Origin of the sequence: Rothia sp. HMSC065G12 (assembly GCF_001811455.1) — a bacterium.
Classification (GTDB): Bacteria; Actinomycetota; Actinomycetes; order Actinomycetales; family Micrococcaceae; genus Rothia; species Rothia dentocariosa.
Window position 1 is genome coordinate 54,117 of the sequence record NZ_KV804796.1, and the last position, 57,671, is coordinate 111,787.

51 protein-coding genes and 2 pseudogenes (1 of these 53 only partly in view) are annotated in these 57,671 nt (G+C 54.6%); 14 read left to right on the top strand and 39 right to left on the bottom strand.

Going from position 1 to position 57,671, the window contains the following annotated elements; all coding sequences use genetic code 11:
• Nucleotides 1-43: 43 nt before the first annotated feature.
• The 6 genes from HMPREF2804_RS00955 to HMPREF2804_RS00980 form a co-directional block, all read right to left on the bottom strand.
• A complete protein-coding gene (locus HMPREF2804_RS00955; protein ID WP_048755368.1) occupies nt 44-784 on the bottom strand; it encodes a TrmH family RNA methyltransferase in 741 nt (246 codons plus the stop codon).
• 121 nt (nt 785-905) lie between these two features.
• Nucleotides 906-1,487, bottom strand: coding sequence for an orotate phosphoribosyltransferase (gene pyrE, locus HMPREF2804_RS00960; protein WP_048753550.1), 582 nt, complete (start codon nt 1,485-1,487; stop codon nt 906-908).
• Between the two features lie 160 nt (nt 1,488-1,647).
• The gene (locus HMPREF2804_RS00965) at nt 1,648-2,358 is read right to left on the bottom strand and encodes a C4-dicarboxylate ABC transporter permease (RefSeq protein ID WP_070626943.1); all 711 of its coding nucleotides are present in this window, start codon (nt 2,356-2,358) and stop codon (nt 1,648-1,650) included.
• A 197-nt stretch (nt 2,359-2,555) separates the two neighbouring features.
• On the bottom strand, nt 2,556-3,347 hold the full coding sequence (locus HMPREF2804_RS00970; protein ID WP_070626944.1) for an HAD-IIB family hydrolase: 792 nt from the start codon (nt 3,345-3,347) through the stop codon (nt 2,556-2,558).
• Nucleotides 3,344-4,846 carry an anthranilate synthase component I family protein gene (locus HMPREF2804_RS00975; RefSeq protein WP_070626945.1) on the bottom strand — a complete coding sequence of 501 codons (1,503 nt, stop codon included), beginning with the start codon at nt 4,844-4,846 and terminating at the stop codon, nt 3,344-3,346. Before HMPREF2804_RS00975 ends, HMPREF2804_RS00970 begins: the two co-directional genes overlap by 4 nt.
• A 177-nt stretch (nt 4,847-5,023) precedes the next feature.
• On the bottom strand, nt 5,024-5,356 hold the full coding sequence (locus HMPREF2804_RS00980; protein ID WP_070626946.1) for a rhodanese-like domain-containing protein: 333 nt from the start codon (nt 5,354-5,356) through the stop codon (nt 5,024-5,026).
• 243 nt (nt 5,357-5,599) lie between these two features.
• Here HMPREF2804_RS00980 and HMPREF2804_RS00985 point away from each other — a divergent pair, with 243 nt between their 5' ends.
• On the top strand, nt 5,600-7,054 hold the full coding sequence (locus HMPREF2804_RS00985) for a peptide MFS transporter (protein WP_070626947.1): 1,455 nt from the start codon (nt 5,600-5,602) through the stop codon (nt 7,052-7,054).
• 146 nt (nt 7,055-7,200) lie between these two features.
• Here the strand turns inward: HMPREF2804_RS00985 and HMPREF2804_RS00990 are convergent, their stop codons facing one another.
• Nucleotides 7,201-8,394, bottom strand: a complete 1,194-nt coding sequence (locus HMPREF2804_RS00990; protein ID WP_070626948.1) for a Fic family protein — start codon at nt 8,392-8,394, stop codon at nt 7,201-7,203.
• Nucleotides 8,395-8,974: 580 nt separating this feature from the next.
• Between HMPREF2804_RS00990 and HMPREF2804_RS00995 the strand changes: the two genes are divergently transcribed.
• The 3 genes from HMPREF2804_RS00995 to HMPREF2804_RS01005 all read left to right on the top strand — a co-directional run bounded on the left by HMPREF2804_RS00995 (nt 8,975) and on the right by HMPREF2804_RS01005 (nt 12,123).
• A complete protein-coding gene (locus tag HMPREF2804_RS00995; RefSeq protein ID WP_004005853.1) occupies nt 8,975-9,499 on the top strand; it encodes a DUF4242 domain-containing protein in 525 nt (174 codons plus the stop codon).
• A 35-nt stretch (nt 9,500-9,534) separates the two neighbouring features.
• On the top strand, nt 9,535-10,617 hold the full coding sequence (locus tag HMPREF2804_RS01000) for an acyl-CoA dehydrogenase family protein (RefSeq protein WP_004005854.1): 1,083 nt from the start codon (nt 9,535-9,537) through the stop codon (nt 10,615-10,617).
• Between the two features lie 171 nt (nt 10,618-10,788).
• Nucleotides 10,789-12,123 carry a uracil-xanthine permease family protein gene (locus HMPREF2804_RS01005; RefSeq protein WP_070626949.1) on the top strand — a complete coding sequence of 445 codons (1,335 nt, stop codon included), beginning with the start codon at nt 10,789-10,791 and terminating at the stop codon, nt 12,121-12,123.
• 113 nt (nt 12,124-12,236) lie between these two features.
• Here the strand turns inward: HMPREF2804_RS01005 and HMPREF2804_RS01010 are convergent, their stop codons facing one another.
• On the bottom strand, nt 12,237-12,779 hold the full coding sequence (locus tag HMPREF2804_RS01010; RefSeq protein WP_070626950.1) for an XRE family transcriptional regulator: 543 nt from the start codon (nt 12,777-12,779) through the stop codon (nt 12,237-12,239).
• Between the two features lie 104 nt (nt 12,780-12,883).
• Here HMPREF2804_RS01010 and HMPREF2804_RS01015 point away from each other — a divergent pair, with 104 nt between their 5' ends.
• Entirely contained in the window at nt 12,884-13,078 is a 195-nt protein-coding gene (locus HMPREF2804_RS01015) for a hypothetical protein (RefSeq protein WP_070626951.1), read from the top strand.
• Nucleotides 13,079-13,251: 173 nt separating this feature from the next.
• On the opposite strand, the gene HMPREF2804_RS01020 is transcribed toward HMPREF2804_RS01015, so the two are convergent.
• The 5 genes from HMPREF2804_RS01020 to HMPREF2804_RS01040 all read right to left on the bottom strand — a co-directional run bounded on the left by HMPREF2804_RS01020 (nt 13,252) and on the right by HMPREF2804_RS01040 (nt 17,376).
• Entirely contained in the window at nt 13,252-14,454 is a 1,203-nt protein-coding gene (locus HMPREF2804_RS01020; RefSeq protein WP_070626952.1) for a type II toxin-antitoxin system HipA family toxin, read from the bottom strand.
• Between the two features lie 2 nt (nt 14,455-14,456).
• On the bottom strand, nt 14,457-14,771 hold the full coding sequence (locus HMPREF2804_RS01025) for a helix-turn-helix domain-containing protein (protein ID WP_004005858.1): 315 nt from the start codon (nt 14,769-14,771) through the stop codon (nt 14,457-14,459).
• 210 nt (nt 14,772-14,981) lie between these two features.
• On the bottom strand, nt 14,982-15,815 hold the full coding sequence (locus HMPREF2804_RS01030) for an HAD-IIB family hydrolase (protein ID WP_070534646.1): 834 nt from the start codon (nt 15,813-15,815) through the stop codon (nt 14,982-14,984).
• Nucleotides 15,816-15,829: 14 nt separating this feature from the next.
• Complete coding sequence (locus tag HMPREF2804_RS01035; RefSeq protein ID WP_080972601.1) at nt 15,830-16,408, bottom strand: YbhB/YbcL family Raf kinase inhibitor-like protein; 579 nt, start codon at nt 16,406-16,408, stop codon at nt 15,830-15,832.
• A 32-nt stretch (nt 16,409-16,440) separates the two neighbouring features.
• The gene (locus tag HMPREF2804_RS01040) at nt 16,441-17,376 is read right to left on the bottom strand and encodes a carbohydrate kinase family protein (protein WP_070534644.1); all 936 of its coding nucleotides are present in this window, start codon (nt 17,374-17,376) and stop codon (nt 16,441-16,443) included.
• Between the two features lie 291 nt (nt 17,377-17,667).
• Between HMPREF2804_RS01040 and HMPREF2804_RS01045 the strand changes: the two genes are divergently transcribed.
• Nucleotides 17,668-19,110, top strand: coding sequence for a glyceraldehyde-3-phosphate dehydrogenase (locus tag HMPREF2804_RS01045; protein WP_048755381.1), 1,443 nt, complete (start codon nt 17,668-17,670; stop codon nt 19,108-19,110).
• A gap of 162 nt (nt 19,111-19,272) precedes the next feature.
• Here the strand turns inward: HMPREF2804_RS01045 and HMPREF2804_RS01050 are convergent, their stop codons facing one another.
• The 12 genes and pseudogenes from HMPREF2804_RS01050 to HMPREF2804_RS01095 form a co-directional block, all read right to left on the bottom strand.
• Nucleotides 19,273-20,061, bottom strand: a complete 789-nt coding sequence (locus HMPREF2804_RS01050) for a carboxymuconolactone decarboxylase family protein (RefSeq protein ID WP_048755382.1) — start codon at nt 20,059-20,061, stop codon at nt 19,273-19,275.
• Between the two features lie 124 nt (nt 20,062-20,185).
• Nucleotides 20,186-20,770: an NAD(P)H-dependent oxidoreductase gene (locus HMPREF2804_RS01055; RefSeq protein ID WP_013398083.1), complete on the bottom strand. Its 585-nt coding sequence runs from the start codon at nt 20,768-20,770 to the stop codon at nt 20,186-20,188.
• 372 nt (nt 20,771-21,142) lie between these two features.
• Nucleotides 21,143-21,265, bottom strand: a pseudogene (locus HMPREF2804_RS11435) (hypothetical protein); the annotation flags it as partial.
• 218 nt (nt 21,266-21,483) lie between these two features.
• On the bottom strand, nt 21,484-22,596 hold the full coding sequence (locus HMPREF2804_RS01060) for an MFS transporter (RefSeq protein WP_141744128.1): 1,113 nt from the start codon (nt 22,594-22,596) through the stop codon (nt 21,484-21,486).
• Nucleotides 22,597-23,035: 439 nt separating this feature from the next.
• Nucleotides 23,036-24,253, bottom strand: coding sequence for a putative glycoside hydrolase (locus HMPREF2804_RS01065; RefSeq protein WP_048755384.1), 1,218 nt, complete (start codon nt 24,251-24,253; stop codon nt 23,036-23,038).
• Nucleotides 24,250-25,938 (bottom strand): GT4 family glycosyltransferase PelF, encoded by a 1,689-nt coding sequence (pelF, locus tag HMPREF2804_RS01070; RefSeq protein WP_048755385.1) that lies wholly within the window; start codon nt 25,936-25,938, stop codon nt 24,250-24,252. Before pelF ends, HMPREF2804_RS01065 begins: the two co-directional genes overlap by 4 nt.
• Nucleotides 25,939-25,970: 32 nt before the next feature.
• Nucleotides 25,971-27,329 carry a hypothetical protein gene (locus HMPREF2804_RS01075; RefSeq protein ID WP_246824082.1) on the bottom strand — a complete coding sequence of 453 codons (1,359 nt, stop codon included), beginning with the start codon at nt 27,327-27,329 and terminating at the stop codon, nt 25,971-25,973.
• Between the two features lie 504 nt (nt 27,330-27,833).
• Nucleotides 27,834-32,726, bottom strand: a complete 4,893-nt coding sequence (locus HMPREF2804_RS01080) for an NAD-glutamate dehydrogenase (RefSeq protein ID WP_070626954.1) — start codon at nt 32,724-32,726, stop codon at nt 27,834-27,836.
• Between the two features lie 416 nt (nt 32,727-33,142).
• Entirely contained in the window at nt 33,143-33,772 is a 630-nt protein-coding gene (locus HMPREF2804_RS01085) for a zinc-binding dehydrogenase (RefSeq protein ID WP_246824084.1), read from the bottom strand.
• 149 nt (nt 33,773-33,921) lie between these two features.
• Nucleotides 33,922-34,065 (bottom strand): annotated as a pseudogene (locus HMPREF2804_RS11230) (NADPH:quinone reductase); the annotation flags it as partial.
• A gap of 300 nt (nt 34,066-34,365) precedes the next feature.
• On the bottom strand, nt 34,366-34,767 hold the full coding sequence (locus HMPREF2804_RS01090; protein WP_048755387.1) for an ImmA/IrrE family metallo-endopeptidase: 402 nt from the start codon (nt 34,765-34,767) through the stop codon (nt 34,366-34,368).
• Nucleotides 34,760-35,266, bottom strand: coding sequence for a helix-turn-helix domain-containing protein (locus tag HMPREF2804_RS01095; RefSeq protein WP_048753506.1), 507 nt, complete (start codon nt 35,264-35,266; stop codon nt 34,760-34,762). The genes HMPREF2804_RS01090 and HMPREF2804_RS01095 overlap by 8 nt, the downstream gene beginning before the upstream one ends.
• Before the next feature lie 226 nt (nt 35,267-35,492).
• Here HMPREF2804_RS01095 and HMPREF2804_RS01100 point away from each other — a divergent pair, with 226 nt between their 5' ends.
• The 5 genes from HMPREF2804_RS01100 to HMPREF2804_RS01120 all read left to right on the top strand — a co-directional run bounded on the left by HMPREF2804_RS01100 (nt 35,493) and on the right by HMPREF2804_RS01120 (nt 40,630).
• A complete protein-coding gene (locus HMPREF2804_RS01100) occupies nt 35,493-35,744 on the top strand; it encodes a hypothetical protein (protein ID WP_048755389.1) in 252 nt (83 codons plus the stop codon).
• A 257-nt stretch (nt 35,745-36,001) separates the two neighbouring features.
• Nucleotides 36,002-36,988: a glycosyltransferase family 2 protein gene (locus HMPREF2804_RS01105; RefSeq protein ID WP_070626955.1), complete on the top strand. Its 987-nt coding sequence runs from the start codon at nt 36,002-36,004 to the stop codon at nt 36,986-36,988.
• A 26-nt stretch (nt 36,989-37,014) separates the two neighbouring features.
• Complete coding sequence (locus HMPREF2804_RS01110; RefSeq protein WP_070626956.1) at nt 37,015-37,998, top strand: glycosyltransferase family 2 protein; 984 nt, start codon at nt 37,015-37,017, stop codon at nt 37,996-37,998.
• Nucleotides 37,999-38,066: 68 nt separating this feature from the next.
• Nucleotides 38,067-39,161 carry an acyltransferase gene (locus HMPREF2804_RS01115; protein ID WP_070626957.1) on the top strand — a complete coding sequence of 365 codons (1,095 nt, stop codon included), beginning with the start codon at nt 38,067-38,069 and terminating at the stop codon, nt 39,159-39,161.
• 239 nt (nt 39,162-39,400) lie between these two features.
• A complete protein-coding gene (locus HMPREF2804_RS01120) occupies nt 39,401-40,630 on the top strand; it encodes an acyltransferase family protein (protein WP_246824085.1) in 1,230 nt (409 codons plus the stop codon).
• 46 nt (nt 40,631-40,676) lie between these two features.
• Here the strand turns inward: HMPREF2804_RS01120 and HMPREF2804_RS01125 are convergent, their stop codons facing one another.
• From HMPREF2804_RS01125 to HMPREF2804_RS01145, 5 genes are all read right to left on the bottom strand, one after another.
• Nucleotides 40,677-42,086 (bottom strand): hypothetical protein, encoded by a 1,410-nt coding sequence (locus HMPREF2804_RS01125; protein ID WP_070626958.1) that lies wholly within the window; start codon nt 42,084-42,086, stop codon nt 40,677-40,679.
• Nucleotides 42,087-42,092: 6 nt separating this feature from the next.
• Nucleotides 42,093-42,968 carry a glycosyltransferase family 2 protein gene (locus HMPREF2804_RS01130; RefSeq protein WP_048752599.1) on the bottom strand — a complete coding sequence of 292 codons (876 nt, stop codon included), beginning with the start codon at nt 42,966-42,968 and terminating at the stop codon, nt 42,093-42,095.
• Nucleotides 42,958-43,377, bottom strand: coding sequence for a DUF2304 domain-containing protein (locus HMPREF2804_RS01135; RefSeq protein ID WP_004005880.1), 420 nt, complete (start codon nt 43,375-43,377; stop codon nt 42,958-42,960). Before HMPREF2804_RS01135 ends, HMPREF2804_RS01130 begins: the two co-directional genes overlap by 11 nt.
• Entirely contained in the window at nt 43,367-44,113 is a 747-nt protein-coding gene (locus tag HMPREF2804_RS01140) for a glycosyltransferase family 2 protein (RefSeq protein ID WP_070626959.1), read from the bottom strand. The genes HMPREF2804_RS01135 and HMPREF2804_RS01140 overlap by 11 nt, the downstream gene beginning before the upstream one ends.
• Nucleotides 44,114-44,261: 148 nt before the next feature.
• Nucleotides 44,262-46,253 carry a DUF6541 family protein gene (locus HMPREF2804_RS01145; RefSeq protein ID WP_070626960.1) on the bottom strand — a complete coding sequence of 664 codons (1,992 nt, stop codon included), beginning with the start codon at nt 46,251-46,253 and terminating at the stop codon, nt 44,262-44,264.
• Between the two features lie 413 nt (nt 46,254-46,666).
• On the opposite strand from HMPREF2804_RS01145, the gene HMPREF2804_RS01150 reads away from it, so the two are divergent.
• Nucleotides 46,667-47,191: a flavin reductase family protein gene (locus HMPREF2804_RS01150; protein ID WP_004005883.1), complete on the top strand. Its 525-nt coding sequence runs from the start codon at nt 46,667-46,669 to the stop codon at nt 47,189-47,191.
• Between the two features lie 208 nt (nt 47,192-47,399).
• A complete protein-coding gene (argE, locus tag HMPREF2804_RS01155) occupies nt 47,400-48,674 on the top strand; it encodes an acetylornithine deacetylase (protein ID WP_080974377.1) in 1,275 nt (424 codons plus the stop codon).
• A gap of 125 nt (nt 48,675-48,799) precedes the next feature.
• Here the strand turns inward: argE and HMPREF2804_RS01160 are convergent, their stop codons facing one another.
• The 3 genes from HMPREF2804_RS01160 to HMPREF2804_RS11235 all read right to left on the bottom strand — a co-directional run bounded on the left by HMPREF2804_RS01160 (nt 48,800) and on the right by HMPREF2804_RS11235 (nt 51,363).
• The gene (locus HMPREF2804_RS01160; protein WP_065425182.1) at nt 48,800-49,393 is read right to left on the bottom strand and encodes a helix-turn-helix domain-containing protein; all 594 of its coding nucleotides are present in this window, start codon (nt 49,391-49,393) and stop codon (nt 48,800-48,802) included.
• Between the two features lie 90 nt (nt 49,394-49,483).
• Complete coding sequence (locus tag HMPREF2804_RS01165; protein ID WP_239664805.1) at nt 49,484-50,716, bottom strand: MFS transporter; 1,233 nt, start codon at nt 50,714-50,716, stop codon at nt 49,484-49,486.
• 182 nt (nt 50,717-50,898) lie between these two features.
• Nucleotides 50,899-51,363: a hexameric tyrosine-coordinated heme protein gene (locus HMPREF2804_RS11235; RefSeq protein WP_239664806.1), complete on the bottom strand. Its 465-nt coding sequence runs from the start codon at nt 51,361-51,363 to the stop codon at nt 50,899-50,901.
• Nucleotides 51,364-51,502: 139 nt separating this feature from the next.
• On the opposite strand from HMPREF2804_RS11235, the gene HMPREF2804_RS01175 reads away from it, so the two are divergent.
• Nucleotides 51,503-52,471 carry an MIP/aquaporin family protein gene (locus HMPREF2804_RS01175; protein WP_048755399.1) on the top strand — a complete coding sequence of 323 codons (969 nt, stop codon included), beginning with the start codon at nt 51,503-51,505 and terminating at the stop codon, nt 52,469-52,471.
• A gap of 110 nt (nt 52,472-52,581) precedes the next feature.
• Here the strand turns inward: HMPREF2804_RS01175 and HMPREF2804_RS01180 are convergent, their stop codons facing one another.
• The 6 genes from HMPREF2804_RS01180 to HMPREF2804_RS01205 all read right to left on the bottom strand — a co-directional run.
• Nucleotides 52,582-53,223, bottom strand: a complete 642-nt coding sequence (locus HMPREF2804_RS01180) for an RloB family protein (protein ID WP_048755400.1) — start codon at nt 53,221-53,223, stop codon at nt 52,582-52,584.
• Nucleotides 53,224-54,591 (bottom strand): AAA family ATPase, encoded by a 1,368-nt coding sequence (locus tag HMPREF2804_RS01185; protein ID WP_080974378.1) that lies wholly within the window; start codon nt 54,589-54,591, stop codon nt 53,224-53,226.
• A 162-nt stretch (nt 54,592-54,753) separates the two neighbouring features.
• Nucleotides 54,754-55,377, bottom strand: a complete 624-nt coding sequence (locus HMPREF2804_RS01190) for a VanZ family protein (protein ID WP_246824086.1) — start codon at nt 55,375-55,377, stop codon at nt 54,754-54,756.
• Nucleotides 55,378-55,561: 184 nt separating this feature from the next.
• A complete protein-coding gene (locus HMPREF2804_RS01195; RefSeq protein WP_239664808.1) occupies nt 55,562-56,011 on the bottom strand; it encodes a fluoride efflux transporter FluC in 450 nt (149 codons plus the stop codon).
• Nucleotides 55,999-56,457: a fluoride efflux transporter FluC gene (locus tag HMPREF2804_RS01200; protein ID WP_048755456.1), complete on the bottom strand. Its 459-nt coding sequence runs from the start codon at nt 56,455-56,457 to the stop codon at nt 55,999-56,001. Before HMPREF2804_RS01200 ends, HMPREF2804_RS01195 begins: the two co-directional genes overlap by 13 nt.
• A 226-nt stretch (nt 56,458-56,683) precedes the next feature.
• Nucleotides 56,684-57,671, bottom strand: partial view of an MMPL family transporter gene (locus HMPREF2804_RS01205; protein WP_239664809.1) — the 3' portion only. Its footprint extends 1,763 nt past the window's final position; 988 of the gene's 2,751 nt are visible here — the last part of the coding sequence; the start codon falls outside the window, past its right edge; it ends in the stop codon at nt 56,684-56,686.

The following is a 57,671-nucleotide window of genomic DNA, read 5'->3' on the forward strand; positions in this document are numbered from 1 at the left end:
CTACCTTTTCGGCAAAATCCTACCTGCTCGCGGTGTATTTGTTTTAAGGTTTCTGTCCGAAAACGTGGCGGCGCACCCAGGCGTGCATCGCGATCCCAGCGGCGGTTGCCGCGTTCATCGAGCGGGTTGAACCGAATTGCTCGATCGAGAGCGTATCGCGCGCGGCGGCGTGAATTTCCTCCGATAACCCTGGGCCTTCCTGCCCAAAGACCAGCACACAGTTCTTCGGCAAATCATAGGTTTCAAGCGGCACCGAATCCGGAAAAATATCGATGCCGATAATGTCCAGCCCCTCGCCCTGCGCCCACGCCACAAAGTCCTCAATCGTGGGGTGATGCCGCACATGCTGATACCGGTCGGTCACCATCGCACCGCGTCGGTTCCAGCGTTTCTTACCAATAATGTGCACTTCCTTCGCCAAAAAGGCATTCGCGGTGCGCACCACGGTACCGATATTCAGATCGTGCTGCCAGTTCTCGATCGCGACGTGAAAATCATGGCGGCGCGTGTCAAGGTCGGCGATAATCGCCTCCATGCTCCAGTAACGGTACTTATCCACCACATTGCGGCGGTCGCCCTCGCGCAGAAGCTGTTCATCCCAATGCTCGCCTTCGGGCCGCTCGCCCTCCCAAGGACCGACGCCAACCTCAAACCGGGGCGTTCCGAAAGTCTCGCTTTCGGGGTACTCTTGCGGTGTACCCTGCGGCTCTGCAGATTCGTTCACACAGGAATCCTGCCCGGGATCTGAGGGGTCAAGGGGGGTCTGATGGCTTGGGGAACTCATGGTTTCTTTCTGATGGCGCGTACATATAGTGCCGGATGCGCGGCGAAGGAGTCTGGGGTGGGCGGTGCGGCGATGCCCGCACGCCACTGGTTGCCAGCACGCGCGGGCATCTACAAAGTCCCTAGTCGAGCCCTAAATCATCCTTGGAGTAGGCGTAGAAGCAGGGAACCCCGGCAATCTCTTCGATATGTTCTTTCGCCCCGGTTGCACGGTCTACGATGACGGCGACGGCGACGACCTCGGCGCCCGCTGTGCGCAGCGCATCCACGGCGGTTAACGCGGACCCGCCGGTGGTGGAAGTATCTTCGACAGCAACCACGCGGCGACCCTCAACGCTGGGCCCCTCAACCTGGCGACCCATGCCGTAGGACTTTTGCGCCTTACGCACCACAAACGAATCGATAGCACGATCTTGATCGCCCGCCGCGCGCATAATTGCGGAACCAACGGGGTCGGCGCCCATCGTTAGACCACCGGCGGCCTCAAACTCGATACCGTTGCGGTCGAGCAGATCGAGCATCACCTGACCGACCAGGCGCGACGCTTCGTGATGCAGGGTAATACGGCGCAAGTCGACGTAGTAGTCGGCTTCTTTCCCGGAAGCAAGAGTCACTTTACCGCGCACCACGGCAAGCTCGGAGATGAGCTGGCGCAGACGTTCGCGGGCTTCTTCGATGGGCAGGGTTTCGGATAGTTTAGTCATATTTCAAGTTTAGCGGGTTACCCCGGGTACGGGCTGGCGGTGGGTGTCCAGGGCTATACCTTAGGTGCCTTAGGGGTGCGTCCCGGCTCTCTGCCGCGTAAAAAAGGCTCTTTATTCACATAAAGAGCCTTTTTAGCACCTACTGCCCTAAATATGCAGGTTAGTTCTGGTACGGCGCCTGGGGCTGAACGGGCTGCGCCTGTACGACTGTGGGCTGGGCCATCGGATTCTGTGCCAGACGGTACGCCTTGGAGTCACGCATAAACCTGTTGGTCCCGGGCAGCCACAAGAAAACAATCAGGGCAACGTTAGCAATAAACAACACCACGTAGATCACAATGAGCGTGGAAAGGGAAGACGTAAAACCGGGCGCGAGCGATGACCTCTCTTCATTCATGCCGCTCAAAGCCGCCGATGTGATAAACATGTGCAAAACAATACCGGCAAGGGCCAAAACAGCAATAACGGTCATGACGATACGCGACCAGTTGTATCCTCGGTAGATGAAAACACCGAACAGGATGTACAGAATAATGCTGAGGAACAGCGGAAGAGAAATAAAGGACACAAACGATTCTAGAGTATTGTAGTTTCTGAGTGACTGCCCGCCATTCATCGCAGCCACAGTCTGCAGAGAGCTCATGGCAGACCTCATGGTACCGAACTCAACGAGGCGTAAGAGCGCGCACGCCAGACTGACTATAAAAGCGGTCATAGCCAACGCCGTAATTTTGGGGCGAGTGGCTGGTATTGAAGGTGCAGCGGCGTAAGCTGTCGGTGCGGGCTGCATCATAGGTTGCTGAGAAGAAGTTTGCTGAACAGACGGGGAATTCTGCGGTTTTTCTTGACCGGACGTAATGTTTTCACTCATCGGTGATGCTCCTTCAAATATTGTGTGCGGAAAGATGGTTTTGTGAAACCACCTCTAGAGCATAGCCGAAATTATGTGAAATAGGGGTATTCTGCGATGATTCGTCGGATTTCAGACTGCACCGAACATTCCGCGTCAAAAGAGCCTTGATAGTGAATAAAGCGTTAAAATCCGCTTGATATAAATAAAGAGCCTTTTTACAAGGCGGACGAGGAGGCGAGTACGCGGATGGCGGCGGCGACTGCATCCGGATGCGGGTCCACCGTCAGATCTGCGAGCGGCAGCAGGGCCTCATGCGAGCCCACCGCAACCGCATACTGAGCACCCTCAAGCAGCCCTGCATCGTTCATATCGTTGCCAAACGCAATATAAGGGTCGGGTTTTTCGCCCGGACGCGCGCCAAGCGCCTGCGGAAGAGTCGAAACTTTATGCACTCCCCCGGGCGCCAGATCAATACTCGTGGTGGCGTCCTGATGCTTAGTCACATGCAGGTTTAGGCTCGCGATAGTCTTTTCAAGCTCGGCGTAAAGATGCGGATTATTGATGTCAAGCAGAATTATTTTGACCGGATTCTCCAGGTCTTTCAAGGAAACTAGGCGGTCGGTTCCCTCGGGGTTTAGCCGTTCCACGAGCACATGCGCATCGGGCAAATCAAAGGCGTAAGAATCCAGGGAGTCCACGATATAGTGCAGCCCGTGATGTTCGATAATGTCCCGAATTTTCGCATAACTATGCGCATCTAGGTGTTCCCGCGCACGCAGCTGCCCGTCCCGGTACAGCAGTGAACCGTTCGCGCCGATCAGCGCCAGCCCGCTATGCGCGCGCACATCATCAGAGAGCATGGGCAGAATATCGCGCACCGGTCGGGCAGAGGCAAAAACCACGCGGTGGTCCGCCTGCAGCAGCGCATAAATTTCGCGCTCAATGGCGGGTTCGATCACCATGCCGTTAAAGCTAGTGGTGCCGTCGATATCGAAGACAAAATTCATGATACCCCTGAGTTTTCTCGGTCGGTCGCCGCGGTGGCGCTCTGCTTACTCACGTCCTTTTCAACGACGCGCCCCACACTCGGCGGAAGCGCCGCACGTAGTTTCGTCAGCATTTCTTCATACTCGGCGTTCGGGTCTGAATCGGCGACAATAGCGCCGCCGGCGGCGAGGGTTATAAGCCCGTTATCGTGCGCAACCAAGGTACGTATAACAATAGAGAGATTGGCACCGCCATCCGCCGAGAAGAATCCGAGAGCACCCGAGTATACGCCGCGGGGGCGCGCCTCCAGATCCTCAATAATATTCATTGTTGAGGGCTTAGGCGCGCCGGTCATAGATCCGCCAGGGAAGCAGGCCGCGCTGGCATGCACTGCGGACATTTCGGGCTTAAGGCGCGCAGTGACGGTCGAAACAAGCTGATGCACCGTTGCATAACTTTCCACACCCATGAGTACAGGAACCTGCACACTCGCGGGGTCACTCACCGTCGAGAGGTCGTTGCGCAAAAGATCGACGATCATCAGGTTCTCGGCGCGGGTTTTCGCATCGTGCTGCAGCCAGTGAGCCGCGGCGGCGTCATCCTGAGGATTCGCACCGCGCGGGCACGTCCCTTTAATCGGCTTCGTTTCGGCGTTTCCGTGCGTATCAACCATCAGAAAACGCTCAGGAGACGAAGAAAGCACAGAGAAATCGCCGCACCGCAAATAGGCGGCATAGGGTGCGGGATTGTGCCTGCGCTGAGTGCGGTACAGCTCAAAAAGCTGATCTGGCGTGAGAGGATGTTCTACCCGCGCGGTACTTTCGGCGCTCAGGCACACCTCATAACTATTCCCCTCGTAAATATGCCATTGTGCGCGCTCAATATCTGCGCAATAGCTTTCACAATCCGGGGCGTCAAAAAGTAGATGCTCCACATGCTGGATCAATGGTTTATCGCCGTCATGTGCGTTATCACCCGGTATCTCACGCCAAGAATCCCGCGCCAATTCGCGCAAACGCGGCTCGATTTCCTCAATCCAGGGTTCGTCGCCAAGCAGCCACGCGCGACGGGTTTCATGTTCATAGGCCAGGTATCGCACGGCGGGCATCCAGAGAGAATCCGGGGTTTGCGCCGTGTGCCGGGGCGTGTATCCGATACGCCCGGGGTGCAGGGCGGCGCGCGCCTCATACCCGAAATAACCCACGTAACCACCGCGCAAACCTTCGGGCAGCTCGGCAATGTCATCGGGTTCAGGCATACTGGCAAGCGCAGTATCGAGGGCATCCCAAGGAGTCGTGTTTTTTGCCTCGCATGCGTTTTCGATGCGCAGCACAGCCGCCCAATGCGGGACGACGCCCACATACGAGACGCGAGACATAGGCGATTCTTCTCGTGCGGAATCAAGCCAATAGGCGTACCGAGCGTCCGCAGCGATCACGGGGTATGCGGCCTCGGGCATGATCGCAAAGTCGAGGGCGCGCACGTGCAGCGTTGGGTATTGATCGGGCTGAAGAATCACGTTTCCTATTGTAGAGTGCGTTGCCGTCGGTCTTGAGCAGTGTGGCTTCGACCCGAATACAAAGGATGCGGCACCAGCAGCCATTTCGGGGGCTGGGGTGCCGCATCTTTATATGTCGTTTTGGCTATATACACTAGTCAAACCGGATATATTCCAAATTTTTAGGGTATAGCGTCATTAGTGAACGACGGCAGGTTCCTGCCCGTTTTCGCTTTCCATGGGCAACTTTGCGGTGAACCAAGCACTTGTTCCGCCAGCAATATTTTTCGCCTGGTATCCGTTCTGGCGCAGGTATTCAGCCGCACGGTTTGAACGCCCGCCGCCGTGACAGATCACATAGAATTCTTCATCTTTGCTGGGTAGCTCTGAAAGTCGCTCGGTCAGCGTTCCTAGGGTGATGTGCTGGGCACCAGCAACGTGGCCGCCTTCCCATTCGTAGTCTTCGCGCACATCAATAATCTTGGCATCGGCAGGAACATCGGCAGGGGTTACCTGGGGTACGTTATTCATGGATTCTCCTCTGTAGTCTCGTGAGATACATTATCAACTCTACAAAATTTTGAGGTCATAAGGCACGCGCGCGTGCACGCAATACACCCCACCCCCACCTTTCGGCATGAGATTTCATGCAGAGTAAATCGGAATTTATGCCTAATTTCTGCACAAGCTTCTGTATACATATGCACTTCATAGGTATAGACTAAGGAAATATAACCTAGAACACTTCCGGTCTGTGTATTCTTGGGAGGCTTTATGGTAGCCACACAACCAGCGGCGCAGAAGCCGCGAACATTCTTTGGGCATCCGCCGATGCTCGCCAATCTTTTCACCGTGGAAATGTGGGAACGGTTCTCATTCTATGGGATGCAGGCTCTTGCCCTCTACTACCTGTACCACTCTATCGAAGACGGCGGATTAGGGATCCCCAAAGAAGCAGCCACCGGCGCTATGGGAGCGTACGGTGCAACCGTTTATCTCATGGCGATCCTCGGCGGTATTTTGGGCGACCGTGTTTTAGGCCCCGAACGTACCCTCTTTTATTCCGCTATAGGTATTATGGCGGGGCACATTGTTCTTGCGGTCATGCCCGGTGCCGCTGGTGTGATCACCGGTCTTCTTCTGGTCGCGATCGGTTCAGGGTGTCTCAAAAGCAGCGCCTCGGTTCTGGTCGGTTCGCTCTACAGCAAAGACGACCCCAAACGCGAAGCGGGGTTCACGCTTTTCTATATCGGCATCAACATCGGTGCGCTTTTAGGTCCGGCACTGACCGGCTGGGGATGGGGTTGGCTAGGCTTTCACTTCGGCTTCGGAATCGCGGCTATCGGCATGGCGGCCGGGCTTATTCAGTATGCGCTCACCCGCAAGAACCTGCCCGAATCGGTGCACGAGGTAACCGTTCCTTTCACCCCACGTCAGAACGGTATTTTAGCCGGTGTTCTGGCGGGTGTAGCTCTCATAACATTCCTGCTGGTCATGATGGGCTGGATGACTACAGGCAACCTCGCCACGTGGGTGGTAAGCGCCGTCGGCATCGGGGCCATAGCTCTCTTTATTCAGTTGCTCACCGCCAAGAACGTAACCAACACCGAACGCTCGCGGGTGTGGGCGTTTATTCCCCTCTGGATTGCCAACGCTATTTTCTGGGCGCTCTACCAGCAGCAGTTCACGGTCATTCCCATCTATTCTGATGAGCGACTCGACTGGCATATTCTGGGCATGGATCTTCCTCCGACCCTCGTCAATTCCCTTGCCCCTATTTTCGTGATTCTTCTGGGGGCGGGGTTCGCCGCCATGTGGACGAAATTGGGCGATCGGCAGCCGCGCACAACCACCAAGTTCTCACTCGCGCTCGTGATTATCGGCCCGGCATACTGGGTTTTCCTCACGCAGGTGGGTGTCTCTCGCGTGGCGGTCTACTGGATGGTTATCATCATGTTCATCTTCACTGTTGCCGAGCTTACGATTTCGCCCACGGGCATGGCGCTGACCACCAGGCTCGCGCCCGAAGCCTATAAGGTGAACATGATGGCGCTTTACTGGACCTCGCTGGCGATGGGTACCGCATTCGCGGGCTGGTGCGCACAGTTCTACAGCCAAGACACTGAGGCTTCTTACTTTATGTGGGTGGGTGCCGTCTCGGTTATTGCTGGTATCGTCCTCTTCCTCTGCCGTGCGCCCATCCAGAAACTTATGCGCGATGTGAAGTAGTATTCCGTTTTAGGCATATATAGCGGTGGGTGTATCTTCAACGCTTGAAGATGCACCCACTAGTTTTAACGTCTTAGGTTTGACTTGGGTATATGCCGCCTACGTTATATTCCAGGAGGGGCATAGAGCCTTTCACAACATGATTATTAAGCCTGGATGCGCCGCCCGGCACGCGCCGCAAATGCGTCAAGCGCATCGTTAAGGTGAGGAACCGTCCATACGCGCTGACCCGCAACAAAGGTTTTCTCACGGCGTATCACCCCCGCTTTCTCAAGGGTTGCGATGATGCGGTATATCGTTGCCGGTGCCACAGACGTATTCTGCTCCACCATCTGTACCGTAAAAGCCGGTTCGGTGCAGCAAAAATCGGCGACCGCCTTCAAAGCGGATGTTGTTCGACGTGCTGTTCCCATAATTTTATCGCGTAATCCGGAGATGTCCTCTGCCAAGATACGAGCGTTCTCGACGGCAGCATTTGAAGCTTGAATAAAGCACCGGATCATAGGCTCTATATCTCCAGCGCGGTATGCGGTAAGCGCCGCAATATAGTCTGCGACGTCATGCAGAAGCCCCGAAGAAATTGGCAGCACAACATGTTCGGTGACTCCACGGGCCATGAGCAAAGCCGAAATAAGCGCCCGACCGGTACGCCCATTCCCATCAGTAAAAGGGTGAATAGTCTCAAATTGTGCATGAGCGATGGCAGCCTGCACCAGCGGGTCAAGATCACGACGCGCCATAAATTCAACGAGGTCATTCATGGCGGCGGGTACTAGCTTCCAGTGCGGTGCCACATAATCTGCTGTTACAGGCGACTGCCCGCCAACCCACACCCACTGTTGGCGGAATTTCCCGGCGTCATCTAGGGTGCCAGCCGTCAATTCATGGTGCATATGCACGATAGATTCAATGGTCAGGCTCTCTGCCGCCCCTAAAGCTGCCTGCATGGCGCGAACATTGCGTGCCACCAACTCGGCATTATGCCCCACGGCAGAGCTGGAAGCGCCCACCACCGCCAACGATAACCTACGTGCTGAAACCGTCAGGTTTTCAATCTGCGAACTTGATGCCGATTCACCCCGCAAAAGCACCGCCGCAAATGGCACACCACCTAACGCCGCATGCTGCTCGTCGAAGCGAGTAATCGTGCGCGTGCAGTCCTGCACCAGAGTATGTAGCTGCGGGGAAAGCTGAGGTGTTTGCTCGGCGATGCGCGGTGTAACGGCACTTTTAAACTCGCCAGTGTTCCGCTGACGAGCACGACGGGATGCGAGTGGGTCACGATGCTGCCACAGAGGCTGCTGTTCCCAATCAAGAGAAGCCCATGAGATGGCTGGCATACCCCACGCTCCTTTCTGCTGCATGATAGGGAATGCCCTAAAAAATGAGGTAAGTACGGGCAGTTAATGAGAATTTGAACCTCTATTTTCTCATTAAGAATACTATTGAGAAAATAGAGGTCTCATTTCTCGCTAGGGCAAGCTACTGCACGCTATTTAGCCAGCAGGGGCATAAGGGCAGAATAAGCCCCTCATCAGCAGATCTGACAAAACACGTATTTTCACTAGTCAGATAGTAAATAGAGGCATTCTACGCTACCAAAAGTCAGCCAGTTACGCTACCAAAAGTCAGGTGTTTACGCTACCAAAAGTCAGGTTTTGCTCGCTGCGTATCCTAACCGTCAGCATCTTAAACCCGCCCCGAACATTAGACGCCGTATACATATTCCCGTCACCGCTGTAACATGACGTTTTGTGTCTCCGCATTACTTCATGTGACGGGTGAAGGGTTCTTAAATCTTCGTTTTAGGACTCATAGCGAAAAACATTATGCGCCGCGCCCGCGACCGGTTTAGGGTATATGCCAGACCCGCCGTACAGGCAGGTAAAAGACAACGTCCTATCTAAGGAGAAAACAGACATGGCCCTGTACCTGATCGAGCTGACCCCAGCAACCGCATCCAAGGACGAGGCAACCGCACTCATCGAAACCGTTTCCAATTCCCTGAGCGAGGGCGCGGAGCTCATCGAAACTCAGGTTTCCGCCGATCACAAGCTGATCTTCGCTATCATCGAATCTGAAAACACCGCGTTCGCACCCGCCCTCACCGCGGCCATTGGCGAGCGCGCATCCGTGGTTGGCCCCGACGAGGTTCGCTTGGTGGGCGCAGAACTCGACGACATCAAGAAGCTCAAGAAAGATGCAGACTACCTGGTCGAGTGGGATATTCCCGCCGAAATCACGATGGAGCAGTACCTGACCCGCAAGAAGGCGAACGCGCCCAAATACGCCGAGGTGCCCGAGGTTTCCTTCCTGCGCACCTACGTGCGTGAGGATACCGCTAAGTGCCTGTGCTTCTACGACGCCCCCGATGAGGATGCGGTACTTCGCGCCCGCAAAGCCGTGAGCACCCCTATCGACCGTCTCTTCAAGCTACACGCATAAGCACACCTGCACATTGCATATAGGAGCTCTCTACCATGTCTGAATTCACTCTTGAACCTCTTGAGGATTATCCTCAGCGCGAGCGCGTGCTTGCGCTTGCCGCCGAACACGCTGATGCCGTCGATGCCGGTGAGCGTTCCCCGTTTGAGAATCTACGCGAGATTGCGAAGGATGGTCTGCTAACTCTGGGGCGCACCGGGTCTTTGCTTCCGCAGGTTTCGGTTGCTTTTGACCTTGCTTCGCAGGATGCGACAACCGGGTTCTCGCTGTGGGCTCATCGTTCTACGATTGCGTTCTTTGATGCGGTGAACCGTGAGCTGCCCGAGGGTTTGGCTGAGGCCACGACGAGCGGTACAAGCGCGATGGCGGCGGCGTATAAGGAGGCTTCGGGGCTTGCGCCGATCAAGGTTTTGGGCACTTTGGTAGAGGGCGGTGTGAAGCTCAACGGCACGGTGTCGTGGGCTTCTAACCTGTACCCGGGCGGCGTGATTGTGCTGCCGGTAGCAGTGCAGAATGCGCAGGAGGGGCATCCGAACCGGTATATTGTGACGGTTCGTCAGGATGCTCCGGGGTTGAAGGTTGTATATCACCGTAACCTGCTGGCGCTCAACGGAACCGAGTCTGGCACGATCATTTTTGAGGATGTTTTTGTGCCGACCGAGGATATTCTGACCGATAATTTTGAGGGCTTCCTTAACGATGTGACCGCGCCGTTCTTGCTGGTGCAGTCCGCATTCTGCTTGGGTCTTGCCGCCGGTGCGCTGGTGGAGGCTTCGAAGCATCTTGAGGCTTCGCAGGGTATTTTCAGTTCTGAGTTCCCGCTGATTGTAGGCGAGTACGAGAGCTTGCGCGATGAGCTGGTGCGTTTGGCGCGTGAGCCGCAGCGTGCCGAGCGTCGCGATTTGTTGAGCTTGCGTCTAGGTGTTTCGCATCTGGCAACGATTGCTACGCATTTTGAATTGCAGGTTGTTGGAGGCGCCGGTTACGTTGCTTCCTCGCCGACTGCGCGGCGTTTACGTGAGGCTTCTTTCCTGCCGGTGCAGTCGCCGACTGAGGGACATCTGCGTTTCGAGCTCTCAAAGTACGACCACTTAGAGGATTTGCAGGCGGCACTGTAGCGGCAACCTGCCACCGCCTCCCCCAACCCTAAAAAGGCTCTTTATTTGAATAAAGCGGCAAAAAACACTCTTTATTCAAATAAAGAGCCTTTTTACAATGCGCACACCAGGCTCAACAGGTGTAAAATTACTGGGAATTTTGTCCTCACCTTCACCTGGAGATCGCATCCCATGAGCACACAGAAATCCGGTTTCGGCTGGCGTCTGCACGGCGACGGCAGAAGTATTAAACCCGGCTCGGTCGTGGCGCCGAGCGAACGCCTCGCCTGGCCTATTACGATCGGCATCGGCGCCCAGCATGTGGTGGCGATGTTCGGCGCGACCTTCCTCGTCCCGCTGCTGACCGGGTTCCCACCCGCAACCACGCTGTTCTTCTCGGGCCTGGGCACCGTTTTGTTCCTGCTCATCACACGCGGGCGTGTGCCTTCTTATCTGGGTTCTTCCTTTGCGTTTATCGCACCCCTGGCGGCGGCGACAAACCAGCACGGCCCGGCGGGTGCGCTCGGCGGCATCGTCATGGCGGGTCTGTCGCTCTTCCTGGTGGGTGTTATTGTGCAGTTTGCGGGTACCGGCTGGCTGACGAAGCTCATGCCGCCCGTGGTGACCGGCGCGATCGTGGCACTCATCGGCTTCAACCTGGCACCGAGCGCGAAAACAAACTTCATGAAGGCGCCCATCACCGCACTCGTAACCCTTATCTCGATTATCCTGATTTCGGTGCTGTTCAAGGGTATTATTGGTCGCCTCTCGATTCTGTTGGGCGTGATTATCGGGTATGTGACTGCGGTTGTGCGCGGCGAGGTAGACTTCTCGACCATCGAAAAGACCGTGCAGCAGCAGGGCATTATCGGACTGCCGCATTTTCAGAGCCCCGAGTTCCACTGGGAGCTTGCCGGGCTGTTTATTCCCGTGATTCTGGTGCTGGTTGCCGAGAATATTGGACACGTGAAGTCGGTGGCGCTCATGACGGGCGAGAACCTGGATGAGTACTCGGGTCGCGCGCTCATGGCAGACGGTTTAGCGACCACCGTCGCCGGTTTTGGCGGCGGTTCCGGTACGACCACCTACGCCGAGAATATCGGTGTCATGGCGGCAACCAAGGTGTATTCGACGGCGGCATACTGGGTGGCTGCGATTTTCGCGATCGCTCTCTCGCTTTTCCCGGCGTTTGGCGCGGCAATTGCGACCGTCCCGGCGGGTGTTCTTGGAGGTGCCGCAACCGTGCTCTACGGCATGATCGGGATGCTCGGCGTGCGTATTTGGAGCGAGAACCGCGTGGATTTCTCAAACCAGATTAACTTGACGACCGCCGCTGTGGCGCTGATTGTGGGCATCGCAGATTACACCTGGGAGTTCTCGGGCTTGTCGTTCGCGGGTATTGCACTCGGCACGGCGGCGACCTTGATTGTGTTCCACCTGATGACGTTCATCGTCAAATACACCAGGGCGGCGGGCGACCCGCTGGAACCCTTCACTGACAGGGACCACGACGAGCTGGGACACTAACTGCTGGGCTTGCCCACAATCCCTTGAGTTCCGGGAGCGTTTTCTTCATTCGGGAGCGGTTAAAGTGCTCCCGAATGAAGAAAACGCTCCCGCTTTTGTCCCATCAAGAAATATCAGTAGTTTGCCCTCCGGTTAGCAGCATCCTGAACTGCACATGCCAGCACAAATTTGAAGTTATCTTCGGAATCCTTCATGTACTCAGCTGCGGGGCGGCCATCAAAGAAATTCGACGGCATAGCGAGCCAAAAAGCAACTTCCCACTCAGTCAGTTTTCCGTCTAATAGGGTTTTAATAACCTGCCGAACCTGCGGATCCACTGCCCCGTCTTTGAACTGAAAAACCGGATACCCGTTACGTCCCGCCTTGTTTTTGAGGCGCAGAATATTGTTCTTGCGCACCCTATCGTTGAGGGCCTGCAGACTGATGCCGCCAAGGTATTCGCGGGTGCTGCGGCTATCCTTCACCTTGCCAATATACTTCCCAGATCCCCGCGCGCCCTTGCGCACCTCAACCGTATGCGAGAGCGCGTTCGAGAGCTCCTGCATAGACTCGGCGGTGGGAGTGATTTCACCCCGATCGATCTGTTCACGGATGCGCCGCTCAGTATCGTGCAGAACACCTGTGATGAACTCTTCGGTCGCTAAACTCTTAGGCATGATGCACTCCTTCCCTTGTACACACCACCCTATCAACTTTATATGGCTTTATAAAGCTGATAGGTGCAAGAATTCTTGCACTCGGCAATGTTAGAGTGGGAAAGATGAAGACGAAATCGAACTACCTCATGGTCTTTCTGATTATCACCTTCGGCGTGGATGTGCTGGATCGGCACATGAAAATCGAATATATAACGGTTCCAATAATCCTCATCATCATGCTGATCGTTTTTGTTCAAATCATTTACTATTCCTTCTTTAAAAGGATTGACGCGGGAGATAATCAGCAAAACCGCTAATACGACGGGGCAGCTCTTGGGCATTGATAAATGCGCACTGATAAATAATTTATACTTGGATATAAATGTCAAATATACTTAATAATTAAACGTATTTTCACTGGGCTATACTTTTTATTTCTGTATTTTTATCGCTAAATAATTCTCTGAAATACACCGCTTATCATAAACTTCTAATCCCTCAGTTCCCGCACTGCTTGTGTTGCACGCTCAAAACGTGGGCGCATCACAGAGGCGCTGGGCGCATCCACCCCATAGCCGCGAGCGCGTTCCGGGGCACGTTCCAGCAGAGGAGCTACGGTTCGCAGCCAGCCGTGCGCATCCTGCTCAGATACTCCAAAAAGAGAAAGCGAATCTTTAGAGACAAGCGCAGAAGGTTCATATGAGGGATCGCCGAAGAGAGCCAGCTGATGGGTATCACCGTCAGGGGTTGGATTCATATCGAAACACGGGGCTATTCCCCATTCACGCCCAAACCGCAAAAACCCGTGGTTACGCAAATGGTCGTCGGTATTCCCCACAAGCACCCCAAGCATAGCGCGCTTCCACAGCTGCTCGGTATCTGCGCCTTCTTCTCGGGCATATTCCACCACATCGACCCAGTCCCCGCCATCGCCGTCGGACGCTTCCAGTGCCGTCATCGCAGAAATATAGGGGATGCGCTGCCGACTGTCCTGCAGGCGGTCAAAACGACGCGCCACATAGATATGCCGATCTTCACCATTAATATCGGTAATTTTCAGCAGGCGCGCTTGCGGCACGATAATACCCAGATCGGCGCCCAGGCGGTTGAGAGTGTACTCCCACCCCATGAGATCCCACTCATCACCCACAGGCTTAGGAAACTTTGCGAGCCACAACTCGCCGTTGATCAGCACATTTGCCTTTGGGCGAGCGCCGCCGAGCGAGCCGGTAGCACGGAAAAGGCGACGCGCCTGAATATCATCTACAGCAGACGGATCAAGCTCTATAGCATTCGCTGTCGTCAGTAGTTCGGGCAAATCCAGCTCATGGGGTATACCCGTACCATCGGAGCTTAACGGGGTATCGTCTATCCAATATCGTAAAGACCCCTGCCGCCCGGCATCATCTACCCCCAGAAGATAGTCGAACTCACTGAGCGAGGTGCGTTTTCGTGCACGCTGCAAGAGTTTACGTCCCCACCTGTCAGGGACAGAATCGCTCAGCCCGCCCAACCCATCAAGGGGCTGTGCGCCAGCAACAAGAGGGAGCGATGGGGCAAGAGCGTAGGCGGCAGGGTTCGCTAGATATGCTGCATCGTAGTGAAATACTCCGGTTCCACGGTTGATGAAAAGACGACCAGCGATTACCTCACGGTCGCCTGCCACTGTCGTAACCTGCACTGTTTCACTCATAGTTACCAGCCCATTTCGCTTTTGGGGATGCGCACCGACTTAGGTAGTTTTTCGCTGGCACGCAGGCGGCCGACATCCGTGAGATACGGATCGGTAGCGGTGACGACCGCATCCAGCATGCCGAGCACCCGCAGCACACGGAAAAGCACGTCGGTACGCACCGATTCGCCCTGCTCAATGCGCCGCAGGGTCACGGTCGTAATGTCTGCACGTTCCGCAACCATCTGCGCAGTTAGACCCATCAGTTTGCGTTGGATGCGCAGCTGCTCGCCTATCGTCCGCGCGGCTCGGCGCACCTTGGTGGGAATATACGCCATAATCTCCATACCCTCATATAGAAATAACTACTTCTAGTATAGGCAATAATAGAAAGAATTATTTCTATATAGACGACCGTTTTATACCCAGTACGTACTTTCGACGGCTCCCTCATCCAAAAAATGCGCCTCTCATCCAAAAATTTTTAGATGAGAGGCAAAAATTTAGATGAGGATTTGAATGAGGCCGCATGGCATGCAGTCGCGAGGCTACATCGCTCGGTACTGTGCCTCACCGCGCCCCCGAAGCATCGCCTCAATCACCTGCGCTACGCCGTCTTCCCCGAAGGGCGGGCAGGTGCGCCCCACCTTCTTAATCAGCGCAGGCTCGCCGGATGCCATCGCATACCCGTGACCCGCCCAGCACAGCATTTCGGCATCGTTAGGCATATCGCCAAAAGCCATCACCTCATGCGCCTCAATACCGTGTCTTGCGGCAAATTGGGCGAGAGTGCGCCCCTTATTCACGGTCTTCGAGCCCATCTCGATCAGCGGCTCGCCCACAACCCCGCGCGTGACCGACACCAGCTCACCCACGGTCTGCGCTACACGCACATGCAGAATATCGGGGTCCATACCAGGCACCCGAACCAAATATTTAATGATTGGAGTATCGCCGAGCGCCACGAATGCCTCCGCTATAGAGGATTCAACCACGCGAGCGCCCTCAAGCACGTCTCCCCCGTCGTGCGGACCCTGAATGTAGACGGTATCTACGGTTTCGAGAATATAGGTGACCTCGGGGAATATCGGCTCAAGCCGAGTGTGGGCACGCTCGATCACGGCGGGTTCGGCGCCGTTAACCGCCTCTACTTCGTTGGCGCCCAGATGATACACCACGGCACCGTTCGAGCAAATGGCGTAGGAGTCAAAATCGGTTTGTTCCCGCAGCGGGGTAAGCCAACGGCTCGGGCGCCCGGTCACGAACACGATGTCGATGCCCACCGCACGCGCCGCCTCTAGGGCGTGCAGGGTGCGGGGGCGAAAACGAAAATCAGGCCCGATGAGTGTGCCGTCCAGATCGCTGGCGATGAGCTTAATCATGCGAGAATAAGCGCCTAAGCCGCCGGTTCTGCGTAGGTGACGGTTAAGAAGGCGCGCGCGATGCCGTGGAAGAAGAGGTTGAAGTTCACCACGGCAGGTGAGGTGTTCTCGTCTACTTCAAGTTCGGGTACGTCCACGGCAGTCACGCAGAATATGTAGCGGTGCGGCCCGTGCCCTGCTGGAGGTGCAGCACCCACGAATCCGGGGGTCCCGGCGTCGTTGCGATGCGCTATCGCCCCGGCGGGAAGCGCCGCGCCACCCTGACCGCCGACGATAGCGCCCGCGTTGGTCTCAAGCGCGGTGACCGATGCGGGGATGTTTGATACGGTCCAATGCCAGAAGCCGCTGGGGGTGGGCGCATCCGGGTCGTAGCAGGTGACAACGAAGGATTTTGTCTCTTCGGGGAATCCCGACCAGCTCAGCTGCGGAGACTGATCCTGCCCGCCGGGCACGCCAAAGAGCGCCGAGAGCATGGCGGTGGGCGCGGCGGCGCCGTTTTCAAGGTCGGTAGAGGTCAGGTTGAAGAGCGGCAGGTCGGGCAGCCCAGCGTAGGGTTCACGCGGCAGGGGTGCGGTGCCGAGGTTGTTAGTCACGGTAGTCCTCCTCGTTTAGTCGGGTAGCTGACTTAGCCGTTGAGTACGGCGTTAAGTTCTTCGCGGGTGGGCGGGTTCGCTCCGGAACGCGAGACGGTAATTCCCGCCGCCGTTGCGGAGAATCGTAGCAGATTTTGAATATCTTCGCGGGTGAGCGCGGCAAGTTTGGCGCGTGCTTGGGCACCGCTGATGCCTCTGTCGAGGAGTGCGGCGATCAGCGCCGCCATGAGCGAATCGCCCGCGCCTACAGTATCTGCAACCTCCACACGATAGGCCGGTTCTTCAATCCCGTTGGGGTATGCACGGGTGTAGGCGATCGGCCCGCCTTCACCGCGGGTTATCACCATCAGCTCTACACCGAGGTCGAGCCAGGCATGCGCGGTTTCTGCAAGGGAACGGTCAGGATATAGCCACATCAGGTCTTCGTCACTTGCCTTCACCACCGACGCGAGCGCAGCAAATTTTTCTGCCCAGCTCTGGGCGAGGGCACGGTCGCTAATAATGGTGGGGCGGCAGTTTGGATCGTAGCTGATGAGGGCGCTTTCGCGTGCCGCCGTGAGTGCTTGAGCAACCACGTGGGCGCCCGGTTCGAGCATCGCCCCGATAGAGCCGGTGTGCAGCGCTTCGCAGCTGGGGGCTAGGGCTAGAATGTCGTCGGCGTAGCTGTCGAGGCTCCAGTCGATATCGAATTCGTAGCGTGCCGCGCCGTCTTCCCCAATATACGCCTGCGCGGTTGAGGTTCGTGCGGCGCGCGGCTCGAAGGGTACCTGCACTTTGGATGCGCTCAGGTGCGCGGCGATGCTGGCGCCGTGTTCGTCGGTTCCGTAGTGGCCGATAAACCGGGTCTTGTGCCCTAGACGCGCGGCGCCTACGGCGACGTTGAGGGGAGATCCGCCGGGGTAGGCGTGCATGGGGGCATCGTTGCTGTGGACGACGTCTACGAGTGCTTCACCGATGACAGTTAACATGTCTCAATTCTACTCAAGGTTGCCTCGCGGTGGAGTGTGTTTCTGTGTGTTATCCCCGTTGTTTTCGCTTCTTGTGTGAGGGCTTGTGTGGGCTTTATTGGCTTCGGGCGTAGTGCATTGTGCAAAGCGTGCTAGATTTCACAGATTCGACGGCGTGAGGGAATAAAACCATTCGCCGCAGAGGTTAGACTTAAAGCAGAGTCGGTTGCGTGCTGCCCGATAAGCTGGGCATGCGCATCGGCGCGAACAACAAATTCCGACGAAGACGTCCATTGAGGAAGAAGGTCAAGAGTGACGACTCCCGAAAACACTCACGAGCAGTGGATTGCCCGCGAAACCCAGGCCGAAGAGATGATTCCCCTCATCGGTAAGCTAAACCGCGAGAACGGTGTAGTTCTTAATATTCACGGTCGCAGCCTGGTTAATAAGTCCGTTATTCAGCTGTTGCGCCTGCATGATGGTGCCGCGAAGGTTGATGGAACCCCGCTGAACCCCGAGCATACGCTAGAGCTGGTTCAGGCACTTTTTGACCTTAACCTTGGTCCCTGCTCGATCAACATTGCGGCTCTGCATCGCCAGCATGTTGATGCGGGCTCCCCCGACTTCTCCATGTGGTTGCCCGAGCAGGTTGGCGCATCGGTTGGTAAGAAGGGCGAGACCGTTAAGCAGCAGGATGTGGTGCTCTATGGTTTCGGGCGCATTGGCCGTCTGTTGGCGCGTATTCTGCTGGAGCGTTCCTCATCGCTGGGGGCAAACCTGCGTCTGCGTGCGGTGGTGGTGCGCAAGAATACCGAGAACGATCTTGAGAAGCGTGCTTCTTTGCTGGCGCGCGATTCGGTGCACGGTCCGTTCAAGGGCACGATTAAGGTAGATGCCGAGAACGACACCATTATTGCTAACGGTCTGCCGGTGCGTTTCATCTATTCGTCAGATCCGACCACTGTGGATTACACCGAGTACGGTATTGAGGATGCGCTTCTGGTCGATAACACCGGCCGCTGGCGCGATGTTCCGGGGCTGACCCAGCACCTTGAGCGCCCCGGTATTTCCCGCGTTCTGCTGACCGCTCCCGGTAAGGGCGATATGAAGAATATTGTCTTCGGCGTGAACGATAGCATCATTACCGACGACGATAAGATTCTTTCGGCGGCATCCTGCACGACCAACGCGATTACCCCCGCGCTGAAGGTTCTTGATGACGTGTACGGTGTGGAACGCGGTCACGTGGAGACCGTGCACGCTTTCACGAATGATCAGAACCTGATCGATAACTTCCACAAGGGTGATCGTCGCGGCCGTTCGGCGGTGCTGAACATGGTGATTACCGAAACCGGCGCGGCACGTGCTGTTTCTAAGGCACTCCCCCAGTTGGAGGGCAAGCTGACCGGTAACGCTATTCGCGTTCCCACCCCGGACGTTTCGATGGCTATTCTGAACGTGAAGCTGGCTAAGCCCGCCGGTTCTAAGGATGAGCTGAACGAGGTCTTCCGCCAGGTTGCCCTCAACGGTGAGCTTCGCCGCCAGATCGGTTACTCCGATTCGCATGAGGCCGTCTCCACCGACTTTGTGGGTTCCCGTAACGCAGGTGTCGTGGATGCGCTTGCCACCGTCGTCACCGACGACTCAGCCATCCTGTACGTCTGGTACGACAACGAGTTCGGTTACTCCTGCCAGGTAGTACGCGTGCTCGAACGCATGGCTGGCGAAGAAGCACCTTCGTACCCCACAAAATAAGGTTTGAGTAGTACATATAGCCGAATAGCTATATAACTTGATAAGAATATACGGGTGGCTCCCTGACATATTTTCAGGGAGCCACCCGTATATTTTTATGCGCCGACCTGCGAACAGAGCCACCTTTAAACCCCTGGTTTCACCACTTCGCGCGCATCGTCATTATGCATTATTCTCCGTTAATACTTTCCGCAAACTGGCGATAGCATTTAGGGCGGCGGGGAATCCTGCATAGACCGCTATCTGAATCATCAGTTCCACAAGTTCGTCTTGAGTGCCGCCTACATTCAAGAAGCCGTTGATATGAACATGCAGCTGAGGCACGCACGTTCCTAAAGCGCTGCACGCAGCCACAGAGACCAGTTCGCGTTCCCACAGGCTCAGCCCGGGTCGAGAATAAACATCGCCAAATGAGTACTCGACAATGTAGCGGCCTAAATCTGGTGCAATATCTTGAAGCGATTCAACCACAGCCTCGCCACCAGCTCCATCTACACGCTCAAGATACGAAGAGCCTACCTCGAAACGCTTGTCAGGCTCGGTGCTATGCGTATCTAAGTTCACGTCAATACCGCGTTCGGTGAAAACCTTACGGGCAACAGAGACGGCATTTAATGCAGCGGGGAAACCAGCGTATATGGTCACATGGATAAAAGTCTCGATAATCTGTTCAGGAGAACAGCCCACATTGAGGGCACCATTAATGTGGAATTCCAGCTGCGGAGCTGCATTCCCAAGTGCGGCCAGAGCAGATATGGTGATGAGCTGGCGGGCCTGATCGGATAAACCTTCCCGATCAAAAACATCTGCATACCCAAACTCCACGACAAACCGTTCTAAGTCAGGCGAAAAAGAAGCTAAGCTATCAAGAATAGATCCGTGAGGGTTCTGCTCTACCCGGGCAAGTACCTCTTTCCCACGCAGATAACGTTCATTGTTTTCAGCAGCCATAATCTTAACTACCTTCCTGGTGATGACATGATGCGATAGAGAAATCTGCATCCGATTCTATGCGGTCAGCTTTCACGTGATGCCGCCCTCCCTAATGCTTATGAGGGTATGCAGGCTTAAACCCTTACGCCCGACCGAAGACCTCGTTGAGGTGGGCAGTATAGTCAGCGATATACTGTTCGACCTGCGGATTTTTAATCACATCATTGCAAATAAAGGTGGGTAATTGGGTAGTCCCCAAGAACTCATTGGCTTTATGAAAATGCATGTAGAGGGCATCTACCCCGACTCCCTCGAAGAAGTCACCCTCCCGGATAAAAGCTTCGCGAGGCGCGTTCCATGTCAGCGACAGCATATGCCGCCGCCCCTGAAGAAGACCGCCCGTGCCGTATCCTTCAGTGGGGTTGGCGCTGCTGCGACCGTCATTAGCGTACAGGGTGCCCGCGCCGGTGGTAAACACCTCGTCCATATATTTTTTCACGGTCCACGGCTCATGCATCCACCAACCGGGCATCTGCCAGATGACCGCATCCATCCACTGGAATTTTTCTACTTCCTGGTGAATATCGTACCCGTCGTCAATCACAGTTTCTCGCACATGATGACCGAGCGCCGATAACGTATCACGGGCTGTTTGATGCAGGGTGTGGTTCAGGCGACCCGCCGAGTGTCCAAATGCTTTACCGCCGTCGATCAAAAGAATATTCACTGTAATTCACTCCTTAAACTCAACACCACGAGAACGGCTGGCTGTATTCCAGCCGCTTGTTCCACAGTACAGGGCTGCTACGCTGTGAATCAGCCCGTTTCTTGACATGAAACGGACTTTATTCCGGTATGCTCTCCACCATGTGGAAACGAATAGGCGGTATTCCAACCCGGACAGGGTACAGAATACCGCCGTATATACGCTATAGCAAGAGACCTTAAAATTACCGCTTACGGTAAATAACCCCGCGGTGGCCGCCTTCTAGGTCGAGACGGCGCTGCGGCAGACGGTCAAAAGTTGTACATCATCCACTGCTCACCGTCTATACGTGCACTGACAATGTATCGCCCGTCGTGCGGTGTGATGAGGCAGTCACCGTGGGCGTTGCTCTGCATACTCTGGTCTTCTAGGCGGGGTGCTGGGGCACAGTCCGCCGAAACCCGCATCAACAATCCACGTCCGGTTATCGAACATTACCTCAAGCAGCATATATGTGCGTGCACCGTATTCATCTGGTTTAGATCCTTAAACGTGACCGGTGAGCGGACGGGCGGGGTAGCCCAGGAGCATGAGCGCATCCAGCAGGAGTAGATTGAGTTCTTAACAGTAGCCCCCGCGCCGTTGCAGCACGAGTTTATAAAAGATACTGTCACTATCATGTGACACAGACTGACCCAGCGCGACGCTCAAGGTGTATGCACATTTAGGCGTCTTTAGGTTCTTTTCGTCACCAAGAACAAGGACCCGCTGAGCGTAACCAGTATTGAAATAAGGAGGATGAGAATATGTGAGATATTCCAGATGCCTCCGATACCGTAGAGCAGCATTCCGAGGGGAACCGCCACTGAAGAGACAATACTGTCTATATTGGCGAACGACTGCAGTTCATCCTGCTCTAAAGAGGTTTGCACCTTCACATCCCATGACACCGCAGCGGCGGATAAGGTCAAAGATGCGGCAAAGGTGCACATGAAGATCACGATAATCTGCGTTCCGTACCCGTACAGATAGACTTGAAGACCCAAGAGAACGGCGGTAGCCATAGCAAGGTAACGCCAGGAGATTTTCTTCCAAACACCCATCAGGATGCTTGCCGAACCTGCTATAGAGCCCAAAGCAAGGGAGGTTGCAACAGCGGCCCAGGATTCCTCATTCAAACGTGAAATCATCTGATGCGGGCCTTCAGCACCCGAAAACCCTAGAGCTAAAGAGATTAACGACCACGCAGCTATTCCCGCTACGATCCATCGGGGAAAACTAACTTTTGCCAGGGAGGAAGCACCGGAAGAAGACCCATGATCGTTGGCAGATGTTGATCCGTTTTGCCCTACAGCCTTCATGAGGAATATGAGTAAAAATATTCCGACCATAAAGGTAGCAGAGTCAATGAATAAGATAACGGGAAACCCGTAGACAAGATATATGAAGGTGGATACTGCGGGAGCTAAAATTCCAAAAGCATCCGTGAAAAAATTACTAAAAGCATTGAAGCTCGTAAGAATATCTTCGGCAACAAGTGTAGGAGTTAGCGTATACCTGGAAGGAACAAAGAAAGAAGTTCCCAATCCGTAAATGCATGATGAAATACACAGAGACAGTATGGAATTGTAGCCTGCTATGACCCAAATTCCGAGAATGAACTGTGCTAAGAACCTGATAACATCTGCGTATATCATGGTCCTGATAAGGGGGAGTATATTACCGTACCTGCGGTACAGCACTGACCCAAAAAGACGTGCACCCCAGAGACTCAATAGAACTGCAGTAAAGCCGTATCCGCTATTCTCAAGCTCAACGGCAGAGAGCGCAAAAGCAATCGGTATCATCGAATCACCAAGAGTTGAAATAACTATTGATGATAAGAAAATTGCCTCATGCTTACTATATTTAGCTATTTTCAACACAAGCAATGTCTTTCTTGATATAAAATTTTAAAATAATGGGTTTTCACCATAAGAAAACCCGCTGCATTATTCAAAAACATAAAATCCACGATATATTTCATGGCAACCTCCTCTAGAGTGATGCAGATCTATAATCTGCGTTGTAGATATATACTACATACACTGTCTCAGAACGTGCAAACGCTTACGCAGAGTTGAAATACCTCCACCCTGCGCGCAATATATCCCAGACATAAATATGCAACGAAGATAATATCCAGGAATACATACCCGAGTTTTATACAGATAAACGGCGGTATTTCGTGCTATATATCAAGCACGAAATACCGCCGTATATACGCTATAGCAAGAGACCTTAAAATTACCGCTTACGGTAAATAACCCCGCGGTGGCCTTCTAGGGTGAGGGTGGCTGGTGCCGCGTTGTTTTGCGCATCTACAAGCCCTTGATCCTGCGGCACGCGCACCATCGTGGTGCGATCGCTCGTATTCAGAGCCGCCCAGCCGTGCGTGAAAGCACGGGTCTGCACACTGTCCTGAGCCTCAATCTCACCGGATGCAGCCCCCAAGTCAAAGGACAGCTCGGGCGCGTTCGGAGTACCGTCATAGGCATCGTGCTGAGTTGCGTTGATGCCGGTGAAGCGACCGCCTCCAAAAACCCAGAACCCAGCCAGACCATACAGCAGATTCTCATCCGTGCCGCTAATCGGCGATGTCGAGTACCCGTGCGGGGTGCGCAAAATCGTGACCTTAGGAAGGGACTGCTGGGTATTCACAGCGCCGTAGGCATCGCCCGAGCGGTCCTGCACCGCATTCAGCGTTACCAGACCTTCAGCACCGCGCCCAATATGGTTTCCCTGCATGGTGGCGTAGGCGCCGCTGAGGAATTCTTGTGCGCCCCAGCCGAGCCACACTTCCTCAAATCCGCCGCCGTAGGCGCTGTGGCTCTCCCATTTGCCCCAGCGCAGGCGCGATTCGGCAATATTAGGCACCAGGATTTTGCCGATCTTATTCAGCTCAATACCGGCGAAAGAGATCAAGAAATCGAGATGCTGCCGAATCGTGGTGATGCTTTCAACGCCCTGAATCGGCAGGTTCAGTCCGTAATAATCATTCTCTACGTCGTTATCAGCCATTACGCCGTCAAAGGGCGAGTTACGCAGTTCTTCCACCACGGAGTGCACCCACTGCCAGCGGTAGTCTGCACTCCACACCGCCATCTGGTAGTGCTGCCAGTACCCCGACCACTCGATCAGAGAGCCGTCTAGGCGGCGGGCGAACAAATCCTTACCGGTTGTGTTCAGAAGATCTTGCGCGTATTTATAAGAGACACCCGAAGAGTAGATGGGGCCGGGTTCATAGGCGCGGCTGGAAGAAAGGCACTTATAGGCAAGTAGCACCATATTAGGCGACTGCTCTTTGAGGTAGCGTGCCGCATCCAGCTCCCAGGGCTGCAGAATAGCTACCGCATAGTTCTGCGCCGCAAAGGCCAGCTGCTCTTCCGATATAGGGTCGCCGCCGTATCGAATCCAGGCACCAAATTTTCCCGGAGTGCCGGCTCGTAGAGAATTATCGCTCATTCTTCAATCTGCTCCGTAACTCGCTGAGGTATTTTACCTAGCTTACGGTATATCTGGTCATAACGGTCCATAACCAGGCGAAGTTGGAAGAACTTTACAACTCGGTTGTAAGCGTTAACACAGTACCGCTCATAGATGCTGGGCTCCTCCATCATGGTGCGAAGCGCCTGCGTGAAGCCTTCAACATCGCCCGGAATGGTTAGAATACCGCAGTTACCTATTTCACTGCCATCCGAGGTGACCAGCACATCATCAATCAGCTGCGACATACCGCCCACATCGGTACTCACCAGCGGAATGGATGCCGCCATCGCTTCCAGCGCCACAATGGGCTGACCTTCGTTGTAGCTGGGCATGAGCAGAACGTCGAAGCGGTCCAGCATTTCGCGCACCTTCACGGTGCCGTGGAAGGTAATGAAGTCGCCCATATTGAGCTCTTCGATCGTGCGCACGCACAACTCATAGTATTCCGGCATGTGGTTCTTCGGCCCGAGCACATCCAGGTGGAAGTTGTCGAGCCCGGCATCACGCAGCAGCGCAAGCGACTTCACTAGGTCTGTGAGCCCTTTAATGGGCACCACACGCGCGATAAACACAAAACGCCACATGTGCCCGCGCCCCTCCGCCAGGATGCGCGCCCGGGCAGTCTGACGCCCCACATACGCCGGGTACACGCTCTCGATAAGCATACCGTTCGGCAGCACGACCGCGCGGTCTTCTTCACCCTCGTTGTACTGGTCGATGGGCGCGCCGATGCCGCGTGCCTCCTCAATCGCCTTGGGGTACAGATAGGTCACCATATCGGCGCTGGGGTAGCAGAAACGTCCCATTTCCAGGAACCAGACGCACCACGCGGTCTCTTCGAGCGTGACGGGACCCAACTCGGGTTTATCGCGCGGCTCCTTCAGGAAGGCGTAATCCGTGGTGACGGGCTTGGCCATATTGCGTTCCAGCTTGGTGTTGATAGTATCGCGCACATACAGGTTGTGTTCGGTCAGCAGGAAGCTGGTGCCGTAATCGCGCGCACCCGCAGCGCCCAAAAGTGAGGCGTAGCCGGTGGTGTGGGCATGGTACACGCGGGCATAGGGCAGGCGCTCATGCAGCAGGGCGTACACGATAGAGACGAAGTTACGGATCTCCCAGAAGAGTTCGCCGAACGGAACCTGTGCGAGGAAGCCCCAGTTACCGACTGCCTCCATAAACTCGCGGGTGCCGGTGAGGGCGAAGAGTGAGTAGGTGCGGGTGCGGGGGTTAATTCCTTCATCGTAGAACGACCAGAGCGGGTTTACATCGCCGTGTATAAGAGCATCGAAAGCACTCATAAGTCTCGCCACCAGTTTCTTGCGTTGGCGACGATTCATCTTGAGGTTTTTCGGGTTACATTCTTGGGCGAATTCTTCCTTATGCTCCTCTAGGCTCAGGTAGATCACCTTCACCCATTTGACGTTTTCGGGCATACCGTACAGGTCTTTAAGTTCCTGTTTACTATCCCAGGAAATATGAATAATTCCGAAGCTGATGCTCGGGTTTTCCACGATAATATCGTGAACCACTGCGGAAACCCCGCCCTTGAGGTAGGGGTAGGTCGATTCCATCACCAGCGCAACATCGACCTCAGGATAATCAGGGTCGGGTGTTCGGGGTCCCGGCGCGGGCAATTGCAGCGGGGCATAGTGGTTACGCATTGCGGTGTTTATCAATGTATATGACCTCTCATCTACCAGGCTAGGGCACGACGCCAGAAGAGTGAGTATTCGGGATTAGCCCAGGCACGACGGTAGAGTATCCACGTGACGAGGGCGAGAACTGCTTCGCCGATAATGATGGGCAGATAACCGCCATCGTTCGGGATGATTGAAAAGGCGACAGTGACGATCAGCAGGTGTACCGCACCGATAATGTGCACGGTCTTAAACATGGTCATGTATTCCAGCTGATAGATGAAGAGCGCCATCGCCAGGAACAACCATGCCACCGTCAGTCCCGCATAGGCGAGCGGGAAGGTGTTCGGTACGAAGATATACATCAGAATGCCCGTAATGACCGAGCAGATAACTGAGACAATCAACGTGTTGCGCACGGAGGCGTGAGAAATACGCACTACAGCGTGCGCCTCCGGCTCAATTTCATTGAAGGGAAGTTTATTGAAGAGGGTCCACAGGCGCTGAATAGAGCCGTTCACGCGGTTAGATTCAACCACGAAGAAGTAGTTATAGGCGATCACGCAGGGAACCAGGCTCATGTAGATGGCGATAACGTCGATCTTGCCGTTCGTCACCAAGAAGAGCACGTATTTATCAGCCCAGAGGATAGAACCGGTCAGCAGGCCGCGAATAACGTCGCGGTAGGCGGCACCTAGCGGAAGGCGGCTGAAGTGGAACAGCTGCTTAATTTCACGCCCAATACCGCTAAACAGAATGGCCGACCCCACCAGCGGAGGCAGGAACCACACGGTCGGCAACGTCAGCAGAACAATCGTGTAGCCCAACCATGCGAAGAACCACAGCGGACGGTTTTTTGCCACGTTCGGCACAATAAGCAGCTGCGCATACGCAACGTTCAGCATACTCAAAAAGAGGAAGGATACCAGCGCCACCATATCCCAGTGCAGCACAAGCACCACGGGAATGGCGAAAAGGAACGCGATGGGCAGCCCCACCAGATAGAGGTAGCCCCAGTGGCGGCTAAATGCCCTCAGCTCGCTAATATGCTGATATTTCGGGTCGGTATCGAGAGTAGCAAGAAGTTCTTGCGCCTCTTTGGATTTATGGTCCCGTTTGAGAATTGCCGCTTCTTCCTGAACTTCGCGGCGTGCATCCTCAACTTTCAGATGTTCGGATTCGAGGGCGCGGTAAATAGGCATGCATACCGCCTGGCTTAACCAGGGAACCACGATGGATGCCGCCAGAATAATCTGGATAAGCGGCACCGACCCCACATAGTTCTTGCTGAGAATGGGGGTTACGAACGGGAATGCGACTGTTAGGAGTGCAACGGGAGATACATAGAGAAGAAAATTGTAGAGGAGTCTCCAGCTCCAGCGGTTTTTCGGGATGTCTGCATGGTGGGAAGACAAGACGGGAACTTCTTTCAGCGCTATTCTCACCTAATGCCTATATGTATATTGCCCCTGTACCTGTGGTTTAAGGGCAGGGATGGGCTAAGCGCAGGAAAAACTGCGCTGAACGACTAGGTGATCGGTTTTCGGGATTTCAACCCCTTGTATTGTATACGTGTAAACTATTTTTGACACGCAGCCCGCAACTGGGATTTATGCCACATATTCCCCGCTTTTTAAGGCAGGGGAAGCCGCGTACGTGCATCACAAGGTTTCACTACTACTTGAGTATAGCGGTACCGAACCAAGTTTGCGGGGTTTACCGTCAGATGTGCACAAAAATATCTCACACGCCATGCGCTGAAATACTTAAAAATCCCTGATAAATAGCGGAATATCGGCTAAAAAATATTCTTCATTTTAATCAGCATCACACCGCGACACGACGACAAAAAGCTGTTCCCTGCCCCACCCACACGCGGGCAGAGAGGGAACAGCTTTTGTTATATCTCAAGAAGAGCTTTAGGATGCGCTCGACAGGGTACGCAGCGCTACCGAAATCACGGCAAGGCGCGGGTGCGATGCGCTGTCGGGCTCAGCATTGCGAACCTCTTCAAAGATGCGGTCGATATTGCCCACACGGGTCGGGTGGTTCTTAATCCAGGAATCCAACGCCTGCAAAGCCCCCTCGGGGTTGCTCGGCGCGTGGCCTGCGTCTTCCTCAGCCACCGACGTTGCAAGCTCTGCGGCGGTCTCGTAGAGGCTACCGCGCAGAGCCTGGCGAGAGAGGGTCTCCCAACGGTCGTTACGGGGCAGCTCGCTAATGAGACCGAGCAGTTCATCAACCTTGAAGCGGTCGTAGGTTGCGAAGTAAATCGGTGCCAGCTCAACCGCCTTGAAGTCGTTATCGCGTGCAGAGCGAATAACATCCAGGAGGGCATAACCCTCGAAGCCGCGAATCCAGATGACGATGAGCTCTTCGGGAAGACCCCAAGCCTCGCCGGCATCGCGCTTGGAACGAACCCGTGCGCGGGAAACATCCGAGAGGTATGCGGGCAGGTTCTTGCGAAGCTCCACCACATCGCCAAAGCGTTCCAGCAGGGAGCTGAGCGGGTTGCCCGCAACCACGCCGCGCTCAGCGATAAACCAACGCACCACGCGGTCAAGAACACGCTGATCATCGTGCAGCACGGTGTTCCATGCATCCAGGGCGGTGTGTGCGGGCAATTCGCGGTGCAGCTTCGCGGCCTTACCCAGCTCGAAGAGCTCGCGGGCAACGATGAAGGCGCGGGCGACCGCATCCACCCCAACGCTGGTTTCTTCGACCGCGCGGTAAGCGAAGGTGATGCCGCCCAGGTTCACCATCTCGTTGGCAACGCGGGTGCAGATAATCTCCTTGCGCAGCGGGTGCGAATTCAGGTACTCGCCGAAACGCTCCACCAGAGGTGCCGGGAAGTATTCGCGCAGCAGGCCCTCCAGGTAGGGATCGTCTGCGAAGTCGGTCTCTTCCAGAGCGTGTGTGAGGTAAATCTTCACGTAGGCGGCCAGCACGGAAAGCTCAGGGCGGGTCAGCATCTCGCCGGTGGTGTCAAACCGTGCCTGCAGTTCCTTATCCGTGGGCAGGAACTCGACGGTGCGGTTCAGACCGGCGTGCTTTTCGAGGTCGCGCATCAGACGCTTGTAGACATCGATGCCCAACGTGCCGTAGTTGAATTCACCCTGCAGCAGAACATTCTGCTCAACGTTGGTTTCAAGCACCTTGGCGCCGACTTCGTCCCGCAGGGATTCGATGAACGATGCCCGCTCATCCGGTGCAAGCTCGCCGCGTGCCACTAGGCGGTCCACCAGAATCTTGATGTTCACCTCGCGGTCACTGGTTTCCACACCTGCGGAGTTGTCAATGGCGTCGGTATTGATGATGACCCCGTTGCGTGCAGCCTCCACACGGCCCAGCTGGGTGAAGCCGAGGTTGCCGCCCTCGCCCACGATCTTGGCGCGCAGCTCGTTGCCGTTCACGCGCAGGGCGTCGTTTGCCTTATCGCCCACCTGCGCGTTCGTTTCGGTGGATGCCTTCACGTAAGTACCAATACCGCCGTTGTAGAGCAGATCAACCGGAGCCTTCAGGATCGCGGAAAGCAGTTCAGAGGGTGCCAGCTCGGTAACATCGTCCTCAAGACCCAGCACCTCGCGCACCTGCGGGGTAATCTCAATGGACTTCAAACCGCGCGAATACACGCCGCCGCCCTCAGAAATCAGCTCGCGGTTGTAATCCTGCCACGAAGAACGCGGCAGCTTGTACAGGCGCACGCGCTCCTCGAAGGAGACGGCGGGATCCGGGTTCGGGTCCAGGAAAATATCGCGATGATCGAAGGCGGCGACCAGGCGGGTTTTCTCGGAGCGCATCAGGCCGTTGCCGAAGACATCGCCGGACATATCGCCAATACCCACGGCGGTGAATTCTTCGCTCTGGCAGTCGTGACCGAGTTCGGCAAAGTGACGTTTGACGGATTCCCACGCGCCGCGGGCGGTAATGCCCATCGCCTTGTGGTCGTAGCCAACCGAGCCACCGGATGCGAACGCATCGCCCAGCCAGAACCCATACTCGGCGCTGATCGCGTTTGCGGTATCCGAGAATGCGGCAGTCCCCTTATCGGCGGCAACCACCAGGTAGTAGTCGTCACCGTCGCGAGCGATTACACCCTCGGGGCGGACTACGGTCTCGGTGCCGTCGGTAGCAACGGAGAGGTTATCGGTCACATCCAGCAGGGAGCGGATAAAGACCTTGTAGGATTCGCGACCCTCGGTAATCCAGGCGTCGCGGTCCACGGCGGGATCGGGCAGCTGCTTGGGATAGAAACCACCCTTGGCACCGGTCGGAATAATGACGGCGTTCTTGACCATCTGTGCCTTGACCAGGCCCAACACCTCGGTGCGGAAGTCGTCGCGACGGTCTGACCAGCGCAGGCCGCCACGCGCCACATTGCCGAAGCGCAGGTGCACACCTTCCACACGCGGGGAGTATACGAAAATCTCGAACTTGGGGTGCGGAAGAGGCGCAAAATCGATCTGCTCGGGCGCAATCTTGAACGCAAGCGCTTCTCGACCCAAGTATGCGTTGGTGCGCAGAATAGCTTTGAGAATTTTCAGGAGCGAGCGCAGGTAGCGGTCGGCATCCAGGGTTGGAATCTTGTTGAGTTCTTCGCGAATCTGCTCCAGGATTTCTTCGCGTTGAGCTTCGCGCTGCTCGTCGGTGAGCCCGTTGTTCGGGTCGAAGCTATTGTGGAAGAACTGGACGTAGAGCTTCGCGATCTGCGGGTACGCCATCAACGTATTTGACATGAACGACGGCGTGTAGCCCAAGCCCAGCTGAATCAGGTAGTGGTTGAAGGCGCGGAATAAGCGGACTTCTTTCCAGGTGAGCCCATCGGCTAAGATAAGCCGGTCCAGGGTGTCGGAGTCGCGTTCTCCCAACAGATAAGCGTTGAGCGCATCCTCGTAGAGCGTTGCGACAGCGTGCGGGTCTACACCTTCGGGGAACTGCACACCAAAGTCGTACAGGTATCCGTAGTCCTGCCCATCTTCGGGCGCGAACTCGTAGGGCCTTTGGTCAACGACGACCAGTCCCATATTCTGCATCACCGGGAGCAGCTCGGTGAGGGTATGCGGTGCTGACAGGTAGGTCTTCAGACGGGTGGTAGCTAAGTCGCCGGTCTCGACTTTGATAGCGGCGGGCCTTTGGGTATCGCCCGAGAGAGATTCAAAAATCACAATATCCTCGATCGCGTTTTCTACTTCGTAGTCGGCGCGGTAGGTTGCTGGCGCGGCTTCCGCCCAGGCGGAGGCGAGCCGGCGTCCTTCTGCACCGGGTTTCCAGCCCTCAAGCGCGGCGGCGGTAGCCTCTCCCCAGGAGCGGGTAGCGGCTTGCAGGCGCTTCTCAAGGGCGCTTACATCAACATCCGGCACGACGTTCGGGTCGGCGAGCCGGATGCGGAAAAACACACGCGCCAGCGACGATGCCGAGAGGTAAATCTGGTAGTCGATGGCGGTTAAATCAAATTCTTCGCGGAATACCTGCTGGATGCGGGTGCGCACAGAGGTGTTGTACCGATCGCGCGGCAGATACACTACCGCGGAGATAAACCGTGCGAACTGGTCGGGGCGCAGGAAAAGACGGGTCTTGCGCCGTTCCTCCAGACCCATAATGCCGCGGAAAGTTTCGGTGAGTGTATTCACCGTGGCGTGCATGAGTTCAAGACGCGGGTAGTCTTCGATGAAGCCGATGAGCATCTTATCGGAGTAAGAGCCGGGGTGGAATCCCAGGCGACGGCGCACCATGGCGATGCGTTCGCGAATGAGCGGGGTTTCTATGGCTGGCAGAGAGTATGCCTGGCGGGTGAACAGCCCCAGAATCACGTATTCGCCAACCACGCGCCCACTCGCGTTGAAGCGGCGCACCCCAATGTAGTCGAGGTAGTCGGTGCTCTGAATGGTGGAGCGGGTGTTCGCCTTCGTAATGTAGAGTGGGCGCGGCCTGAGCGCGCGGGCGAGGGTGTCGTTTTCCAGCCGGATGCGGTGCTGTCCTTCGGTGGAGCGCAGGATACCCAACGCCGAGTGAGGGCGGTCTGCCAGTTCGAGTACCCCCGAGGAGCCGTCGAGCAGGCGCTCTTTGATACCCATGAAAAGGAAGTTACCGCGGGCGAGCCAGCGCAAAAAGTCCTGTGCAATTTCGATGCGTGAGGAAGGCTCGTTGCCGCCGGGATGCGCGGTGAAAGATTCTTCGCCTTCGCCGAGGGTTATGCCGCGCAGCGCATCCAGGGATTCGGCGATAGTGTTCACGCGCTCGGCCATGGCTTCAGCATCGGTTTCGCAGGCTTTAATATCGTCGAGGATTTTCAGCGCGGTAGCGCGCAGGCGTTCGCTGTCTTCGTCGTTGAGCTTGCGGGTGAGGCGAATCGCGATCCAAGACTCGATCATAGGATGCGCCGTGAGCTTGCCGTCCTTCGCTGAGAGCACGGGCAACCCGTAGGTTGCCGTATCGCCACTGGCAAGGTTACTGGCGCGACCGGCGCCGCGTGCCGAGAGAAGTTTTCCGTTGGGGTCGCGATCCACGATGAAGATGGGGTGGAAGAGCGAGTAGACGCCGCCGAAGTCTGAGGCGATTTCAGCGGTGAGGGAACTGACGAGGTATCCCATATCGTCGGTGACGACGAGCAGCGTGGTGGAGTATTCGTCGTTATGCACGGTGACCGCAGGGGTATTGGGTTCGCGCGTCTCAGCGAGCGCACGGTGCGCTCGCGCTAACTCTTCTAGTTCTTCCGTTGAGAAGACTTCTCGGTCTTCAACGGGGCTGTTCTGGTAATACTGTTCAATCCACGCATCATCGCCAGACCAGCGTTTCATAGCGTTGTCATTCACTGACAAGGTATGCCTCCGAAGTTTGTATCACTTCTCTGTGACGTTCTGTCTGTGTTTTATACGGCGTTGTGTGTAATCTCTTCCTAGCTTATACCCTGTACACCGGTGCAGGCTTCCATTTTAGGGAAATCCGGCAGGAAAATATTTTTATTGCGGAGATAAATCACATATGCTTCCGCTCTGAGCAATATTTGAGGCTTTTCGCGTTGTTTTTGAGGCATTAAACCCGTATTCGTGGCATTTGTATGCATTCCGGTGCCTGTCGTGTTTTTAACCGGAAAGCTGCATGCGTTGAGGGGCTTTATTCCGAGCGCGTGGCATGAACACAGTTCCGGGAGCGATGGTTTGCCTTGGGAACGCATCCTTCAAAGCCTTAACCATCGCCCCGGAATTTTTATCTATCTTCCCGTCTGGTTTTATTCCCCGTATGGTTCGTGCTTGAAGACGAACTTTCCGATGGTTTTACCGGCGCGAAGCCGCTCTAAAGCCTGGGCACCGTCACGAATATCGACTTCTTCCTGAATAGGCACCGTCACCTCGCCGGATGCAACCAACGCCAAAGCACGGCGCAGATAGGCAGTAGAAATATCGGGGTAGGCATTGGAGAGCAGCCCGATATTGAAGCCCATCATGCTGATGCCGTCGAACCAGAAGGTATTGGTGCCCACCGTCTGATCTCCGTCTTGAGCGGCGTTGCCCACCACGATCAGTCGCCCCTCGAAACGCAGAAGTTTAAGGAGTTCGGGGCGGTCGCGTCCAGAAACCGGGTCGATAATCACGTCGAATTGCCGCCCGCTCTTATCCGCAAGTTCATTGCGCAGCCACACCTCGTCGTAGCCGAGGTCGAGGGCGAGCTGGCGTTTTTCTTCGGTGCTGACAATGCCGACCACCTTTCCGGCGCCCATGAGCTTGGCGACCTGCCCGAATTGAGTGCCCAGACCGCCCATAGCGGCCTGCACCAGCACGTGTTCGCCGGGCTGCAGACGCGCCGTGCGTTCGAGCGCTGCAAGGGCTGTAGGGGTATTAGCAGGAACGACCGCCGCCAATGCCGGTTCATACCCGCAGGCAGGGGTGCCACAAGGTTTGCCTGCGCTAGGCAGATTTGGCCGAAGCCGCCTCCTGAACCCAACAGAGTCAGCGGAGCCGCAACCTTATCTCCCACACGCAGGCCGGTTACTCCTTCACCGAGGGCATGGATGCGCCCCGCGGCTTCGATACCCGGTGCCCAGGGAAGCGGAAGCTCTGCCATGCCTTCGGCGAGAAGCGCATCGACATACCCGACTCCCGCGTATTCTGCGCGAATGGTAACCTGCCCGGGGCCTGGGGTGGGTTCGGGCACGTCCTGGTACTGCAGCCCGTCGATGCCGGTGTACTGCGTGATGTTGAGGGCTTCATGAAATTATCCATTCTATAGCAGATATCTTAATAGTAACAGGTGTCTGTTATAGAAGATACAGAAACGCATTCCTCACACAAAGAATGGGTGCTGGCATTAATACACTCGCCCGTAAAGCGGGAGCATTTTCTTCATGCGGGAGCGGCTTAAGTGCTCCCGGATGAAGAAAATGCTCCCGAAATTTCTACGCACCCGAATACCCGAAATAGCGCTGCTTCTAGCGACAACGAGCCCTCGTCCAAATTACGCCTGCGCCACGGTAAGCGGATGCGCATCCAAGTAAATCACTAAAAGCTCCTCGGTCACGTCAAGCTCATAGGCAAGCGCGGGCAGGTTATCCGGGTAGAAGGCGGCGGCGCGGCGCAGATCCTCCGGGTCGATCAGGTTTTCTGCGGCCAGCAGGTCGCAGCTGCGTTCGCGGCGGGCGCTATAGGATGCATCCCAGGCGTCGTGCTCGTCTCCGCGCACAGCGTGCACGAGTTCGTGGGCAAGCACGGAGCGTTCTTGCCGGGTGCGCATTCCTTCGCGCAGGGTAATGGTGCGGCTGGCATGGTCGTAGCGACCGAGCATCCCATGCCCGGGCGTTCCCCAGACTATATCGACCCCGAGCGTATGTGCGTGAGTGTAGGGATCGTAGCTAGGCACCAAAGAATCCCTCCTCACTGTCATAGATTTCGCCGCGTTTTGCGGCCAGGGCGTAGTCCTCTGCCGTGTATTTGCGCTCCCCTTCGCCGGATGCACCGCTCGTAGCACCCGCGACTGCTCGCCCAGTTTGCGCGGATGCGGCGGCAGGCACCTCCACGGGGGCGGTAGGGGGTACCGCAGCACGCACCGACTGTTCCCGAGTTTGCACCGCCGTCATGCGGCGCAGCACCTCGCCCATTAAGTCTTCGTTGGAAACATCGCGAATAGACCCGCCCACCCGCAGAGATTTGGCGCGAGCGGTGGTGATAAGCCCGCTTTCGACCATGAGGTCGAGCAGGTCAAGCCCGAAGCGGTCGGCTATCTTGACGAGGGTTTCTACATCCATCACTCCAGCACCCGAAAATCGCCGCTGAATAGCGTTGGGATTCATGCCGAGTTCGGCGGCGAGCGCCCGCTGGGAGAGTCCTGTCTTGTATTTGATGTAGTCACCGATAGCCATGCCACCAGTCTAGCAGACTGATTTATTTTTCGGGTCATAAATATTACAAAGTCATTTATTCTGCCCGAAATTCTAGGGTTTTAATCGTATTTTGTATTAATAATTCAATCAAAACGCATGACTTTTTCTTTCGTTTCGGGTATGCTGTCACAAGGTCCCACAGCATACCCCTCTAGATAGAACCTGCCGCCCGGCGCCGCATCTCAACCAGCAGAAAGGACGAACTATGACACGCACACAAAAACCGCGCCAGCAAAAACGACGAGCAGTTCAGCGGTTCAATTGGTTTAAGCATCTCAACGCGATCATTCCTGCGGTAGCCACTCTTCTGCAGGTGTACGGTCTGCTCAGCCATGAGCAGGCGAGCGCCTGGGCTGCGCTGGCGCTAACCATCATCAGGTTGTGGTTAAACTGGCGCGCAGAACGAACCTCACACGCAGCTGAGAGCACCTCACATTCCGCGTCACAACGCAGGTAATACGTGCATCCTCCAAAACCGGCAAAAAACGCCCCGGTATTCTGCCGCTGTTAGAGAAGATGCACAACAGGAAGGCATCTAAAATCTGTCCGAGATTTTAGACCATGAGCTTTCTCAGGCTAGAAGTTCCCGCAGATTCCCCGCATATATAGGGATACCTGCGGGAGCTTTATCCGTCTTAAACATGCTTCCGATAGGTAAACTCTTATACTCGCGGTAGCATGAGTAGCAGACTACCCTACAAAGACGGAGATCCTATGCGTACCCCTCGTACCAGCATCATCATGCCGGTCTACAACACCGCCAACACCGTCATCAACGCCATACAATCCGTCCGAAACCAAACAGACCCCAACTTTGAACTGCTCATCATGATCGACGGATCCCCCGATAACTCCGCCGACATCATCACCGACTACCACAAGAAAAACCCCGACACCCGCATCCACATCTTCAACAACCCCGAAAACCAAGGCGTCTCCGCCGTACGCAACCAAGGCCTTGACGCCGCCCGCGGCGACTGGATCACCTTCATCGACTCAGACGACGAATATCACCCCGAATTCCTCGAAAAACTTCACGAGGCGGCGCACACTCACGATGCCGACATCGCCGTATGCGGGCATACCATCAGACACAGCGACGGTACCGAAGTGCGCCGGGCAAAAGTTACCCCCGGAGTGCACGAAGGCGAAGATATTGCCATCGAGTTTTTGGAAGACCGCTACACCGGGTTCATGTGCGATAAAATCTTCCGTGCCCAGCTATTTGATGGGGTACGGTTCGCCGAAGACATTCATCGCGCCGAAGATGCCCTCGTCGTCTTCGCCTGCTGCATGAAGGCGAAGCGCCTGGTTGGCATCACCGATCACCTCTACACCTACAGGATGGAACAGGGCGGGCTGACCTGGGGGCGCATCACACCCGTTGAAGAGAGTATTCGCCACACCGACTATATGCGCCGCGTCGCCGGAGATTTACTGAAAACCCCGCGAGGCAAAAACGCTTTTGCCGCATCTACAAGCGTCACCTTCCTCAATAATGCGCAGCAGGCTCTTCTTGCCGGCGGTTCGGATGCACCCGGCGTTATCGCCGCATGCCGAAAACAGCTTTCGTGGGGTCAGGTTTTTGCGACTCTGCGTTCACGCCCGCTCATGGGTGCTGCGGGTGCTCTTTTAAAGCTCTCGCCAAAGCTATACCGCGTGCTCTACGGCGCTTATGTCAAACGTAACTACGGCCTTTAACCCTATATCGATCCAGGAAAAATTTTATGCGTACCCCTCGTACCAGCATCATCATGCCGGTCTACAACACCGCCAACACCGTCATCAACGCCATACAATCCGTCCGAAACCAAACAGACCCCAACTTTGAACTGCTCATCATGATCGACGGATCCCCCGATAACTCCGCCGACATCATCACCGACTACCACAAGAAAAACCCCGACACCCGCATCCACATCTTCAACAACCCCGAAAACAAAGGTCTCTCTGCCATGCGTAATCAGGGGCTTGATCATGCACGAGGTGAATGGGTAGTTTTCCCCGATTCTGATGATGCCCTCGAACCTACCTTTTTGGAACGGCTACATCAGCAGGCTGAGCTTACCGGGGCAGACGTAGTGAATTGTGCTCATAACATGGTAGATACGCGGGGGCACAAGACTAAACGTCTCAAGGGTACACCGGGTATACGCACCGGTGAACAAGCAGCTTACGAGCTTCTGCAAGATGAACTTTCCCCCTACGCTTGGGATAAAATCATTCGCCGTTCTCTTTTCAACGATGTTCGTTACCCCGATATTGAGCGCGCCGAAGATGAATGCGCTCTCCTCAAGTGCTACTTGGCGGCACAGAGCGTATCAGTGATAGACGATCCTCTCTACAGCTACTCCGTAACTCCAGACAGTCTGACGTGGAGTCGCATCACCCCGGTAGAAGAAACACACCGTCTTATCGCATATTTTGAGGATGCTCTCGGAGAGCGCCGCAGTGAGCCCGATGCGCAAAAAGCCCTAACCGTCGCGCGAGTTCTTGCGTTTCTTAACAACGCTCAGCAGGCGCTAATGGTCGGCGGTGACGGTGCGCGAGAGACACTACGTGAATGCCGTAAAGGTTTCACCTATACGCAAGCGCTCACAACACTTCGCACCAATCGAGTTTTTGGAGCAGCGGGAGTACTTCTTAAAACTTCCCCAAAACTCTACCGTGTTTTATACGGAATATATATAAAACGTACTTATAAAATGTAGAATATGAATTTTGGTACTGTCACGTATCTATAAGCATAAACAGCAGTCATAAAACACAAAGGGTTGGTATGGTAGGCTCCACACGCGATAATTCCCTTCACCTTAAGGGAACAAAATCCTCAAAGCAGCGCCGTGTGTACCTTGACCTCATCAATTCGGTGGCAATCATGTGGGTGGTACTCCTGCATGTGCGTTTTATTACCCCGGATAATCCTTCCTCTTCGGCGTGGTGGGTTGAAAATATCCTATCTGGCTTCGGGGTTGCGGCAGTTCCTCTATTCTTTATGGCGACTGGCATTAATCTCTTGGATTTTACTCGCCGCGAGTCTATAGGAACGTTCTATCGCAAGCGTTTTACCAAAATTCTGATTCCCATAATCTTATGGGCGCAGGTCTATCTTTTCGTTCATATGTGGACGGGTTCTACTCCGTTTCCCGGAGTTCACGAAATTCTGCGAACATTAGTAGCCCCCAGCAGCGAGGCAGCCACCTTCTGGTATCTTGAGGCCTTAGTCGGCGTCTATTTAGTGCTTCCGATTTTCTCTTACGCCATACGTGGTGCTCAGACGGAACAAGCTACCACGGCACGCACCGGATTCTTCTGGCTTATGGCGGCACTCGGGCTTTTTCTACCGATTATCACCCAGGCAATCCACCTGATCTACCCTCACGTCCTACCCGAGTTTGTTGCACCCATCACCGGGTATCTTGGGTTCTGTCTTCTTGGGTATGCGCTTGCCAATACCGAATTTTCTCGTGCGTGGCGCATCGTTATTTATCTGTTGGGCATCGTGGGATTAGGAGGATTTATCTTCGGCAGTGCTTATTTAATTGAGCATCGCCCAACGTTCGTGCCTCTGGTACACGGGTACCTTGCAGTTCCAGCAATTTTATGGGCAAGCGCGGTCTTGGTGTTCTGCAAGTATTCACGCATTGGTCAAGCATCGCCCACGGTGCAGAATATTCTAAAACGCCTTGCGGCTCTCACGTTCGGGGTTTATCTGGTACATCTTCTTATCATCCAAATTCTACAGGCGGTAAACTTCTCGCTGACTAAAGTGCAGTGGGAAGTTCCCTATGCGCTCTTCGTGTGGGCTTTATCCGCCGCGATTGTGTGGATGCTGCGGCTCATTCCTCCGGTACGCCGCTGGATTCTGCCCTAATAAGTTTTACCCCGAGAAATCGTCATGAGGGGTTTACCCACAGTATATTGACGCAACGCTGCGAAATTTGTGGAAGCGTAAACTCGCTCTCAATATATAAGTGAGTTCACCGAGAAAGACTGTTAAATTTCTACCGTTAAATAAAATCATTTAAAGCACACTGTTCAGGTAGAATTTAGATAGTTTGTGTCACTCACTGATGATCACGGTAGATCGTCTAATAACTCAGGAGCAACCGCGTGCTGCATAACAATATACAGAGATACCCTACGCTTTATGAAGGGGTATTTGAGCGTGCCAATTCACTCAATTTTTTAAGACTTATTCTCGCTTCTTGCGTGATTTTCTCCCATACACCCTACCTTGTCATGGGTGCCAAAGTAGATGAGCATCCTCTTGTGCACAACTTTTATGTATTTGGTGACTACGCGGTTAATGCATTTTTCTGTATTTCAGGTTTTCTAATTGCGCATAGCGCCTACCGTAGCGGGGCAGGTTCTTATCTTGTTAAACGTGTGCTCCGTATTTTTCCCGGTTATTGGGTTTCTATTCTTTTTGTGGTTGCTCTTGGCGGCCCGATCTCGGTCATAACGGGGCACGCCGCAACGGGGTGGGACTGGGCAGATGCTCTTCACTACATTCGCAGCAATTACGATCTGATGGCGCTTCAGTATCCGCTCTTTGGCGGGCCCATTGACGTTCCTCTGGAATTTCCTTCATGGAATGGGTCTGTCTGGAGCCTAGAATATGAATTCTTCTGCTATCTCCTATTACTTCCGCTCTTTTACCTGCCCTTGATTCGCAAGAATCTGAAAATCTTTATTCCGCTGGCATACCTCATAAGCCTGAGCTACTACCTGTGTAACCAATATCTGGGGTACGACTTTATGAGTCAGGCATTCGGGCTTCATCCGCGCGACCTCAACGCTTCGGCACGTATGTACCCGCTTTTCTTTGCGGGTTCCCTGCTCTATCTGCTGAGCCGCAAAATCAGGGTTTACCCGGTGCTGTCGGTTCTGTGCGTTGCAGCCGGGGTATATTTCACCTGGTTGGCGCCGTATGCGGATGTTTTGCAGTGGACCCAGCTTATTCTCGCCTACGGAATCATTGGTTTAGGATGTTCCATCAACGTTTCGTGGGCGCGCACCAATGACATTTCCTACGGCGTATATGTGTATGCGTGGCCAGTACAGCAAATTCTGGTGATGCTCGGGTCGGTATCCCTGGGCTTAGCGGCCAATATTTTCTTGGATCTGATACTCACCTTTGGCGTTGCCTGGCTTTCCTGGATGTTTATCGAAAAACCCGCAATGAACCTGGCACGGCATCCCATCGTGACGGGCAGCAAACGCAGGGAATCATCCCCGCCGGCCACGCACAGTACATCAGATACGCCCGCATCACAGGCGGATGAGCCCGCAGCGGCTCAGATACCGCATCCTCTGGGGCATCCCATACAGTTCTCATAAAAGCGTCAAGGGGCGGCTTATCTTAGCCGCCCCTTTTCTATACGTATTAGTGGGTTTCACCTCGTGCTGTATTCTCAACCAGCATTTCCCGTAAAGCCTCGCCCTCACTGAGCGCCTGCGCGGAACGGGCGTGAATCCTCATCGCTGCCAGATGCACCACGAACCCGCAGATAGGGCCCGCATAGAGCGCAACTAGGGCTCGCCCCACCACCGGAAGAGGAACTAAAAACGCTACCGCGATAACTACCACGGCGGCGGTTGCCCACCCCGTTACATACGCACGATGGCGCCCAATCGCCAACACCATATTCCCCGACAGGGAAATTAGCGCCAGCACGGCGGAGGCAAAAACCAATACCGCCATGACTGTACCGGTGATAACTTCGGCATAAGCATCATTCTGATTAGCTTCCGGCGGGTAAATCAGCCTAAAAAGCATAGGAGCTACCAGGTATGCGGCACCGGCGCCGAAAGCCCCAAGCCCCAGCACCGCTACAGCAGGTTTTAGAAAAGCCGCTAACGGGCGATGCTGCTGCTTCAAGAACGCCGAAACAGCCACCCCCTGAAACGCCTGCAGGGGAATCATAATCGGCGAGCGCGTAATAGAAATCGCCAAAAAGAGTGCACCCATAACGAGTTTGGTGTGTTCACTCTGGTTCGGCTCGCTGCCGTCCAAAATATTGGGAAAGCCCATCATAATCACAGCGGCGGATGCCGAGGACAGGAACGACCAGATCAGGTTCATGCTGAGCTGTTTGACCTCAATATCGGCGCGTGCCGCCCAGGCTTTGCGCCCGCCGGGAAGAAAGAGGGCAAGAAGTATCCACAACGCCATAGGGGTTACGGTGGCGACTTCCAGACCCGTGAGCGTGGGAACCGCGAATGCTGCGGCGATCATCAGCACGAGACGACCCGCCGATTCTAGGGCGCCGATCCCGGCGAAGAGATACCAGCTGTCACGCCCAGCACTGGCACCGCTCATGGTTGCCTGCAATGCGTAAAAGGCTACACCTGCGGCAATGGATCCTACCGCCCACGGGGTATTTGTAGGAATTTGATCATGCGCCCACAGCGGGGAGGTGAGCACCACGAGAAGCCCCGCTAACAGACCGAAAGCACCGGCAACATATATCACGCGCACCCGGTATACGCCGTCACGCCGTGCTGCGCCAACCGCGCGGGTTACTTCCGGCTGAATGCCCGTAATAATACCGGTTACCGCGAAGAGCGCGCCCCAGAACAGCAGAAACTCTTTCATCTGGATACCGCCGAGCGCATGATTAGCGATAACGGTAGTGCCTAAAGTCGCCAGCGCCGTCAGCACCGAGGACGCTAAAAGCGCCATCGATTGATACCGGCTGATAGTCCCGCCGGCTGTGCCCTGCTGATCCGTATTCTCGGGGGTTATGTTCTCTGGGGCGGGGTCATCCTGGGGTGTGTTCTTCGCGCCAGCCATTGGACCTTACTTCACCACATGAACGGCAAGGTTTTTCACGCCCTGCCATTTCTTCGCCATGGCCGCCTTCGGAAGCAGCGTCAGCGCGTGAGCACGGGATGAGAAGCGAATGCGCGCCACCCGCGCTGCCTTCTTCCACCCGAGCTCGTCCATCTCGGCGGCCATCGTCTTGTAGTAGCCGCGTTCCTCTTCAAAGCGGGTGCCTTCCAGGGCACGCCATGACGAGTCGGACCCTCCGTGACGCCGGTACATGAAGGCTACCTGCGGATCGTAGTAGAGGGCGCCGCCGCGCATCGTAATGTCGAGGATAAGCGCCATGTCTTGGATAACGTTAAGGCCTTCACGGAATCCGGTATCTACAATAGCCTCAGCACGCCAACCGAGCGAGGGGAAATAGAACCAGGCACCGCGCAGCAGAGAAACCGCGAGCTCTTCACCCTGAAGAACCGCCTCTGCCGCAGGACGGTAGTGTTCTTTCGTGCGCTCCACAAGAGTATTAGACAGCGCATTATTCTCGTCAATAACCACCACACCGGGCTGGAAAATACTGGCTTCTGGGTGGGCGGCGGCGGAATCTACCAGCCACTGCACATAGTTGGGGAGCATCACATCATCCGCGCCCATAACGGTTACGAGGTCGTTCTCTACGAAGGTCAGACACTTACGGTAGTTGGCGTTTGCGCCCAGGTTCGTTTCGTTGCGCATATAGGTGATGCGCTCATCGTTCAGCGAGGCAAACCAGCCGGGGATAGACTCGTCCGGGTAGCCGTCATCCACTACAATCAGGCGCCAGTCGGGGTTGGTCTGCCGCACGATAGAGAGCACAGCCTGCTTCATCATTGAAACATCGCCGTAGTAGGGGAAGAGGATATCAACGGTCATCGTGTTCAGCTCCAGAGGTTGAGTCTTGGGGGTCTTGATCGGGATCTTGCGGGGTGCGATGCGCTGGCGCACCACCGGGCTGCTCGTGAAGCGCCCGCAAGATAGCCACTTCTTCGGCAAGGATGCGCGTCTTCTCCGAAAGCCTGGAGACCTCTAAGGTGAGGTGCAGGCATACGGACATCAACAGCACGATAGAGAGCAGGAAAAGCAGGTTAACCGGCAGCGTTAAACCCACAAATTCGGTAATACCGTCCAGCAGACCGGGGAATATTCCCAGCACAATAATGGCGGCACCGACGCCCAGCCACAGGGCCGCGTATTTTTCTTTCATCTTCAGGTTGCGCACCTGAATAATAACGAGCGTACAAATACACAGCGCAACGATAAGGAAGAATATACTAGCGCTCATGCTGATCCTTCCTATCAGTCTTTTTACGGTTCATCGAAATCCAGTAGGCAAAAAGTGAACGAACAAGATAAACCGCCGATTTCACCGGACCGGAGGAAGGGGTTCCGCCTTGACGCTCGCGCATTCTCACGGGGGTCTGCTTCACACGCAGACCCTGTCGAATAGCCATAGCGGTAACGTCGATGGTATCGCCTAAATACTCAGCGGGCAGGAATTTACAGTAAAACCTGATACCTCTGCGGTTGGCGATTTTGAAGCCGCTCGTCACATCGGTGAAAGGGGTTTTCGCAGCGCGGGTGAAAAGGTGTGAAAGCAGGTTCATCGCCCATTTTCGAGGGCCAGATACGTTGTATTCGCCCGAGCCCGCAAATCGGGAGCCAATAACAATATCGCAGTCCTGCGCGTGCGCAATCAAATCTGGAATGCACGCAGGATCATGCTGACCGTCGGAATCCACCTGCATCGCATAATCGTAGTCGGCTCGGCGAGCATATTTATACCCGGTGCGCATTGCCGCCCCTACCCCCATGTTGTAGGGCAGATCGATCACAAAAGCACCGGCTCTGCGGGCGATTTCTGAGGTATGATCCGTGGAACCGTCGTTCACCACAACCAGATCTACCTCGGGGACCCTCTGTAAGAGCTCAGTGATAGTGTTACCGATAACCTCTTCCTCATTCCACGCAGGCATAATAACGAGTGTGCGCGGCACCGGCTGCGAACTCTCTGAACTCATGCGTAGGGGATTCCTCTCGGTGATACTGGAATACACGTGTTATGACTGTACTCAGTCTATCAGTCAGAACTATACGCTTTTTACCACTTATTGAGATTCTTACCCACACGCATGAGTTACCTTCAAGCACAAACCCTTATGAAGATGCTCAGGAGTCGCATGCAGAGATACGATATAGCCCCATCTCACCTGATGTATACACAGGGGTAAGAACACCATTTTCAACGGCATCAGACATACCATCGTAAAGATTCTGAGCATCTGGACCGAAATTTAGCGGGTTCTTGAAGTGGACGTACCAGTGCACGTTATTTTCATTAACCACTTTGCAGACTTCAGGATCAGTTTTAGCATCTTTCAGGTGCTTATAGATTGGGCGATACTTTTCGTCTGTCTTGAAATCGAAATGGTATCCCGTCAAGTTACGATGCACCAGCGAATATATATATGGGCTGCCATCCCACGGGTTATTAGCAATAATATCCCCTTGAGGCACGTAGTCTGGAATATGCTCAATAACATTCATTTCATCAGAAGACACTACGACTGACGAAGGCTCTATCCGGTATTCCTTTGATACCGCAAGTGTGGCGTCATGTACCGCCTGAGTACGTGAAGTAAAACCTGCCCCTACCAACACAATCACGGCGCTCGCAACAAGTAATACCTGTGGATAACGTGTATCGTTCACACGAGGCAAACGAGCCAAAACAAATTTAAGTACACTCTGAACAATAGCGCCAAGGCCTATACCTGAAAGGATGACACCTGGAAGGACTACAAGAGTCGCCAACCGGAAGTGATCGGTATACCACGGGCTAACCATGAGCATACGGAATGGACCTCGTTCAACGCTTGCAGAAATTACCCATAAATACCCTATAAGTATCCAACTTGTGATAATCCATAAATTCCTGTGTTTATAGATAAGATATCCTGCTCCCCAGAGGGTCAAAAACGCCATAATGTAGCTAGGCTCAAACTTATCGCCTAACTGGTTTGCATTCTCCAGCCCAAAGAATAAGAACTGATAAACTGCCTCACCCTCAGACATCGCGGAAGTCCAGGTATTACTAGCGAACTCGCCGGGGCGAATCATATACCAAACTGCTACACAAGTAGCTAAAGCTGCAAGTATTATCCCGCCTGCAATAGCTGTTTGTCGGGATTTGCGGTAGGTACGCACAACCTTTCCAATCATGGCAAGCAAGAAAGGAACCACGAACACAGCAACACTCACAAGAGCGTTTGGATGCGCCAAAGCACAACCTATCAAACCTAAGAGTAGTGTAGGAATTAAAGTCCAGAGCCTCTGATACCGACCTTTAACAACAGCGCGCACGGTCAAAATTATGAGGGCAATTGCAGCAGGCATAACCGCATACCCAATAAGGTTTGGATAAAGAACTCCCCAGCGCAGCAATAACCCAGGATACGCGAAAAAACCACACGTAACAGCCGGAATTGCTAATGCCTGAAGCCGCGATACTTTCGGAATGCTTAAAGCAAGTGCGATAAAAGAAAAGCTCCAGATAAACCCAACCGTAACCAAGATAGTCACAATAGTTGCTGTTGGAATACTTACCCCACAGCTGCTGTACACCAGGTATACAAGATCATGCCACCCAGCTGGGTAGAAAACAGGAGAATGATGAGTATCGGCTAAAGCACCAAGCGTCAAACTTGAAGCATCGCCATGATCCTCGATCCATTGAATAGCATTAAGATGGAATGAGTTGTCAAGGCTCTGGGAAAATGCCTCCGGACCATACACCATATCTCGGGTAGTGTGTGACAACAGAGCTCCGCCTACTATAGCCCCTGCTAAGGGCCAGCCTAAAGATACACCTTTGAGGGAGAAGGGTTGCGGAACTTCTAATCGCTTTCCAAGTAAATAATATGCTCCCCATAAGATGCCCACCAGAACAACCATAAAGACGAGGAGAGGGATTACACCCCAATGTATACCAACTTTGCCCGTCACAATTGCGGCAAGGCTAATCACCGCTATAGAAAGAAGCGGAGCAAATCCAACGCGAAAACGTTGAGGTACTTTCAAAGCCCAACCCACCGCATAGCCAGGCACAAATACGCAGGCAACAGCGAATAGTGTTGCCGGGATTAGACTAAACCAAGTCATATATTCTTCCCCATCGGTGTATTTCGGTGATATTTGATGCTTTTTATATAGCTCCAGCTTCTGCCATTCGCATCTTTCTCAATTCTAGTGGTAATACTGCTCAGAACAATTTCTTCCGGCGTATCTATTGGGCGAATCACACAATTTTAGGCTTCTGCAGGCTGTTTTTGGCGGAACGGGACGGGGTATTAAAGCGCTTGAGTGCACAACCGGCTTGTTACGAATGAAAAGATTTAGGCACAGGAACCACCCAAAGTTCCAGGTTTTATTACGTAATGTTGCTTGGTGCCCGTCATAAAAGCCCTGTCAGAGAAATATTGAGCAATAAACGTGTGCTGGGGGCGGCGGCGTTTTACTCTAAAGATAGTTTGCCCCACATTCACTGGCGATGCAGTATGAGAAAGGTCTTAACTATGGCTGAGCCTCTAGAATCAGAAACATCAGAGCTTTTCAAGCAAGCATTCGGGCATCATCCTGCCGGAGTTGCCGTTATTACCGCCACCGATGATGCTGGCGAGCCCGCGGGTTTTACCGCATCCTCACTCACCTCGGTCGCCGCCGAACCCGCGATTGTAGCGTTCTCCCTCAAGGCAGACAGCGGATCTGCCGGTAAGATCGCGGCCGCTCCCTCATTCCTCATCCATATGCTTGACGCCGAGAATGTGCAGCTCGCCAAGAATTTTGCCACCCACGGCTACCCCCGTTTTGCGGATAAGTCTTCATGGGAGTTCCTCTCCAGCGGCGAGCCGCTCGTGCATGGGGTGCGGCGCGTGCTGCGTGCCACCCCGCTCAGCCGTGTGGAGGCTGGCCCCGCTCTCGTATTCACCGCCAGGGTTGAGGAGTTTATTCGTCACGATTTGGGCGGCACTCCCCTGGTTTATCATTCGCGTTCTTTCCACGCGCTCGGCAAGCATTCCAACGTAGACTACGCCATCTAGCCTGCCGCCGACTGCATCATATGGCTGCATTAAGGCTTTTGGGATTGAATTAAAGCGCTAGAAAACCCGCTTTAATTCACTCCCAAGAGCCTTTTTACTATGCATGAAAGCCAATTCACAGGTCCATAGAGGCGGCAGACGCGCTAAGGTATTAAGAGAACGTAAGCCACATAAACCCACACAGAGCCACAGCATCGAAGGAGAATCCGTGAGCACCGAGGACCCAGCCCAGAGCGCAGCGCACGCCGGCGGCACAACATCAGACATCCCCGTAGAGCCTCAGTCCTTGGAGTGGATGCGCCGCCTAGTTGCCATTCCCAGTATCTCGGGCACCTCAAATCTGGGCGTTATCGAACTTATCGAGGCGGAATTCGCGCGCTACGGGTACACCGGGCAGCGCACCTATAACGCGGATCAGACTCGCGCGAACCTGTGGGTTACCGTGCCCGCAGCTGATGGCTCAACCGAGGGCGGCATCGTGATTTCCGGCCACACCGATGTGGTTCCGGTCGAAGGGCAAACTTGGGATTCCGATCCGTTCATGCTGCGGGTTGAGGGTTCGCGCGCCTACGGGCGTGGCGTATGCGATATGAAAGGCTTCCTGGGCGTGGCACTGTGGCTTTTGCCGCAGGCCGCGCGAGCGCAGCTGAGGGTTCCGCTGCATTTCGCGTTCTCCTACGACGAGGAAATCGGGTGCGTGGGCGCCCCCACCATGCTTGAAGATGTTGTGAACCGCAATATCAGACCTCAGTTCGCGATCGTGGGTGAGCCGTCGAGTATGCGCGTGATTTCTGCGCACAAGGGGGCGCATCGTGGGCGCGTGGAGATCACCGGCACGGCGAAGCATGCATCGTTGGCGCCGCACGGCGTGAGTGCGGTCAATGCCGCTGGCGAGTTCATTACTTTCTTCTCACGCCTTGCCGACACGTGGCAGTCTGAGGGGCCTTTTGACGATGCGTTCATGGTTCCCTATGCGACCGGCGGCGTGAATTTTGTGCGCGGCGGGCTGCAATACAATATTGTGGCCGAATACGCCGAGCTTGAGTACGATCTGCGCACGCTGCCCTCAATGACCACCGAGTCTGTGGTGGAGTTGATTGAGGATGAGCTTTTCGACAAGATCCTGCCGAATCTGAAGGCGCGCGCTCAGAAGGCAGAAGAACTTTCCGGCGCGCATTCGGGGGTTTTGCAGGAGCGTGTTCAGATCAAACATGAGCTTCTTGCCGCCGTGCCCGGCCTGGGAACGGCAGACGACGCCCCCATCATAACCCTCATGAACGACCTTTTGGGCACGAACGAGGCGCCCGAAAAGGTCACCTACGGTACGGAGGCGGGGCAGTTCCAGCGCGCGGGCGTTGAGAGCGTGGTATGCGGCCCCGGCGATATCGCCCAAGCGCACTCCGCCAATGAATGGATTGAGCTGGAACAGCTTCGCGAATGCGAGCGCTTCTTTGAGGCAATCCTGAGGTGGGCCTCGCAGTAGGTCCCCCTCCTTCCCCCGCTTTTCTATCCCGCTAGTTATTGCGTATTTCGCTGGTTATTTCGCCGCATGCATAATACCTCGCCAAATACATATATCCCCGTTATGGTTTAGCCGGTTTCGGACTTTCAGGCATCGTTATCTCCTAAATCGCCAAAAATCGGGGTTATGGGGCGCGAACGCACGGTTTTTACGAAAGGATCATCCGAATTCCAGCCTTCACGAGAGAGTTTTTTGACGTTGATTTCTAGGCCAAGACGCTGCTCAACATCATCAATAGCCTCGTAAAGAGCGTGCCGTGATGGAGTGCCGATAGCGAGCACATCAAGGTCGTGGGGAACTTGCCCGGGCTCTCCACTGCGGCGCTTGGCCCATGAACCGTAAATTGCCGCAGCTTCAAGACGCGGAACCTGTGCTAAAGCCTCACGAAGCGCCGGGACGGGACCGTAGGTAACATACATAAGCTGCTGCAACGCTTGCCCAACTGGGGTATGCACAAGCGCATTGACGAGGCGACTTTTGCCAACCTGGCGAGACTCTAATAGCCCTGCATTCTCAAGTCGGCTCAGTTCCCGCGAGACGGTAGCCTGCGATGCATTCGTAAGAGCCGCAATTTCGGAAACCGTGTACTGCCGTTCGGGATGCAGAAAAAGAAGCGCAGTTACCTCACCTTGCAGGTTACTGCGCAGCAGGGGCAGCAATGTGGGAGCAGACGTTTTCATAACATGAATTATAAAAATCATTTTATGAAAATGTCCCAGGTGAGTGTACCTCACGCAGACTTTCTAACCGGCGAGTTATTGCGCAATAGCCTACGAAACGGGAGCTTCCGTCATGTCAGCATCCTTATCTGTTTCTAAGTAACGATTAGCAATTGGAATCCAGGTGAGGGTTAGTGCCAGCAACACCCCGCCGATCGCCAGCACGGTGAGGCGCGTGCTCGTTTCCGCGCCCAGACCTACGAGCGGGTTCACCACAATACCCACGAGGCTCCCGACAGAGCTTGCCACGTTCAGCACTGTGGCGCGGCGATGTGCAGGAATCAGTTTATTGGTTACAGCAGAGGTGATCGGCCCGCGCGCGTGAATACCCACCACCACGAGTAAGAACCCCGATACTACGGCAAGGACATGCGGCACCGCCATCAGGCAGAAGCCCGCGGCACCATACCCCATGGCCAGCAGAAGCGCGGTTTTGCGCCCCACCCGCTTCTCGATACGCCCTGCCGCATAGTTATACCCTGCCGCAAGGAGCTGACCGGCACCAGCGATCACGCCCCATGTTGCAATAGGAACATCTTGTGCGGCAAAAAGCGGCTGGTTCAGCGTGTACACCGCGTTGAAAAGTGCAAAGGATGCGCTCGAACCTACCGCAACGTACAGCAGAAGCGGCGAGGTAAAAAGTAGTTTCACACCTATTTTTAGCGAAACCCACGAAGTTTCAGGGTATTTATCGTGAGTTTTCGGATTCTGCTTCGGCAAAAACGCCACACAAACTGCCGCAACTACGGCCATTGCCGCCGATAACAGAGCGGGCAGTGAAATATCGACGGACCCCAACGCAGAACCCACTACGGCCCCTGTTACCCCCGCGGTGAGCATCAGGGCGCTAAGATGCCCCCACGCGCCAACCGCTTTCGCATCAGCATCATCGCCAAGGGAATCATAAATATAGGCGTCTTGCACCCCCGTAAGCATGGCAATACTCAGCCCACTCATCACAAATGAAAGAGCATAAATGGAGAAATTTGTGCCAGTGGCAAAAAGAATCTCAGCAATCGCGTTGAACACAAAACCGGCACCTACGAGTCTCCGGCGGTCGAAACGGTCGCCAATAACCCCGGCAGGAATTTCAGCCACCAAAATACTAACGACCAAAACACTTTCCAGCATGAAAATATCGGTGAGCGATAACCCACGGCTTTCCAGGAAGAACGCGCTGACCGGCACATAGAAATCAAATCCGGCGGCAATCATGGCGAGCGCCATGGGTATTAGGGATTTGCTCGACCAGACGATCCGACGTGCGGTATATGTGGCGCTCACCTGTTTCTCCTGATTTTTATAGCTAGTCAGGACGCGAATATGGAAGAGGGTCCCATGTGCCGTGCATCCTTATTTTCTATTCTCTAGCATCCCGCATAAAAAGTACCTTTATGTGAATAAAGCGTTAAAAACCCGCTTTATTCACATAAAGGCACTTTTTATCGGGTAAATCCAGGTGAGGGTTACCGCCAGTAGTTGTTGGCTGCCGCGATGGTCTGGAACTCGATGGCTACCACCTGCGCCGCAGCCGTCAGCGAGTCCGGGTCTACCGCGTATTCCGGGCGTCCCGCTTTGAGAGCATCCGGGTTAGGTTGAATCTGGTGGATGGTATGCCGCGCGATAAGCATCGCCAACTGCCGCCCTTCTTCGGGGGTTTCGGTGATGAGAGTACCGCCGGGAATGCCCTGTAGTTCTTCTGCCGGAAGTCGCTGACTCATGGTAAATACTCCAATCTGCATATACTCCTTCAACGCCACCGTAATGAACTGCCCCGGCACTCTCAAGCAAGTTTCCCCTGATGCTCGGGTTAAGCCACCCCTTATAGCCAGCGCCGCATCGGCAAGCATATCCGCATCAACATCCGTGCCGCTTAAACACGCGTGATTCGCCTCCAAACCCTGGACTGTCACACGTGATGTACGCCCCACTTTTCCACATAAACCCACGAATACCGCTTATGTCTTTGGGTTACTTTATCCCAAAGTATTGCTATTTCGAGCTTCATCACGTCTTATAGAAACACATATAAAACCAAATATTCCAACATAAACACAAGCGGAGGGTTCCGTGCACACCATCAGCCCCTACCTCGCCGAATTCCTAGGTACACTCATCATGTGCACTATCGGATGCGGCGCCATCGCCACCGTCGAGCTGCGACGCTCCAAAGGGCACGGCGACAACTTCTTCACTATCGCCTTCGGCTGGGGTTTTGCCGTAGCCTTCGGCGTCTACGCCTCACACCCGTATTCCGGCGGGCACCTGAACCCCGCGGTCTCTGTAGGGTTGGCGGCTTTTGGCGAATTTGATTGGGCTAAGGTCCCCGGGTATGTGATCGCCCAGCTTCTTGGAGCCATGGCTGGCGCGGGGCTGGTGTACCTGAACTACCTGCCGCATTGGAAGGCCACCGCCGATCAGAAAATTAAGCTCGGCGTATTCTCCACAGTTCCCGCCATTCACAACTATTTCACGAACGCGCTTTCCGAAATTATCGGTACTTTCATGCTCGTCTTCTCGGCGCTGTACACCGGCGTGAACTTCAAGCCCACAATTACCACCAGCGGCGTGGAACTCTCCCTGAACCTCAACGATGTGCTCAAACCCCTCGCCTTCGGCTTCATGGTGGCGGTGCTCGTGGTCGGGCTAGGCGGGCAGACCGGTTACGCCCTAAACCCAGCGCGCGATCTGGGGCCGCGCATCATGCACGCTCTGCTGCCCATTCACAATAAAGGAACCTCACGCTGGTTCTATTCGTGGGTTCCCGTCTTTGCCCCGCTTGTGGGCGGTTTTATGGGAGGAGCATTCTTCAAACTCTATTACGAGAGTGAGTTCACTCTCTGGGTTGTCATCTCGTCGGCATGCGCCATCGCGCTTTTAGGGTTCGCGTATTGGGCAAATAGCCACCTGTACCGCGCACCCAGTGCCGAGGTGATTCCACAAGGCGAAGACACCCAAGCGACGGCGGCGAGGGCTGCGGCGACCTACACCGCTACCGGTTCCATCCCGATTATCGAGAAGCGAACCTATCAGCAGTAGCTTCTCAGCCTCAAGGGGTATAAAACCGCGAGCAGATAGGATTCCGACGAAAAGATAACGAAACGTTATCTTTTCGTCGGATCGGAATCCTATCTGCTCGCGGGATAGTTTTAAGGGCGGCTACCCGTGATTCTCTCAATCAGCAGGGGAACGGCGCTTGAAGGGAATTCTCCCACGCGGTTAAAGTCTAGGTTGGGGTCACGCTTATAGGCGCGTTCACTCGCCTTCTGATAGTTCTCAAAGGGGAATGCTTCACCTATATGCTTTCGCTTTTTCATAGCACCTTCGGGGAGATCTTTAATTTTTTCGTCGATCTTCACAGAGTCGAAGCTAGAACCCTTCGCAGGATCTTCCCCAAAATGCCACAGAAGCCATACCTCAAATTTGAGGTTCGTTACCACCATACAAATCGGAACACCCGCTACCTGAGCAGATGAAGCCGTCCGGATTGCCTGCTCAAGGTTATTCCGTCGACTAGAGTCATCAACATCGACCACACAGTAAATTTCCGAATATTTCTTACCCTTCTTGTTGTCCCTCTCAGCAATCCGACGACATTTAAGAAAAACGTTCATAGGATCGGTCCCATTTGGGCCTTCTACCACAACACCCGGGATACCAAGCTTTTGTACAAGTTGTTGAAAATATTGAACCTCGGTAACTTCACCCTCAGTACAAATTAGGATATGACGATACTCACCACCCGGCTTATTGAGTCTTTTGCCATTAAATCGTCTCTTACGTGAAGACATTTACTGCACACCCTTCGGCTCATCCGCAGTATCAACGAGCGCGGAAAACACGCTTGGTGCCGTCCTAGGAACTGCACCATACCTACCAGCAAGATACCGCTTCTCAAAATTAGCATCCTTGGGGTGCGGGAAATCAACAAGAGAATATAAGTGAGTAGAGCCGTCTTTACCCTTCTCAGTAAACCAAATATTTTTGGCATCAAGACCAAGCTGCTCAAACTCACCAAGAAGAGTAGCATCATGAGTCGTAAAAATAAGCTGAGCACCATTCACGTTAATATTTGGGTTCGTGAAAAGCGATACAAGCACTTGGACAAGATACGGATGTAAGCTTGAATCAAGCTCATCGCCACAGACGACGGTACCGCGACGCAAAGCAGAAAGCATAGCTACTGAAATAGCAAGCCATGCCAAAGTACCGTCGCTTTCCTCATCAAGGGTAAGGGCTGGAGCATCAACATCATCTGCATCATGGAAAAGTTCAAGGCGGCGCTCCACAAGTTTAGCGACTTTCTCCTGCATTTCTTCAGGATCATCGCTAGAGGCCAGAATATCGCCAAGGTTACTCTCCGAGTCCTCAGAAGTTATAGCCTGCATAATGGACTGAATACCTTGGCTAAATAGAACAGCGTCAATTTCCCGTTCGGATTCTAAAAGCCCAATACGCGAAATACCAATATCTGCAATTTGGAGTATTTGAGTAACTTCGGAGATTTTGAGCGTTCCATCTGCAAGAGCCTCAGTGATAGCGTTAACGCGCTGTGCCTGAAATGGACTGCCATGACGTATGAAATCAATATCTTCAGTAATCGCGGTAGCTATTTTTCCCAAAACATCTTGACGATCAAGGGTCAAGGCACGCGAAAGCACGAGCTCACGAGGAGCAGGATCCAGCGCAAGGGATGGGTCCTTAAAGACAGTCTCGGTGCTGTTACGCTCAAAAATTACAGTCCAAGGAGCACTACGGCGACTGGGAATATACTCCAGATATTCTTCAGTAATACCTTTGGCAAGTGCGCTAAAACCGTATCGATACCTTATACCTTGATGTACAAAATCAAGCTCATATGAAGATTCAGCATCACGGGAACCGGCGCTAAGCTTAAACGGGAAATGTGGGTACCGCTTGCTGGTCTGCCATTCCGCTGCAGACATACGTACCGCAGTCACAAAAAACCTGAGTGCGTCCAAGAGATTCGACTTTCCAGATGCATTCGCACCGAAAATACCAGCAACGGGGTAGAGATAGTTATCCCAGGTTTTGCCAGCACCCGGCTTATGAGTTTTGAGCTTGGGTGAGACCAGCTCAAGTGCAGTATCATCTCTCAGACTTCTATGGTTGATCACACGAAAATTCAGTATTTTCATACCTTTACAGTACTACAATATGTAAACCAAAGCTATATTTTTACGAAAAACGTTAAAATACAACTTTTCTAGCTTCAAATATTTGCTCCCTCTCCCCAAATTCAGGGAGAGGGAGCACTGATACTATCAAGATCACAATCTTACGAGACTATTGCCTAATTCTTACCCGATATGATCCGGCAGGTGGCGGTAGCGCATCCGACGGCGGATCCGACGCCACACAAGCACAATGAGCGCACCGATCAGGGCGCCGGCGGTGTTGTTGATAATATCGTCCACGTCGAAAGTGCGGTATGCGCAGGGCACCAAGCCCCAGTTGCCGCTCAGCTGGCTCAGTTCGATGAAGAGAGACAGCCCGAAACCTGCCAAGGCTGAGGCACGCAGACCCCAGCGCAGGCATCCGGCAGTAAACAGCCCTATAGGAATAAACAGGCCGATGTTAAAGAAGAGTTGGGCGAATGCCCGCGAGGTTGCGCCGCCGGTTCCTGGGGTTTGCAGCATCTGGAATGCTTGAATCCAGCTCCAGCCAGCATAGAGGCGTGGATAGTATAGCTCTGAGTGGCATTTTCCATCACCCACCCCTATGGGGGTGAGGGTCAGAACCAAAACCACCGCCAAGAACAGTGAAAATATGCCGGTGATGATATAGTGCCGGACTGTCAGCGACGATCCCGCGCGGCGAGCGCGCGTTCTCATCAGAAGAAAACCAAGGGCAAAAAGAGCGAGGGTAGCGCAGATGATTTCAAGACTAACCGTCCCCATCTGCTCCGATAGTAGTTTCCTCATCCACATTCCTCGTCAATAATGTACAGCGTCTATAGGCAAGCCGTGAGTGGTAAAAACTCGCCTAGCACCAGTGTAAAGCTATTGGGGCAACATCAAAGAACCGGAGCTTCATACGCCGCCGAATGCGCCCCTCACCTGTGCTGCACCCCACACGGATGCACCCTGTAGACCCTACCTAGCCGGGTTAGAAGAAAATATCGATGGGGATGATGGGGGCTATGTCGTCCCCCAGCAGCAGGACGAAGCAGAGCGTGCCCGCGAGCGCCGCGAGAACCGCCCCGATAACCTGCACGAGCCAGAGCATCAGGAACTTGGCCCGTTTGCCTTCGCGGCGTGCCGTCAGCGCTTCGACCATCGCGGTGGAGAAGGTGGTGAACCCGCCGAGCAGACCGGTGGTGACGGCGGTGCACCAGAAGATGACGGACCCGGAGGCGCCGTAGTGAATATCGAGCGCATTCGGGTTAGCGACCGGCATAATCAGCAGCCCGTAGAGGAATGACCCCACCAGGTTAATCACGAATACGGGGCTGATGATGGAGCGTTCGGTGCGCAGCCGGGGCGACATTTTGACGTCGAGAAAATACCGGGTCATTGCCCCTAAACCGCCGAGCAGAAAGACCGTTAGTGAGAACATGATGAGTCCTCTTGAGCGCTGGCATGGCGTGCCTCCCAGCGGGCGGCGATTTTTCCGCCCATGAAAAGGCCTAATGCTGCGGCCGCTAAACCGCCGATAAAGAGTACGGCAAGGCTGAGCAGAACATACCACCCGTGCACCGTGTAATGAATAAATACCGCCTGCGAGGTCACCGCCGCGATGGACGAGTAGGTGGTGTACCCGCCCATCATTCCGGCACCGAATAGGAAGCGGAACGGGCGCACCGCATCTTCGCCGTGCATACGGGCGCGCGATGCCCACAGCGCGGTCAGAAGCCCCAGGGTGAAGGATCCGATCAGGTTCGCAGCAAGCACGCCACCGGGTGTGTGGATGCGGCAGAAGGCGCCTATGCCTCCTCCTAAGAAAACCAACAGCGGCGCGGGTATGCGGTTCAAGTATGCGGCGAGCGTTCGTCTTTCTGCCATCGTGCGGTGCGCCCCTTCGATGCGCTCGGGGTGAGAACTCGTGTTCTCGCTGCGATCCCCTACTTTCACCTTAGACCACGAAGGTACCAAGACGTTAATAAACGTGTTTTAGCCTGCCGCTCATTACCTAAAAAGCGCGAGCAGGTCTTTTTTGCTCCGACAAGATAGGATTTTCCTACCTGCTCGGCACAATACGACCTGCTCGCGCGGTATACGGTATTAGCGGTTATTCAGTTTTCTTCTTCGCCCAGGGAATCTCAACCTCGGCCACTTTTTTCGCCGCAGATTCCTGTACTGCCGCAGGTTCCTGTGCTTCGGTTTCTTTCTGCTCGGAATCATCGGATGCTTCAGATTCGCTAGGCCCCTCATCACCGCCGTCGGATTTATCCAAGTCTTTGTGTTCCAGCTCTTCCAGAAGGGTTGCGCCTTCCACATCCATATTCGGAACGAGCTTATCGAGCCACTTCGGCATCCACCATGCTTTATCACCCAGCAGGGTCAAAACTGCGGGGGTGATAGTCATGCGAACCACGAAGGCATCAACCAACACGCCGAAAGCCAATCCGAAGCCGATGGGGCGAATCATTGCGGATTCGGCGAAGATAAACCCGCCGAACACCGAGATCATGATGATCATCGCGGCAACCACCACACGCACCGCATGGTTGTACCCGGCGACGACGGCGGTTTTCGCATCCTTACCGTGCACATATGCTTCGCGCATGCCGGAGACCAGGAACACCTGATAGTCCATCGCCAGGCCGAAGAGAATACCAATCATCAGGGTGGGCAGGAACGCCAGGATCGGACCGGGATCGTGCACCCCGAAGATGGTACCCATGAAGCCCATCTGGTAGACCGCAACCACGGCACCAAAGCTGGCCAAAATCGAGAAGAGGAACCCGACCGAAGCAACCAGCGGCACCAGAATTGAACGGAACACCAGAATCAGCACGATAAACGACAGACCCATGACGACCGCCAAATACAGTGGCAGTTTCTGCGCCAGCGTATTGGAGACGTCGATATTGCCGCCGGTCAGACCGGTCACGCCCAGGCGCACATCGGTACCCTGCACGTTAACATCAACCTGCCGCAGCTTCTCAACCAGGTTCACGGTTTCAACCGAGCTAGGCCCGTGTTTGGGGATAACCTGGAAAATCTGCAGGGTGTGATCATCAGTTTGTCCGATGGGAACTACGGTTTTTACGTTG

Bases quoted from the DNA above. Each gene is read 5' to 3' on its own strand.
- HMPREF2804_RS00955 (WP_048755368.1), bottom strand. From the start codon at position 784: ATGAGTTCCCCAAGCCATCAGACCCCCCTTGACCCCTCAGATCCCGGG.
- pyrE (WP_048753550.1), bottom strand. From the start codon at position 1,487: ATGACTAAACTATCCGAAACCCTGCCCATCGAAGAAGCCCGCGAACGT.
- HMPREF2804_RS00965 (WP_070626943.1), bottom strand. From the start codon at position 2,358: ATGAGTGAAAACATTACGTCCGGTCAAGAAAAACCGCAGAATTCCCCG.
- HMPREF2804_RS00970 (WP_070626944.1), bottom strand. From the start codon at position 3,347: ATGAATTTTGTCTTCGATATCGACGGCACCACTAGCTTTAACGGCATG.
- HMPREF2804_RS00980 (WP_070626946.1), bottom strand. From the start codon at position 5,356: ATGAATAACGTACCCCAGGTAACCCCTGCCGATGTTCCTGCCGATGCC.
- HMPREF2804_RS00985 (WP_070626947.1), top strand. From the start codon at position 5,600: ATGGTAGCCACACAACCAGCGGCGCAGAAGCCGCGAACATTCTTTGGG.
- HMPREF2804_RS00990 (WP_070626948.1), bottom strand. From the start codon at position 8,394: ATGCCAGCCATCTCATGGGCTTCTCTTGATTGGGAACAGCAGCCTCTG.
- HMPREF2804_RS00995 (WP_004005853.1), top strand. From the start codon at position 8,975: ATGGCCCTGTACCTGATCGAGCTGACCCCAGCAACCGCATCCAAGGAC.
- HMPREF2804_RS01000 (WP_004005854.1), top strand. From the start codon at position 9,535: ATGTCTGAATTCACTCTTGAACCTCTTGAGGATTATCCTCAGCGCGAG.
- HMPREF2804_RS01005 (WP_070626949.1), top strand. From the start codon at position 10,789: ATGAGCACACAGAAATCCGGTTTCGGCTGGCGTCTGCACGGCGACGGC.
- HMPREF2804_RS01010 (WP_070626950.1), bottom strand. From the start codon at position 12,779: ATGCCTAAGAGTTTAGCGACCGAAGAGTTCATCACAGGTGTTCTGCAC.
- HMPREF2804_RS01015 (WP_070626951.1), top strand. From the start codon at position 12,884: ATGAAGACGAAATCGAACTACCTCATGGTCTTTCTGATTATCACCTTC.
- HMPREF2804_RS01020 (WP_070626952.1), bottom strand. From the start codon at position 14,454: ATGAGTGAAACAGTGCAGGTTACGACAGTGGCAGGCGACCGTGAGGTA.
- HMPREF2804_RS01025 (WP_004005858.1), bottom strand. From the start codon at position 14,771: ATGGCGTATATTCCCACCAAGGTGCGCCGAGCCGCGCGGACGATAGGC.
- HMPREF2804_RS01030 (WP_070534646.1), bottom strand. From the start codon at position 15,815: ATGATTAAGCTCATCGCCAGCGATCTGGACGGCACACTCATCGGGCCT.
- HMPREF2804_RS01040 (WP_070534644.1), bottom strand. From the start codon at position 17,376: ATGTTAACTGTCATCGGTGAAGCACTCGTAGACGTCGTCCACAGCAAC.
- HMPREF2804_RS01050 (WP_048755382.1), bottom strand. From the start codon at position 20,061: ATGGCTGCTGAAAACAATGAACGTTATCTGCGTGGGAAAGAGGTACTT.
- HMPREF2804_RS01060 (WP_141744128.1), bottom strand. From the start codon at position 22,596: ATGATACCGATTGCTTTTGCGCTCTCTGCCGTTGAGCTTGAGAATAGC.
- HMPREF2804_RS01065 (WP_048755384.1), bottom strand. From the start codon at position 24,253: ATGAGCGATAATTCTCTACGAGCCGGCACTCCGGGAAAATTTGGTGCC.
- pelF (WP_048755385.1), bottom strand. From the start codon at position 25,938: ATGCGTAACCACTATGCCCCGCTGCAATTGCCCGCGCCGGGACCCCGA.
- HMPREF2804_RS01095 (WP_048753506.1), bottom strand. From the start codon at position 35,266: ATGGCTATCGGTGACTACATCAAATACAAGACAGGACTCTCCCAGCGG.
- HMPREF2804_RS01100 (WP_048755389.1), top strand. From the start codon at position 35,493: ATGACACGCACACAAAAACCGCGCCAGCAAAAACGACGAGCAGTTCAG.
- HMPREF2804_RS01105 (WP_070626955.1), top strand. From the start codon at position 36,002: ATGCGTACCCCTCGTACCAGCATCATCATGCCGGTCTACAACACCGCC.
- HMPREF2804_RS01110 (WP_070626956.1), top strand. From the start codon at position 37,015: ATGCGTACCCCTCGTACCAGCATCATCATGCCGGTCTACAACACCGCC.
- HMPREF2804_RS01115 (WP_070626957.1), top strand. From the start codon at position 38,067: ATGGTAGGCTCCACACGCGATAATTCCCTTCACCTTAAGGGAACAAAA.
- HMPREF2804_RS01125 (WP_070626958.1), bottom strand. From the start codon at position 42,086: ATGGCTGGCGCGAAGAACACACCCCAGGATGACCCCGCCCCAGAGAAC.
- HMPREF2804_RS01130 (WP_048752599.1), bottom strand. From the start codon at position 42,968: ATGACCGTTGATATCCTCTTCCCCTACTACGGCGATGTTTCAATGATG.
- HMPREF2804_RS01135 (WP_004005880.1), bottom strand. From the start codon at position 43,377: ATGAGCGCTAGTATATTCTTCCTTATCGTTGCGCTGTGTATTTGTACG.
- HMPREF2804_RS01140 (WP_070626959.1), bottom strand. From the start codon at position 44,113: ATGAGTTCAGAGAGTTCGCAGCCGGTGCCGCGCACACTCGTTATTATG.
- HMPREF2804_RS01145 (WP_070626960.1), bottom strand. From the start codon at position 46,253: ATGACTTGGTTTAGTCTAATCCCGGCAACACTATTCGCTGTTGCCTGC.
- HMPREF2804_RS01150 (WP_004005883.1), top strand. From the start codon at position 46,667: ATGGCTGAGCCTCTAGAATCAGAAACATCAGAGCTTTTCAAGCAAGCA.
- HMPREF2804_RS01160 (WP_065425182.1), bottom strand. From the start codon at position 49,393: ATGAAAACGTCTGCTCCCACATTGCTGCCCCTGCTGCGCAGTAACCTG.
- HMPREF2804_RS01180 (WP_048755400.1), bottom strand. From the start codon at position 53,223: ATGTCTTCACGTAAGAGACGATTTAATGGCAAAAGACTCAATAAGCCG.
- HMPREF2804_RS01185 (WP_080974378.1), bottom strand. From the start codon at position 54,591: ATGAAAATACTGAATTTTCGTGTGATCAACCATAGAAGTCTGAGAGAT.
- HMPREF2804_RS01190 (WP_246824086.1), bottom strand. From the start codon at position 55,377: ATGAGGAAACTACTATCGGAGCAGATGGGGACGGTTAGTCTTGAAATC.
- HMPREF2804_RS01195 (WP_239664808.1), bottom strand. From the start codon at position 56,011: ATGTTCTCACTAACGGTCTTTCTGCTCGGCGGTTTAGGGGCAATGACC.
- HMPREF2804_RS01200 (WP_048755456.1), bottom strand. From the start codon at position 56,457: ATGGCAGAAAGACGAACGCTCGCCGCATACTTGAACCGCATACCCGCG.